The sequence below is a fragment of the Pseudomonas cerasi genome (assembly GCF_027983475.1).
Lineage (GTDB): Bacteria > Pseudomonadota > Gammaproteobacteria > Pseudomonadales > Pseudomonadaceae > Aquipseudomonas > Aquipseudomonas cerasi.
In genome coordinates, this window is the sequence record NZ_JAQJVM010000001.1 from 1,263,726 (window position 1) to 1,321,245 (window position 57,520).

Annotated in this window: 51 protein-coding genes and 1 pseudogene (2 of these 52 only partly in view); 31 read left to right on the forward strand and 21 right to left on the reverse strand. The window is 60.2% G+C overall.

What is annotated here, in order from left to right:
- The 3 genes from PI739_RS05360 to PI739_RS05370 form a co-directional block, all read right to left on the reverse strand.
- On the reverse strand, positions 1-87 hold the 5' portion of the coding sequence (locus tag PI739_RS05360; RefSeq protein WP_003366791.1) for a hypothetical protein. It extends 156 nt beyond the left edge of the window; the window shows 87 of its 243 coding nt (coding positions 1-87); the start codon lies at positions 85-87; its stop codon lies beyond the left edge, outside the window.
- A gap of 107 nt (positions 88-194) precedes the next feature.
- Positions 195-1,670: a methyl-accepting chemotaxis protein gene (locus tag PI739_RS05365; protein WP_054081883.1), complete on the reverse strand. Its 1,476-nt coding sequence runs from the start codon at positions 1,668-1,670 to the stop codon at positions 195-197.
- An 84-nt stretch (positions 1,671-1,754) separates the two neighbouring features.
- Positions 1,755-2,594: a TatD family hydrolase gene (locus PI739_RS05370; protein ID WP_054081882.1), complete on the reverse strand. Its 840-nt coding sequence runs from the start codon at positions 2,592-2,594 to the stop codon at positions 1,755-1,757.
- 180 nt (positions 2,595-2,774) lie between these two features.
- On the opposite strand from PI739_RS05370, the gene PI739_RS05375 reads away from it, so the two are divergent.
- From PI739_RS05375 to greB, 5 genes are all read left to right on the forward strand, one after another.
- Positions 2,775-4,196 carry an MltF family protein gene (locus PI739_RS05375; protein ID WP_054081881.1) on the forward strand — a complete coding sequence of 474 codons (1,422 nt, stop codon included), beginning with the start codon at positions 2,775-2,777 and terminating at the stop codon, positions 4,194-4,196.
- A 126-nt stretch (positions 4,197-4,322) separates the two neighbouring features.
- Positions 4,323-4,757 carry a DoxX family protein gene (locus PI739_RS05380; protein ID WP_003366798.1) on the forward strand — a complete coding sequence of 145 codons (435 nt, stop codon included), beginning with the start codon at positions 4,323-4,325 and terminating at the stop codon, positions 4,755-4,757.
- A gap of 244 nt (positions 4,758-5,001) precedes the next feature.
- Entirely contained in the window at positions 5,002-5,310 is a 309-nt protein-coding gene (locus PI739_RS05385) for a hypothetical protein (RefSeq protein WP_003366800.1), read from the forward strand.
- Between the two features lie 104 nt (positions 5,311-5,414).
- Complete coding sequence (locus PI739_RS05390; RefSeq protein WP_003316621.1) at positions 5,415-5,744, forward strand: hypothetical protein; 330 nt, start codon at positions 5,415-5,417, stop codon at positions 5,742-5,744.
- 47 nt (positions 5,745-5,791) lie between these two features.
- A complete protein-coding gene (greB, locus tag PI739_RS05395) occupies positions 5,792-6,265 on the forward strand; it encodes a transcription elongation factor GreB (RefSeq protein ID WP_003316622.1) in 474 nt (157 codons plus the stop codon).
- Between the two features lie 237 nt (positions 6,266-6,502).
- Here the strand turns inward: greB and PI739_RS05400 are convergent, their stop codons facing one another.
- Complete coding sequence (locus tag PI739_RS05400) at positions 6,503-9,019, reverse strand: ABC transporter permease (protein ID WP_054081880.1); 2,517 nt, start codon at positions 9,017-9,019, stop codon at positions 6,503-6,505.
- Positions 9,019-9,702: an ABC transporter ATP-binding protein gene (locus tag PI739_RS05405; protein ID WP_003366807.1), complete on the reverse strand. Its 684-nt coding sequence runs from the start codon at positions 9,700-9,702 to the stop codon at positions 9,019-9,021. The genes PI739_RS05400 and PI739_RS05405 overlap by 1 nt, the downstream gene beginning before the upstream one ends.
- Positions 9,703-9,712: 10 nt before the next feature.
- On the opposite strand from PI739_RS05405, the gene PI739_RS05410 reads away from it, so the two are divergent.
- The 3 genes from PI739_RS05410 to PI739_RS05420 all read left to right on the forward strand — a co-directional run bounded on the left by PI739_RS05410 (position 9,713) and on the right by PI739_RS05420 (position 11,734).
- Positions 9,713-10,318 (forward strand): arylesterase, encoded by a 606-nt coding sequence (locus PI739_RS05410; RefSeq protein WP_054081879.1) that lies wholly within the window; start codon positions 9,713-9,715, stop codon positions 10,316-10,318.
- A 56-nt stretch (positions 10,319-10,374) separates the two neighbouring features.
- Positions 10,375-10,656 (forward strand): hypothetical protein, encoded by a 282-nt coding sequence (locus tag PI739_RS05415; protein ID WP_003315714.1) that lies wholly within the window; start codon positions 10,375-10,377, stop codon positions 10,654-10,656.
- A gap of 112 nt (positions 10,657-10,768) precedes the next feature.
- The gene (locus tag PI739_RS05420; protein ID WP_003433060.1) at positions 10,769-11,734 is read left to right on the forward strand and encodes a L,D-transpeptidase family protein; all 966 of its coding nucleotides are present in this window, start codon (positions 10,769-10,771) and stop codon (positions 11,732-11,734) included.
- Positions 11,735-11,919: 185 nt separating this feature from the next.
- On the opposite strand, the gene oprI is transcribed toward PI739_RS05420, so the two are convergent.
- Positions 11,920-12,171: an outer membrane lipoprotei OprI gene (gene oprI, locus PI739_RS05425; RefSeq protein WP_002553018.1), complete on the reverse strand. Its 252-nt coding sequence runs from the start codon at positions 12,169-12,171 to the stop codon at positions 11,920-11,922.
- Between the two features lie 461 nt (positions 12,172-12,632).
- Between oprI and PI739_RS05430 the strand changes: the two genes are divergently transcribed.
- A complete protein-coding gene (locus PI739_RS05430; RefSeq protein ID WP_003315710.1) occupies positions 12,633-12,920 on the forward strand; it encodes a GNAT family N-acetyltransferase in 288 nt (95 codons plus the stop codon).
- Between the two features lie 87 nt (positions 12,921-13,007).
- Here PI739_RS05430 and PI739_RS05435 read toward each other — a convergent pair whose 3' ends face one another.
- Entirely contained in the window at positions 13,008-14,084 is a 1,077-nt protein-coding gene (locus PI739_RS05435) for a 3-deoxy-7-phosphoheptulonate synthase (RefSeq protein WP_003366814.1), read from the reverse strand.
- A 233-nt stretch (positions 14,085-14,317) separates the two neighbouring features.
- Between PI739_RS05435 and PI739_RS05440 the strand changes: the two genes are divergently transcribed.
- The 4 genes from PI739_RS05440 (at position 14,318) to cysB (ending at position 17,909) form a co-directional block, all read left to right on the forward strand.
- Entirely contained in the window at positions 14,318-15,289 is a 972-nt protein-coding gene (locus PI739_RS05440; protein WP_054081878.1) for a putative 2-dehydropantoate 2-reductase, read from the forward strand.
- Positions 15,290-15,292: 3 nt separating this feature from the next.
- Complete coding sequence (locus PI739_RS05445; RefSeq protein ID WP_003347087.1) at positions 15,293-16,213, forward strand: 5'-nucleotidase; 921 nt, start codon at positions 15,293-15,295, stop codon at positions 16,211-16,213.
- A 76-nt stretch (positions 16,214-16,289) separates the two neighbouring features.
- On the forward strand, positions 16,290-16,784 hold the full coding sequence (locus PI739_RS05450) for a universal stress protein (RefSeq protein WP_044308264.1): 495 nt from the start codon (positions 16,290-16,292) through the stop codon (positions 16,782-16,784).
- A gap of 150 nt (positions 16,785-16,934) precedes the next feature.
- Positions 16,935-17,909, forward strand: a complete 975-nt coding sequence (gene cysB / locus PI739_RS05455; RefSeq protein WP_003315705.1) for an HTH-type transcriptional regulator CysB — start codon at positions 16,935-16,937, stop codon at positions 17,907-17,909.
- A gap of 78 nt (positions 17,910-17,987) precedes the next feature.
- Here cysB and PI739_RS05460 read toward each other — a convergent pair whose 3' ends face one another.
- Positions 17,988-18,722 (reverse strand): phosphoadenylyl-sulfate reductase, encoded by a 735-nt coding sequence (locus PI739_RS05460; RefSeq protein ID WP_003366821.1) that lies wholly within the window; start codon positions 18,720-18,722, stop codon positions 17,988-17,990.
- A 139-nt stretch (positions 18,723-18,861) separates the two neighbouring features.
- Here PI739_RS05460 and thrH point away from each other — a divergent pair, with 139 nt between their 5' ends.
- Positions 18,862-19,479, forward strand: a complete 618-nt coding sequence (gene thrH, locus PI739_RS05465; RefSeq protein WP_054081877.1) for a bifunctional phosphoserine phosphatase/homoserine phosphotransferase ThrH — start codon at positions 18,862-18,864, stop codon at positions 19,477-19,479.
- 43 nt (positions 19,480-19,522) lie between these two features.
- Here thrH and pabB read toward each other — a convergent pair whose 3' ends face one another.
- The 4 genes from pabB to rloA form a co-directional block, all read right to left on the reverse strand.
- On the reverse strand, positions 19,523-20,866 hold the full coding sequence (gene pabB / locus PI739_RS05470; RefSeq protein WP_054081876.1) for an aminodeoxychorismate synthase component I: 1,344 nt from the start codon (positions 20,864-20,866) through the stop codon (positions 19,523-19,525).
- Positions 20,867-20,941: 75 nt separating this feature from the next.
- Positions 20,942-21,919 (reverse strand): alpha-L-glutamate ligase-like protein, encoded by a 978-nt coding sequence (locus tag PI739_RS05475; protein WP_161428781.1) that lies wholly within the window; start codon positions 21,917-21,919, stop codon positions 20,942-20,944.
- Positions 21,919-23,454 carry an osmotic stress tolerance membrane protein RloB gene (rloB, locus tag PI739_RS05480; RefSeq protein ID WP_003433053.1) on the reverse strand — a complete coding sequence of 512 codons (1,536 nt, stop codon included), beginning with the start codon at positions 23,452-23,454 and terminating at the stop codon, positions 21,919-21,921. Before rloB ends, PI739_RS05475 begins: the two co-directional genes overlap by 1 nt.
- A 4-nt stretch (positions 23,455-23,458) precedes the next feature.
- The gene (gene rloA, locus PI739_RS05485; protein WP_054081875.1) at positions 23,459-23,995 is read right to left on the reverse strand and encodes a retropepsin-like aspartic peptidase RloA; all 537 of its coding nucleotides are present in this window, start codon (positions 23,993-23,995) and stop codon (positions 23,459-23,461) included.
- Between the two features lie 297 nt (positions 23,996-24,292).
- Here rloA and PI739_RS05490 point away from each other — a divergent pair, with 297 nt between their 5' ends.
- The 5 genes from PI739_RS05490 (at position 24,293) to prpF (ending at position 31,083) form a co-directional block, all read left to right on the forward strand.
- Positions 24,293-25,012 (forward strand): GntR family transcriptional regulator, encoded by a 720-nt coding sequence (locus PI739_RS05490; RefSeq protein ID WP_054081874.1) that lies wholly within the window; start codon positions 24,293-24,295, stop codon positions 25,010-25,012.
- Positions 25,009-25,902 carry a methylisocitrate lyase gene (gene prpB, locus PI739_RS05495; protein ID WP_003433051.1) on the forward strand — a complete coding sequence of 298 codons (894 nt, stop codon included), beginning with the start codon at positions 25,009-25,011 and terminating at the stop codon, positions 25,900-25,902. The genes PI739_RS05490 and prpB overlap by 4 nt, the downstream gene beginning before the upstream one ends.
- A gap of 68 nt (positions 25,903-25,970) precedes the next feature.
- Positions 25,971-27,098, forward strand: a complete 1,128-nt coding sequence (gene prpC / locus PI739_RS05500; protein WP_003433049.1) for a bifunctional 2-methylcitrate synthase/citrate synthase — start codon at positions 25,971-25,973, stop codon at positions 27,096-27,098.
- 69 nt (positions 27,099-27,167) lie between these two features.
- The gene (gene acnD, locus PI739_RS05505) at positions 27,168-29,756 is read left to right on the forward strand and encodes a Fe/S-dependent 2-methylisocitrate dehydratase AcnD (RefSeq protein WP_054081873.1); all 2,589 of its coding nucleotides are present in this window, start codon (positions 27,168-27,170) and stop codon (positions 29,754-29,756) included.
- Between the two features lie 136 nt (positions 29,757-29,892).
- Positions 29,893-31,083 (forward strand): 2-methylaconitate cis-trans isomerase PrpF, encoded by a 1,191-nt coding sequence (gene prpF, locus PI739_RS05510; protein ID WP_054081872.1) that lies wholly within the window; start codon positions 29,893-29,895, stop codon positions 31,081-31,083.
- 31 nt (positions 31,084-31,114) lie between these two features.
- Here the strand turns inward: prpF and ppsR are convergent, their stop codons facing one another.
- A complete protein-coding gene (gene ppsR / locus PI739_RS05515; protein ID WP_003347114.1) occupies positions 31,115-31,933 on the reverse strand; it encodes a posphoenolpyruvate synthetase regulatory kinase/phosphorylase PpsR in 819 nt (272 codons plus the stop codon).
- A gap of 221 nt (positions 31,934-32,154) precedes the next feature.
- On the opposite strand from ppsR, the gene ppsA reads away from it, so the two are divergent.
- From ppsA to PI739_RS05555, 8 genes are all read left to right on the forward strand, one after another.
- Entirely contained in the window at positions 32,155-34,530 is a 2,376-nt protein-coding gene (ppsA, locus tag PI739_RS05520) for a phosphoenolpyruvate synthase (protein WP_054081871.1), read from the forward strand.
- 189 nt (positions 34,531-34,719) lie between these two features.
- Complete coding sequence (locus PI739_RS05525; RefSeq protein ID WP_054081870.1) at positions 34,720-35,709, forward strand: alpha/beta fold hydrolase; 990 nt, start codon at positions 34,720-34,722, stop codon at positions 35,707-35,709.
- A gap of 98 nt (positions 35,710-35,807) precedes the next feature.
- Positions 35,808-36,296, forward strand: a complete 489-nt coding sequence (gene rraA, locus PI739_RS05530) for a ribonuclease E activity regulator RraA (RefSeq protein ID WP_003366849.1) — start codon at positions 35,808-35,810, stop codon at positions 36,294-36,296.
- A gap of 11 nt (positions 36,297-36,307) precedes the next feature.
- Positions 36,308-37,303 (forward strand): divalent cation transporter CmaX, encoded by a 996-nt coding sequence (locus PI739_RS05535; protein WP_003366851.1) that lies wholly within the window; start codon positions 36,308-36,310, stop codon positions 37,301-37,303.
- Between the two features lie 86 nt (positions 37,304-37,389).
- On the forward strand, positions 37,390-37,638 hold the full coding sequence (locus PI739_RS05540) for a hypothetical protein (protein WP_003433041.1): 249 nt from the start codon (positions 37,390-37,392) through the stop codon (positions 37,636-37,638).
- A 2-nt stretch (positions 37,639-37,640) separates the two neighbouring features.
- Positions 37,641-38,465 carry a mechanosensitive ion channel family protein gene (locus tag PI739_RS05545; RefSeq protein ID WP_003315687.1) on the forward strand — a complete coding sequence of 275 codons (825 nt, stop codon included), beginning with the start codon at positions 37,641-37,643 and terminating at the stop codon, positions 38,463-38,465.
- An 82-nt stretch (positions 38,466-38,547) separates the two neighbouring features.
- The gene (gene sigX, locus PI739_RS05550; RefSeq protein WP_003315686.1) at positions 38,548-39,138 is read left to right on the forward strand and encodes an RNA polymerase sigma factor SigX; all 591 of its coding nucleotides are present in this window, start codon (positions 38,548-38,550) and stop codon (positions 39,136-39,138) included.
- A 105-nt stretch (positions 39,139-39,243) separates the two neighbouring features.
- Entirely contained in the window at positions 39,244-40,278 is a 1,035-nt protein-coding gene (locus PI739_RS05555; RefSeq protein WP_003366856.1) for an OmpA family protein, read from the forward strand.
- 87 nt (positions 40,279-40,365) lie between these two features.
- Here the strand turns inward: PI739_RS05555 and cobA are convergent, their stop codons facing one another.
- From cobA to PI739_RS05580, 5 genes and pseudogenes are all read right to left on the reverse strand, one after another.
- Positions 40,366-41,127, reverse strand: coding sequence for a uroporphyrinogen-III C-methyltransferase (gene cobA, locus PI739_RS05560; RefSeq protein WP_271351541.1), 762 nt, complete (start codon positions 41,125-41,127; stop codon positions 40,366-40,368).
- A 10-nt stretch (positions 41,128-41,137) separates the two neighbouring features.
- Positions 41,138-43,858, reverse strand: a complete 2,721-nt coding sequence (locus PI739_RS05565) for a nitrate reductase (RefSeq protein ID WP_271351542.1) — start codon at positions 43,856-43,858, stop codon at positions 41,138-41,140.
- Positions 43,859-43,884: 26 nt separating this feature from the next.
- Positions 43,885-45,084, reverse strand: a pseudogene (locus tag PI739_RS05570) (NAD(P)/FAD-dependent oxidoreductase); the annotation flags it as partial.
- A 276-nt stretch (positions 45,085-45,360) separates the two neighbouring features.
- Entirely contained in the window at positions 45,361-47,022 is a 1,662-nt protein-coding gene (locus tag PI739_RS05575) for a bifunctional protein-serine/threonine kinase/phosphatase (protein ID WP_003366867.1), read from the reverse strand.
- Positions 47,023-47,029: 7 nt separating this feature from the next.
- On the reverse strand, positions 47,030-48,241 hold the full coding sequence (locus PI739_RS05580) for a nitrate/nitrite transporter (protein ID WP_003433035.1): 1,212 nt from the start codon (positions 48,239-48,241) through the stop codon (positions 47,030-47,032).
- A 901-nt stretch (positions 48,242-49,142) separates the two neighbouring features.
- Here PI739_RS05580 and PI739_RS05585 point away from each other — a divergent pair.
- A complete protein-coding gene (locus PI739_RS05585) occupies positions 49,143-50,390 on the forward strand; it encodes a glycoside hydrolase family 68 protein (RefSeq protein WP_271351543.1) in 1,248 nt (415 codons plus the stop codon).
- Between the two features lie 59 nt (positions 50,391-50,449).
- On the opposite strand, the gene PI739_RS05590 is transcribed toward PI739_RS05585, so the two are convergent.
- Together PI739_RS05590 and PI739_RS05595 are read right to left on the reverse strand one after the other, a co-directional pair.
- Positions 50,450-51,025: an ANTAR domain-containing response regulator gene (locus PI739_RS05590; RefSeq protein ID WP_003366877.1), complete on the reverse strand. Its 576-nt coding sequence runs from the start codon at positions 51,023-51,025 to the stop codon at positions 50,450-50,452.
- A 14-nt stretch (positions 51,026-51,039) separates the two neighbouring features.
- On the reverse strand, positions 51,040-52,251 hold the full coding sequence (locus PI739_RS05595) for a CmpA/NrtA family ABC transporter substrate-binding protein (RefSeq protein WP_046719642.1): 1,212 nt from the start codon (positions 52,249-52,251) through the stop codon (positions 51,040-51,042).
- Between the two features lie 251 nt (positions 52,252-52,502).
- On the opposite strand from PI739_RS05595, the gene PI739_RS05600 reads away from it, so the two are divergent.
- Complete coding sequence (locus PI739_RS05600) at positions 52,503-53,534, forward strand: quinone-dependent dihydroorotate dehydrogenase (RefSeq protein ID WP_003346110.1); 1,032 nt, start codon at positions 52,503-52,505, stop codon at positions 53,532-53,534.
- A gap of 142 nt (positions 53,535-53,676) precedes the next feature.
- On the opposite strand, the gene rmf is transcribed toward PI739_RS05600, so the two are convergent.
- Positions 53,677-53,892, reverse strand: coding sequence for a ribosome modulation factor (rmf, locus tag PI739_RS05605; RefSeq protein WP_002553055.1), 216 nt, complete (start codon positions 53,890-53,892; stop codon positions 53,677-53,679).
- A 588-nt stretch (positions 53,893-54,480) separates the two neighbouring features.
- Here rmf and rlmKL point away from each other — a divergent pair.
- Together rlmKL and PI739_RS05615 are read left to right on the forward strand one after the other, a co-directional pair.
- Positions 54,481-56,733: a bifunctional 23S rRNA (guanine(2069)-N(7))-methyltransferase RlmK/23S rRNA (guanine(2445)-N(2))-methyltransferase RlmL gene (rlmKL, locus tag PI739_RS05610; protein ID WP_004410502.1), complete on the forward strand. Its 2,253-nt coding sequence runs from the start codon at positions 54,481-54,483 to the stop codon at positions 56,731-56,733.
- Positions 56,734-56,935: 202 nt separating this feature from the next.
- A protein-coding gene (locus PI739_RS05615; protein WP_122240855.1) for a sensor domain-containing diguanylate cyclase crosses the window boundary here: on the forward strand, positions 56,936-57,520 show its start. It continues 1,806 nt past the right edge of the window; 585 of the gene's 2,391 nt are visible here — the first part of the coding sequence; its start codon is at positions 56,936-56,938; its stop codon lies off the right edge, out of view.

Sequence of the window (57,520 nt, forward strand, 5' to 3'; positions counted from 1 at the left end):
GTACAGGGCCAGACTGGTCGAGTGCTCCTGACTATCGTTGCTGTCACGCCATTGATTCAACTGCAGATCGGAAAGTGGCTTGTTCATGATGCGGTCCTCTTCAGGTAACGCGTAAAGCGTCGTTCAATGTCTGAAGGATAGGCCCGCGCGCCGATGGCTGACGAGTCAAGCCTGTCTATCGTGGCGATAGCCTGTTACAGCTTGAGCTGGCCAATGGCGGCATTCAGTTCGCCTGCCAGCGTGGCCAGTTCGTCACTGGTGCTGGCCGAGTCAACCGTCTGGATCACCGTGCGTTCGGTGACATCGCGGATACTCACCACCGCACGGTTCATCTCCTCGGCGACCTGACTTTGTTGCTGAGCCGCGACGGCGATCTGCGTGTTGCTTTCGCGCATCTGTGCCACGGCACCGGCAATCGCCGCAAGCGCATCACCGGCTTCCCGCGCCTGCTGCACGCATTCGTCAGCCTTGTACGAGCTCTCCTGCATGAAATCCACGGCATCGCGGGTGCCGTTTTGCAGGGTCGAGACCATCGTGGTGATTTCATCGGTGGAGGTTTGCACCCGCTTGGCCAGATTGCGTACCTCGTCGGCGACCACGGCAAAACCTCGACCCATTTCCCCGGCGCGTGCGGCTTCGATGGCTGCGTTGAGGGCGAGCAGGTTGGTCTGCTCGGCGATGCTGTGGATCACGTTGACCACACCGTTGATCTTCTGGCTGTCTTCGGCCATGCGCTGGATCATTTCCGCCGTCTGCTGCACGCCGCTGGACAGCCCTGCGATGGACACCTGCACGCGGTCGACCACCACTTTGCCACTGCCCGCCAGCGCGTCGGCGGTCTGCGACTGATCACGGGTAGCCGTGGCGTGCTGGGCAATGTGATGAACCGTAGCGGTCATCTCGTTGATGGCCGTGGCCACCTGGTCGGTTTCGCTTTGCTGGCCGAGCATGCCCTGGCGCACTTCCTTCATGCCCGCCGCCAGGTGCGCGGCACCCTGATCAAGGCGGCCAGCGGTTTGTGAAACGGTATTGACCACTCGCTGATAACCGGCCTGCATGGCATTAAAGGCCTTGGCCATCTGTCCGACCTCATCGTCACTGCGATTGGGAACACGGGCCGCCAGGTCGCCGCTTTTTTCCACATGCAGCATCACATCCTTGAGCGCGTTGAGCTGGCTGAGTAGAAAGCGGATCAGCAGTTGCGAAGCGCAGAGCATCAATAACATCAGCACGAAAACCGCAATCGCGTAGTGCGTGAAGCGATCCAGCATGACGTGCATGAAGGTCGGGGTGAATGCCAGTAGCGCAATCCTTTGCTCGGCGCCCCGGGTGATGATCTGCGCACCGCTCAGCCATCGATCGCCAGCGGGCTTGTTCAGCGCAACCCAGTCGCTGGCGTCAGCCAGTTCCGGCAGCGCAAGGCCATCGACGACCGGTGTCTGACCCTGGCGGTAAGTCAGCAATGTATCGTTGGAGGGCAGCGCTGCGTCGACGGGCCATGCGGCCAGCAGGCGCGCCTGCGCTTGTGCTGCCTGACGCGACGCATCCGTGCGCGCGTGTTGTTCAGTTTGCATGGAGTACAGCACCAGCAACAGGGTGGTGACGAAAGCGACCGCGTTGACGGCCCAGAACTTATATTTCAGTGACAGATTGCCAAGCCATGAGCCCATGAGTGGTCTTCTTCGGTGATCGGTTGAGATAGCAGCAAGATGCCATCACTGTGCCTCAGCCAACGAAGAGACTCTTGATGCGGGTCAAGAAAGCTGCAGATTTTCATCCTCCGGGTTTGTTTTCAGCACTGGCAAGGCAAAAAACTGCCGTGCGCAATCTGTGCTGTGGCGTGCGAGGTCTTCCTGCGTTTCGCCCCGGTGCAAGGCGACTTCGCGCAAGACTTCCTGCAGGTAAGCCGGCTCGTTGCGACCGTTTTTCGGCTTGGGACGCAGGCTGCGTGGCAGCAGGTAGGGCGCATCGCTTTCCAGCATCAATCGGCCGCGAGGGATGTTGCTCACCAGCGCGTGCAGGTGGGTGCCGCGTCGTTCGTCGCAGATCCAGCCGGTGATGCCGATATGCAGATCAAGGTCCAGGTAACTGAACAGCGCGGCGCGCTCACCGGTGAAACAGTGCACGACTGCCGCGGGCAGGCGGTCGCGGTAGTCGCGCAGAATTTCCAGCAGCCGCTGGTTGGCGTCGCGTTCGTGGAGGAACACCGGTAATTGCAGTTCCACGGCCATGGCCAGATGCGCTTCGAGGACCTTTTCCTGCTGAGGGCGAGGCGAGAAATCGCGATTGTAATCCAGGCCGCATTCACCCACGGCGCGAACGCGATTTTCCTTGAGCAGGGCATGCAACTGTTTCTCGGTGTCGCCGGTCCAATCGCTCGCCGAATGCGGGTGAATACCCGCCGTGCAGAACAGGCGTTGCGCGCTCTCATCCAGCTCGTGACACAACTGCAGGGCCTGTTCGCTGCCCTCGACACTGGTGCCGGTCACCACCAGTTGCTGGACGCCTGCGGCATAGGCGCGGTCGAGTACCGCCTGTCGCTGCGAGGCGAAGCTTGCGTTGGTCAGATTGACGCCGATGTCGATGAGTTGCATGGTGCTACCTCCAGCTGAAGGCTGTCGAGCATACCAGAGCTCTGGCCACAACAAGAAAACGCTGGGTATTCAAGCGATTGAACCTGAGGGTTCAACGATTTCCTTCGCTGTTCGATGCTGCTGCGTGACCTCAAGATTTCCTTTTTCCTGATTTTTTCCGGCATTGCCCTGGGGAAGTGAATGATCCGATCCGCGCTTGTGTCTTTGATGTGCCTGTTACCGCTGCTGCCCCTGCAGGTTTCTGCTCGTCAGACCGGTCCCGAGGTGGTGCAGCACACTGTGCAGGTGCGCGATTTGCCGGCGATTCGCAGCAGCAAGGTGCTGCGCGTGCTGGTCAATCAGAGCCGTAACAGCTCCGGTGACGTCAAGGGCCAGGAAATCGGCATCGAATACCATCGCCTGCAAGCCTTTGAGCAGTACCTCAACAGCCATGCCCGAGCGGGGCAGAGGGTCACGATCAAGGTCGTCCCCAAGGCCAAGAACCAGTTGCTCACCGCCTTGCAGCGCGGAGAAGGCGACATGATCGCACCGGGGGAACTGCTCGATGTCAGCGACGCCAAGGGTATTCAGGCCAGCGCACCGATCGTGCATGACGTGCCTCTGGTGCTGGTCGGCGTTAGTGGTCAGCGCAGTGTGCGCCGTGTGGAGCAATTGTCCGGAAAGACCCTGAGCCTGCCCACCGGCAGTGCGGCCGACGAAGCCCTGCATCAGGTCAATCGACAACTGGAGCTGCGCAAGCTGCCCCTGGCAAAAATCGAATGGGTCGACCCCAGTCTGGCCGTCGAGGATGTGCTGGAAATGGTCCAGGCCGGGATTTACCCGATGACGCTGGTCGAGCAGCCGATTGCCGAGCGCTGGGCGAAGATCATGCCCAAACTGCGCATCGACCGCGGCCTTACGTTGCAGACCCACGGGGATATCAGCTGGTTCGTGCGTGACAATGCCACCCAGCTGCGGGCCAGTGTCGATGATTTCCTCAAAGGCTATAAGCCCTCGGCCCAGCAGGATCAGGTGTTGGCCAAGGCGTACAAGAACACCTACAAGGTCAACAACCCTCTGGTGCGCAACAACCTGCAGCGCCTGGAACAACTGCGTCCGATGCTGCAGCGCCATGCCGATGCGCAGGGCATGGACTGGCTGGACCTGGCTGCCCTCGCGTTCAAGGAATCCAGACTCGACCCGACTGCCAAGGGCAGCGGCGGCGCGACAGGGCTGTTGCAGATCACTCCGTCGGCGGCAAAAAGCGTTGGCGTACCGAGTATCCAGAGCGCTGACGACAATATCCGTGCCGGCTCGCGCTATATGGCGCTGATCCAGCGCAAGTATTTCTCCAGTAACCGCGTCAACGAACGCGAGCGCATGGCATTCGTGATGGCCGCCTATAACCTGGGGCCCGAGCGCGTGCAGGGCATGCGCGAGGAAGCGCGGCGTCGCGGGCTGAACCCCAACCAGTGGTTCTTCCAGACCGAACGTGTGGCAATGGAGCAGGGCGGTGCCAATGTCGTTGCGTTCGTGAACAGCGTGAACAAGTACTACCTGGCTTTCGACCGCGAGCGTGACTCGCTGGAGAAGAGCGGCACGAAACCTGCGGTAAAACGCTAAAGATCGATTTATTCGATTTGTATGCGCCGTTATTTGCGGTTTTTACATGAGTGAATTTGATTATCATGGCGCCACTCGTTGTTAATCACTCATCACTCATCACTCATCACTCACGGAAAGTCGCCCATGAACACATTGATCAAGTCGGTCCTTACCACTCGCGCCGGTTACGGCCTGACTGTCCTGCGCGTCATCGTCGGTATCGCGTTCATCGCGCACGGCAGCCAGAAATTGTTCGGCGCCTTCGGCGGTTATGGCCTGGAAGGCACTGCGCAGTACATGGAAAGCCTGGGCTTGACGCCGGGTTACCTGATGGCGTTGATGTCAGGCAGCGCCGAATTCTTTGGCGGCCTGGGTCTGTTGTTGGGGCTGCTGGCTCGTCCGGCTGCGGTCGTGGTGATCCTGCTGTTGCTGGTGGCGATCTTCACCGTTCACATCCACAACGGTTTCTTCATGGCCAAAAACGGCTACGAGTACGCGCTGGCACTGCTCGGCGGTGCCGTGGCGGTACTCATCGAAGGTGCAGGCAAGTTGTCGCTGGACCGTATCATCGCCCGATAACCGGCTACGCTTGCTCTGCAAGGCCCGCTCTTGTGGCGGGCCTTGCGCGTTTGCAGGCACCCGCCATGAATGGCAATTGACAATGAATGGGACGTTTCTCTAGGATGCGTGCTCAAGCGCCGATTTAACAACTACTTGCGGGGCGCCTGGCAAGGCTGAGACCTTGTCGAAATACCGCTAAAACGTTGGTTCGGTGTTGCCTCTCACCGCTGCCCAGCGGATCTTGCGAGGCAGAGAAACAACCATGAACAACCTGCGCCCCCTCATTCGTCTTTCCCCGATCAGCACGGTCTTGTCACGCAAGAACCCGAAAATCCTTCTCAGCGGCTCCCATCAGCCCACGCTGTTGCGCTATCTCGACGGCTGGCCCCGTCGGCGTGGCGGTTCCTGTGCGTTTCTGATTCAGTTCGTCGAGACCCACCAGTCGCTGAGCCATTTTGCCGACGATCAATTCGACCTCGCCGTGGTGCAATCGCCGCAGGCAGATGATGTCGGGCAGGTGATTAGTGACCTGACCCGCATTGCCCGGCAGGGCTTGATTACGCTGGGTTGAATGGCCTGAGTCAGCCAATTGGCATAGAAGGCATATTGCTGGCCCCCGACGTGTGAACGGACAGGCAAAATCGCCGCCTTATCAAAGGATTAGGTGGTTTTCGCATGCGTTTGGTCTATTGTGCTCTGGCGTGCCTGACGCTTTCCGGGCTGGCTTTCTCCGTACAGGCCAGAAACGCGACGGAAAACGAGCGTTATCTGTGTCGTTGGGGCTCGGCCATTGCGGGCGGTGCGCAGGCCTCCAAGTTGTCTGGCGTTACCCGCTATGGGGCGCGGCAGAAGCTGCAGGCGCGCAAGTTTGCCAAACAATGGATGCGGCCCATGGCATTGCGCATCACGGAACAGACCTACGACAGCGAGTCGCGGCTCAAGCCTGATGCGGTGACCAAGGTCTATTACGACGGCTGCATCCAGCACGAGGTGGCGCGACGTTGAGTCTTTGTCGCCTGTCGAACTGATTTTCGCAGGGCCGGAGAAACCGTTTGAGTACAAAGATCATCACCCGTGACGGGCATGAAGCCCTGAAGAAAGAGCTCGACTACCTGTGGCGAGAGCACCGGCCTGACATTACGCAAAAGGTCGCCTGGGCGGCATCGCTCGGGGATCGCAGCGAAAACGCCGATTATCAGTACAACAAGAAGCTGCTGCGCGAGATAGACCGACGCGTGCGCTACCTGCGCAAGCGCCTCGAAGACATGCGTGTCGTGCAGTATTCGCCGGAGCAGGAAGGGCGGGTGTTCTTCGGTGCCTGGGTCGAGATCGAAAACGAAGCGGGCGATCTCAAGAAATTCCGCATTGTCGGCTATGACGAAATCTATGGGCGCAACGACTACATCTCCATCGACTCGCCCATGGCGCGCGCCTTGCTGAAGAAGGAAGTCGGCGACGAGGTGCTGGTCAATACGCCCGAAGGCGAGAAGCTGTGGTTCGTGAACTCGATTGATTACGAGAAGTGAGGCCGGACGCAGAGCGCCCGGACCTCCATTCTCATGCGCTCATCGCTATACACAACTCCTGATGAGCCCGGAGAGTGGGGCTAAAACCGTAGCGTCAGGCAGGGTGCAGATCTCTGTGCGAGTGACCGGGGCGGCGATCCGCATTGCTCACGAAGACGTTGGTCCAAACGCCCTATTTCCGAAGGCTGTACCGACCTCTTCGCGAGCAAGCTCGCTCCCACTGGATGGTGAGTAGCCTCAACCCTCGCGCAGCACGGTCAGCGGACTGACGTTCAATGCGCGGCGGGTGCCGAATACACCGGCACCGCCGACCAGCAGGGCACCGATCACCGGGAGCAGCAATAGCCACGGATGCGGTTGCCATTCCAGCGAAAAGGCGTAGCGGTACAGTACAAAGCTCACCAGCTCACAACCGAGTGCCGCCAATACACCGCTCGCGGCGCCCAGCAAACCGAATTCGATGCGTCGCGACTTGATCAGCAGTGCTCGCTCTGCGCCCAGTGCCCGCAGCAGTGCGCCTTGCCGGATGCGTTCATCCAGCGTGGCCTGCAATCCGGAAAACAGCACGGCGATACCCGCGGCCAGCACGAACAGCAGGACGAACTGCACGGCCAGGGTGACCTGATCGAGGATGCTGCGTACCTGTGCCAGCAAAGCCTCTACACCCAGAATGCTGATGGACGGGTAGGCGCGCGACAGCTCGACGATCTGCTTGTCCTGGCCGGGTGGCAGGTAGAAGCTGGTCAGGTAGGTGGTCGGCAAGTCGGCGAGGGTGCCGGGCTGGAAAATCATGAAGAAGTTGGGCTGGAAGGTATCCCAGTTCACATTCCTGAGGCTGGTCACCACGGCTTCGCGGGTCAGTCCGCCGACAATGAAACTCAGGCGGTCGCCCAGCTTGATTTTCAGGCTGTCGGCCAGTTTGGCCTCGATCGAGACACCGGGCGTTGCATCACGTTGCCCGGAGTCAGGCAACGCCTTCCACCAGTTACCGGCAGTCAGGGTATTGCCCTCGGGAAGCTCGGCGGCCCAGGTCAGGCTCAGGTCGCGACGCGTGGCATTTTCACCGCGCGAATCCTTGGTCACGAAGTTACTGACCGGTTCACCATTGATGCTGGTCAGGCGTCCTGGCACCACCGGGTAAAGGGGCGCAGCGTGAGTGGACAGCTTGCTCAGGGTCTGGGCGAAGTTTTCTTTATCGGCTGGCAGTACGTTGAGCACGAAATAGTTCGGTGCATCCTTGGGCAGCTGATTTTGCCAGGTGTCGAGCAGCTCACCGCGCAGCAGGGCGATCAAGCCCATCGACAACAGGATCAGGCCGAAAGCCAGTGATTGTCCGGCAGCGGCCAGCGGGTAACGCAGCAGTTGCCCCAAGCCCAGTCGCCAGGGCAGCGAGGCGCCGGACAGCAGACGGCGCAGGCTGTTGAGCGCCAGTAACAGCAGACTGCCGAGCAGCAGCGCGGCGACGATACCGCCACCCAGCAGGGCGAAGGTCAGCACCAGATCCAGGCTCAGACGCCACATGATCAGGCCCAGCGCAAGCAGCGCCGCGCCATACACGAGCCAGGAGCTGGCGGGGATCGGCAGCATGTCGCGGCGCAGAACACGCAGCGGCGGCACGCGACCCAGTGCAGCCAGCGGCGGCAGGGCGAAACCGGCCAGTGCTACCAGCCCGGTGCCCATGCCGGCCAGCGCAGGCAGCACGCCGCCTGGCGGAACGGTTGCCGGAAGCAGATTTTGCAGCAGCGCGAACAGCCCGAGTTGTGCAAGCCAACCCAGCAAGGCACCACTCAGGCTGGCCAGCAAGCCGATGATCGCCAGTTGCAGGCTGAACAGGGTCATCGCCTCACCGCGCGACAGCCCCAGGCAGCGTAGCAGGGCGCTGGCATCAAAGCGTCGTGCAGCGAATCGGGATGCCGACAGCGCCACGGCAACGCCCGCCAGTAAGACGGCAACCAGACTGGCCATATTCAAATAACGTTCGGCCTTGCCCAGTGCGCCGCCAATCTGCTGGCTGCCATCGCGGGCGTCCTTGATTTCCTGATGCGGCTCAAGACCCGGCTCGATGGCTTTGCGATAGGCCGCCAGTGCTTCCGGCGGGCCGCTCCACATCTCCCGATAGGTGACCCGGCTGCCCGGTTGCACCACGCCAGTGGCGGCAAGGTCCTGCAGGTTGATCATCACGCGCGGGGTCAGGCTGTAGAAGTTGCCTGCCCGGTCTGGCTCATAAGTCAGTATGCGGGTCAGTTTCAAGGTTTTGGAGCCGACGTCGAGGTCGTCTCCCACCTTCAGGTCGACCGCAGGAAGCAGGCGTGCCTCGACCCAGGCTTCACCCGGTTGCGGGCCGCTGCCAGCCTGTTCCGGCTGGTACAGGTCTGCGGCGCTTTTCAGTTCGCCGCGCAATGGGTAAGCGTCGTCCACCGCCTTGATGCTCGACAGCTGGATGCCCGCGTCGGTCGCGATCACGCTGGAAAAGACCACGATCTGCGCATGCTTGAGTTGCAGGCGTTTGCCTTCTTCGACCTGCTCGGCACGCGCCGGGCTCGAGCCTTCAAGGATCAGATCTGCGCCCAGGAACTCGGTCGCCCGCAGCAACATCGCGCCGTTCAGACGGGCGCCGAAATAACCGATGGCGGTGCTCGCCGCCACAGCGACCAGAAGGGCAAAGAACAATACCCGCAACTCTCCGGCGCGGGCATCGCGCATCAGTTGGCGGACAGCGAGGCTCAGCAGGCGGGCAAAAGGCAAACGTGCCATCAAGGCTCCAGCGGGGCGACCAGTCGGCCCCCTTCAAGACGGATCAGGCGACGGCAGCGATGCGCCAGACGCTCATCGTGAGTGACCAGCACCAGCGTGGTGTTGCGCTCCTTGTTCAGTTCGAAGAGCAGGTCGCTGATACGTTCGCCGGTGTGGCTGTCGAGGTTGCCGGTGGGTTCGTCGGCGAACAGCACGTCGGGGTCGGCAGCGAAGGCGCGGGCAATGGCGACCCGTTGCTGTTCACCACCGGACAACTGACGCGGGGTATGGGTCAGGCGCTGGCCAAGGCCCACCCGTTGCAGCAGATCGCGGGCTTTTTCGCGGGCGTCTTTGCGGCCTTCGAGCTCCATCGGCAGCATGACGTTTTCCAGCGCGTTCAGGCTGTCGAGCAACTGGAACGACTGAAACACGAACCCGACGTGCTCGGCCCGCACTCTGGCGCGCTGGTCTTCATCCAGCTCGCTGAGATTGCGGCCTGAAAGGATGACCGAACCGGCGCTCGGCAGGTCCAGTCCGGCGAGCAAACCGAGCAGGGTGGATTTGCCCGAACCGGAGGCGCCGACGATGGCCAGCGTGTCGCCCTTGTTTAGTTCCAGGGAGAGTTCGTGCAGGATGGTCAGGTCACCTTCGGTGCTGGGGACTACTTTGCTGAGGCTTTGGGCACTGAGAATACTTTCACTCATGGAGAATCCGATGCGTGCGTTGTTTTTAAGTGCTGGCCTGGGGTTACTGCTGCTGTCACAGGGCGCGTTGGCGGGCACGGTATTGATCGTTGGGGATAGTATCAGTGCGGCTTTCGGGCTGGATACCCGCGTGGGGTGGGTCAGCCTGCTGGAACAGCGTCTGGGCAAGGAGGGATTCGACGACAAGGTGGTCAATGCCTCGATCAGTGGCGACACCAGTGCAGGCGGCCAGGCGCGTTTGCCTGCGCTGCTTGCAGAGCATAAGCCGGAGCTGGTTATTCTGGAGTTGGGGGGCAACGATGGCCTGCGCGGTCAGCAGCCTGCTCAATTGCAACAAAACCTTTCATCGATGATCGACCGCTCGAAGGCGGCGGGTGCCAAAGTGCTGTTGTTGGGCATGCGTATCCCGCCCAACTACGGGCCACGCTACACCAAGGCCTTTGAAGAGGTTTACAGCAACCTGGCCAAGGAGAAAAAGGTCCCCTTCGTGCCATTCTTTCTCGAAGGTGTAGGCGGGGTGCCTGAACTGATGCAAGCCGATGGTCTGCATCCGGCCGCCGCTGCTCAGGGCAAGTTGCTGGAAAATGTCTGGCCGAGCCTGAAACCGCTGCTTTGAGGCTTTCCCGGGCGGGGGCTTTCGGCTAATGTGGCGCCCCCGATCTGGAGCCCCCCATGCCGCGTCCCGCCTGGTCCCTGTATGCCTATCAAATGCTTGAACCCGATGAGCAGCTGGATCTGTTCGCCTGTCAGGAAGTGCGCGTCCATTTGATCGCTCGCCAATTGGAGCTGGGCGGCTCGATCGACCGTACATTATGTGGCACGTTGTTGCCGGCCCAGCCGCAAATGCGCGCCGTCGAACTGCAGGCCATGCGCGATGAGCGTCTGTGTCCCCTGTGCAAGGCCATCATGGATGCGCAGCGCAGAGGGATGAATCCGATCTGGCCTGAACTCTAGCTGTCATGACTGCCCGAAGGGCAACCGCAGATATCCCCGATCCGGCAAGGGCCGGTGTACACTTCAGTTCTTGTTTCCATCCCTTTAGTCGTTACCCGAAGGATCTTCCCGGATGTTGTCGCGCATTCCAGCCGTTACCCGCTGTCTGTCGCTTGCTGCTCTGTGCGCGGCGAGCTCTGTCCATGCACTGGAGTTTCCGTTGCCGCCGCCCGGCGAAGACATCGTGGGGCAGGTGCAGGTCATCAAGGCCAAATACGAAGACACCTTCGCCGACCTTGGCACCCAATATGATCTGGGCTACCTGGAAATGATCGCCGCCAACCCTGGTGTCGATCCCTGGCTGCCGGGTGCAGGCAAGGACATCGTGCTGCCGACCCGTTTCATTCTGCCGCCGGGGCCGCGCGAAGGGATTGTCATCAACCTTGCCGAATACCGCATGTATTACTACCCCAAGGGTCAGAATGTCGTGCACACCTATCCGCTGGGTGTCGGTCGTGAAGGCTGGGGGTCGCCGATCGGCGTGACCAAGGTGACGGCCAAGACGCCGAACCCGACCTGGACGCCGCCAGCCTCGATCAAGGCCGAGCATGCGGCCGATGGTGATCCGCTGCCAGACGTGGTGCCGGCCGGTCCGGACAACCCGCTGGGGCCGTTCAAATTCGGCCTCGGGCTTTCCGGCTACCTGATCCACGGCTCGAACAAGAAGTTCGGCATCGGCATGCGCACCAGTCATGGTTGTTTCCGCATGTATAACAATAACGTGCTGGAACTGGCCGACATGGCCCCGGTCGGTACGACGGTGCGCATCATCAGCGAGCCTTACAAGTTCGGGATCAGCGGCGGCAAGGTTTACCTGGAAGCGCACACGCCGGTTGATGACCTGGGCAACCCGTCGGTGGTCGACAAGCACACTGCGGTGATCAATGCGCTACTCAAGCGTGACGACCTGGCCAATAACCTGCGCATGAACTGGGACGTGGTGCGTGATGTAGTCGCGGCCGAAGACGGCATACCGGTGGAGATAGCAGAACCGGGCAAAGCGCCTGCGAGTGCTGAAGAACCGGTGATTTTTCAGTAAATCGTCGCCGGCAGTTGCTCTCGTGCCAATGCTCAGCGTTGGCATGATAGTCAAAAGAAAAGTCATCGGGTCTTAGCCCTGTCCCTGGAGTCATTCAGGCTTCTGCAGGCAATCACTCAGCCAGACAACAGGCAAAAAAAAGCCGACCCGTTGCCGGGTCGGCTTTCAATAACCCCGGGGGATTATTACTTGCGGCTGGCTTTGTCCAGCATGCGCAGAGCGCGCTCGTTGGCTTCGTCAGCAGTTTGCTGAGCTTTTTGAGCAGCAGCCAGAGCTTCGTCAGCCTTGCGGTAGGCTTCGTCGGCACGTGCTTGCGAACGAGCTGCTGCGTCTTCGGTAGCTGTCAGACGAGCTTCGGTTTCTTTGGATACGCTGCTGCAACCGGTAGCCAGAACTGCGGCCAGAGCCAGAGCAGAGAATTTCAGAACGTTGTTCATCGTGTTCACCTTCAAGGAATTTTTTTTCAAATTAGTCATCTCTCGAAAATGAGAAAACGACCGGCGTACATAGTACCCATTGTTTGTAGTAAGTAAACGGACCCGGCGCAAGAAGCTGCTAAAATTCCTCGCTTTGAAAGCGTTCCGCGTTACTTCTCAAGCGTTCTGTACAAAAACTATCCACTTTAACGGGACCCATGCCGTGCTGAAGCGTTCCCGACAGTTCTCATCAGCCCTGGCCTGATCGACTGTCGGTCGGCACGCGAACATTTAAAGGTGTTTTTACATCGACCGCGCTTGAGCATAGTCGCTAATGGCGCCTACTATCTCAATGTGATGTCCGTCGAGATCGGCAGTGCTCTACCGGTGTCGAAAACAGACACTGGGTGGCGTAGATGTTCCTTCGCCTGAAAAAGACCGGTAAGGTAGGGGTCAAATTCCAAGACCCGCGAGGAGTAGCGATGAGCGAGGCGTTGTCCATCCACCATGACGAAGTCGGCCACCATTTCGAAATCATTATCGACGGCCACCGTGCTTATCTGACCTACATGGATCTCGGCAAGCAGACCCTGGATTTCTATCGGACCTTTGTGCCGGACGCCTTGCGAGGTCGCGGAATTGCCGCGGCGCTGACCAAGGAGGCGCTCGATTATGCCGACAGCATGGGCTATTCCGTCATACCGTCCTGCTCTTATGTAGAGCGTTATATGGAGTTGCATGATCTGCAGTCGCAGGCGGCCAAACTCTGAGGACCTGTCACTACCGACAGCAAGCATAAAAAAAACGCCGAGCATTTGCTCGGCGTTTTCGTTATTGCGGTGCAGTCGGTCAGGCAATCACTTGCGCTTGCGAGCTGGCAGCACATCCCTGAGTTTCGCATGCATGCTGCGCAGGGTCTTTTCGGTGCTTTCCCAATCGATGCAGGCATCGGTAATGGACACGCCGTACTGCAATTCCGACAGGTCCTTGGGAATCGCCTGGCATCCCCAGTTCAAATGGCTCTCGACCATCAGGCCAATGATCGATTCGTTGCCTTCCAGGATCTGGTTGGCGACGTTTTCCATCACCAGCGGTTGCAGGGCCGGGTCCTTGTTGGAGTTGGCATGGCTGCAGTCGACCATGATGTTCGGACGAATGCCGGACTTGTTCAGGGCCTGTTCGCAGAGCGCGACGCTGACCGAGTCATAGTTGGGCTTGCCGTTGCCGCCGCGCAGCACCACATGACCGTAGGCATTGCCTTTGGTGGTCACGATCGACACGCCGCCTTCCTGGTTGATACCCAGGAAACGATGCGGGCTCGACACCGATTGCAAGGCGTTGATGGCAACGGTCAGGCCGCCGTCGGTCCCGTTCTTGAAGCCGACTGCCGAGGACAGGCCCGAAGCCATCTCACGGTGAGTCTGGGATTCTGTGGTGCGCGCGCCGATGGCCGACCAGCTGATCAGGTCCTGCAGATACTGCGGAGAGATCGGGTCCAGGGCTTCGGTGGCGGTGGGCAGCCCCATTTCGGCCAGATCCAGCAGTAGCTGGCGACCGATGTGCAGGCCGTCCTGGATCTTGAACGAGTCATCCAGGTACGGGTCGTTGATCAGACCTTTCCAGCCTACCGTGGTGCGTGGCTTCTCGAAGTAGACGCGCATCACCAGATACAGCGTGTCGGATACTTCCGCCGCCAGCGCCTTGAGACGCTCGGCGTACTCCTTGGCTGCCTTCAGGTCGTGGATCGAGCACGGGCCGATCACAATGAACAGGCGGTGATCATGGCCATCGAGAATGTTGCGAATCACTTCGCGACCCTGGCTGACGGTCTGCAGGGCAGCATCGGTCAGGGGGATGTCGCGCTTGAGCTGATCCGGAGTGATCAGAGTCTCGTTGGAGGCAACGTTGAGGTCGTCAATCGGTAAATCAGCCATCGTGTTACTCATCAGGTCGCGGGTACTGGCCGCCAACGGTCCCCCGTGCGGCGGTGCCCAGCAGGTTTGAGCGCAGCGGGGAGCCGAACCTTAGCGCGTTATCGCGTTGTTCGACAATAAGTAAACGAGGTATCGGCCAGGTCTTTGGCCGAGATGCGCTGCCTTATTGCAAGACAATCCGCTGCGACGGATAGTGTACGGCCGCAAATAGCGAGACAGTCAAGGGAGAGGTCATGAGTGTTGATTCTCGTCGTCCGCGCGTCGGCATCATAGGTACGGGTGCCATCGGTGGCTTTTACGGACTGATGCTGGCGCGTGCCGGATACGATGTGCATTTTCTGCTGCGCAGCGAGTTTGACACGGTGGCGCGCGAAGGTTTGCAGGTCAAAAGCGCCGTGCATGGCGAATTGTCCCTCAAGCCCGTTCAGGCGTATCGCTCGGCGGCTGAAATGCCGCCTTGTGACTGGCTGCTGGTCGGCACCAAGAGCACCGGCAATGCCGCGCTCGGTCCGATCATTCGCCAGGCGGCTGCGCCGAACGCCAGCGTGCTGCTGTTGCAGAACGGTCTGGCTGTCGAAGACCAACTGCGTAATGTCCTGCCCGACAGCCTGCATATACTCGGCGGGCTGTGTTTCGTCTGCGTCAACCGGGTTGCGCCCGGCGTCGTTGCCCATGAAGCTTTCGGCGCGGTCAGCATCGGCTATCACAGCGGCCCGGCAGCCGATGAGGCGAGCCGCATGGCGGTCGTCGAAGCCTGTGCGGCTCTGTTCAACACGGCCGGCATCGACGCCCCGGTCATGGCCAATCTGCAGCAGGCCCGCTGGCAGAAGCTGGTCTGGAATGTGCCCTACAACGGGCTGTCGGCCTTGTTGCAGACCAGTACCGGGCGATTGATGGCCGATCCGGACAGCCAGGCCTTGATCCGGGCGCTGATGGACGAGGTCGTGCAGGGCGCCGAGGCCTGTGGGCATACCTTGCCGCCGGGTTTCGCGCAGCATCTGTTTACAGTGACCGAAAGCATGCCGGATTACAGGCCCAGCATGTACCACGACCTGGCCGAAAGACGCCCACTGGAGCTGGACGCCATTTATGCCCGGCCCCTTGCAGCGGCGCTTGCCGCCGGGTTTGACATGCCTCGCGTGCGGGCGCTTTATCAGGCACTGGCGTTCATCGATCGGGGCAACCACCCGGCAAGCAAGGAGTGATTCATGACAGAAGCTGAAGACCACAAGCTGGTACTGGCGATTTCATCGCGCGCGCTGTTCGATCTGCGCGACAGTCATGAGGTGTACATGGCCGATGGGGTCGAGGCCTACCGCAAGTATCAGATCGAGCATGAGGATGAAATTCTCGCGCAGGGCGATGCGTTCCCGCTGGTCGAAAAACTCCTGAGCCTCAATGCCAGTCTGCAAAAGGCGCGCGTCGAAGTGGTGCTGGTGTCACGCAACAGTGCCGATACCGGCCTGCGGGTCTTCAACTCGATTCAGCATTATGGCCTCGACATCAGCCGGGCCGCCTTTGCCGGCGGACGCAGTCCTTACCCGTATCTCGCAGCGTTTGGCTGCCACCTGTTTCTCTCCACGCATGCCGAGGATGTGCGCAGCGCCCTGGATGCGGGGTTTGCGGCCGCGACCATCCTTTCGGGTGGCGCACGGCGTGCAGCCAGCGCTGAGCTGCGGATTGCCTTCGATGGCGACGCCGTGTTGTTTTCCGACGAATCAGAGCGGGTGTACCAGAGCGGCGGGCTGGCGGCCTTTCAGGCCAGCGAGCGTGAGTGGGCTCGCGAGCCGTTGCGCGGCGGTCCCTTCAAGCCATTTCTCGCCGCACTCAATCAACTGCAGCGCGAGTTTCCCGACGCGAGCTGCCCGATTCGCACCGCGCTGGTCACGGCTCGCTCGGCACCTGCCCATGAGCGCGTGATCCGCACCTTGCGCGAATGGGACATTCGTCTGGACGAGTCGCTGTTTCTCGGTGGGTTGCAAAAGTCGGCCTTTCTTGAAGCGTTCGCCGCCGATGTGTTTTTCGACGATCAGCCCGGCCATTGCGAGAAGGCGCGTGATGTGGTGGCGACGGGGCACGTTCCGCACGGCATCAGCAACGAAATAGTGCCACTTGCCGACGGGGGCTGAGAAGTCCGCCGTCGCAGCCGAGGATGCGCTGCTACGCTGAGTCAATCTCCGCCATTCCGGTTGTATGGGAGGTTGTATGGTCCGTTCGATGCTGTATGCCGCAGACCTCGGTCTGTACGCGCCTTATGTAACGCAGCACGCGCTGGCGCTGGCTCGAACGTTCAACGCCGAGCTGTACGTTATCCATGTCGTCGAGCCTTTGGGCCTGTTCGCCGAGTCGGTGCTGCAGAGTTACCTGGGCGAGGAAGCGTTGAAAGAGCTTCGCGGCAAGGGTGTGAATGCGTTTCTGAGTGGAATAGAGCAACGAATGCTCGACGGGTTTCGTGACGAACTGGGCGAAGGGCACTCGGACCTTTCCCTGATTCGTACGGTGCGTGTCGTTCAGGGCGAGCCTGCCAGCGTGATTCTCGAACAGGCGCACAGGCTGAATGTGGATTTGCTGGTGGTCGGCAGTCACAGCCGCAGGATGGAAGAGGGCACCTCTATAGGCCGCACGGCTGCCAGGGTCCTGCAGTTTTCCGACGTGCCGGTCTACATGGTTCCGATGATGTTGAAAAAGGGGCGGGGGTAGAGGGAAGGTCCAATTGGTGGTTTTAATGAAATCGAGCGTGCGATCACCTTACAAAGGTGATAAAAAGTTCTAGAATTATTCGTCTCACCATTAATCCAGTTATATACCGTCGCCGATACCCATAGGGTTTATCTGCTTTGAGGGATACATATGAAGCTCCAACAACTGCGCTACATTTGGGAAGTGGCGCACCACGACCTCAACGTTTCCGCGACGGCCCAGAGCCTTTACACCTCCCAGCCCGGTATCAGCAAGCAGATCCGCCTGCTTGAAGACGAGCTGGGCGTCGAGGTTTTCGCCCGCAGTGGCAAGCACCTGACGCGTGTGACACCGGCAGGCGAGCGCATCATCACCACAGCGGGCGAGATCCTGCGCAAGGTCGAGAGCATCAAGCAGATTGCCCAGGAGTTCTCCAACGAGAAGAAGGGCACGCTGTCGATCGCCACCACTCACACCCAGGCGCGTTATGCCTTGCCGCCGGTAATCAGCAACTTCATCAAGCAATACCCAGATGTCGCGCTGCACATGCATCAGGGATCACCGATGCAGATCGCCGAAATGGCGGCTGACGGGACGGTTGATTTTGCCATCGCCACCGAGGCCCTCGAGCAGTTCAGCGATCTGGTGATGATGCCGTGCTATCGCTGGAACCGTTGCATTGTCGTGCCGCAGGGGCACCCGTTGACCAAGGCACCGAAGCTGACGCTGGAATTGCTCGCCGAATACCCGATCGTGACTTACGTCTTCGGCTTTACCGGCCGTTCCAAGCTGGACGAGGCGTTCAGCCATCGCGGGCTGGTGCCCAAGGTCGTGTTTACGGCGGCGGATGCCGACGTGATCAAGACCTACGTCAGGCTGAATCTGGGCGTGGGCATCGTGGCAAGAATGGCGATAGACGAGGCAGTGGACAGCGACCTGGTGGTGCTCGATGCCAGTGACCTGTTCGAGTCCAGCGTGACAAAAATCGCTTTCCGTCGCGGCACCTTCCTGCGTGGTTTCATGTGCGATTTCATCGAGAAATTCGCACCGCACCTGACCCGCGAAGTCATGGCCAAGGCGATTCAGTGCCATAACAAGCAGGAAATGGAAGAGCTGTTTGCCAACGTCGAGTTGCCGGTGCATTAGGAGCAGCGGCAAGCTGCAAGTCAGCGCCGGACGCGCGTTGACTTGTAGCTTGCAGGTCGAGGCGTGCCTCTGGCTGCGTCAGTTGCGCGCTATCAGGTTGCCCGCATGCAGCCCGCATTCCTTCTGCGTGGCTTCCTCCCACCACCAGCGACCTTCGCGCTCGTGCTGGTTCGGCAGTACCGGGCGGGTGCAGGGTTCGCAGCCGATGCTGATGAAGCCGCGCTCGTGCAGGCTGTTATAGGGCAGCTCCAGCATGCGGATGTAGCCCCAGATTTCCTCGCTGCTCATCTGTGCCAACGGGTTGAATTTGTACAGCGTGCGCTCGGGCGTCGAAAATGCGCTGTCGACTTCCACTGCAGCAACGGCACTGCGGGTGCCGGGGCTCTGATCACGGCGCTGGCCGGTTGCCCAGGCGCTGACGCCAGACAGTTTGCGACGCAGCGGCTCGATCTTGCGGATGCCGCAGCATTCGCCGTGACCATCCCGGTAAAAGCTGAACAGGCCCTTTTCCTTGACGAAAGGTTCAAGTTTGCTGTGGTCGGGCGAAACGATCTCGATCTCGATCTTGTAGTGCTCGCGGACCTGTTCGATGAAACGATAGGTTTCCGCGTGCAGGCGCCCGGTGTCCAGGCTGAAGACCTTGACGTTCTTGTTCAGCTTCCAGGCCATGTCGACCAGAACCACGTCCTCGGCACCGCTGAACGAGATCCACAGGTCGTCGCCAAAGTGTTCGAAGGCCAGCTTCAGAATGTCTTGTGCAGACTTGTTCGCATAGGTCGTCGCCAGTTCAGCGACGTCGAAAGGTTGGCTCATCAGGCGGCTTCCTAAAATGCAAGAGTGGCGCTTAAGCGCTCGTGATGGCGGCAATGGTAACAAAATCCGCTGTTCAGTGGCCGTTGCCAGCGGCTAGAGTGCTGCTTGCGTCGAGCGTGAATGGTCTGAGGAGTGTGTTGTGGAAATTGCCTGTCTGGACCTCGAAGGGGTACTGGTCCCGGAAATCTGGATCGCCTTTGCCGAAAAAACCGGTATCGAATCGCTGCGTGCCACCACGCGGGACATTCCCGATTACGACGTGCTGATGACGCAGCGCCTGCGCATTCTTGATGAGCAAGGTCTGAAACTGGCGGACATTCAGGCAGTGATCGGCACCCTCAAGCCGCTGGAGGGCGCCGTGGAGTTTGTCGACTGGCTGCGTGAGCGGTTTCAGGTGGTGATTCTCTCGGACACTTTCTATGAGTTCTCTCAGCCACTGATGCGTCAACTGGGTTTTCCGACCCTGCTGTGTCATCGTCTGATCACTGACGAGACCGATCGGGTGGTCAGTTACCAGTTACGCCAGAAAGACCCCAAGCGTCAGTCGGTGCTGGCCTTCAAGAGCCTGTATTACCGGGTCATTGCTGCCGGTGATTCGTACAACGACACGACCATGCTGGGCGAGGCCGACGCCGGTATCCTGTTCCACGCTCCCAATAACGTGATCCGCGAATTCCCGCAGTTTCCGGCGGTGCACACGTTCGATGACCTGAAAAAGGAATTCATCAAGGCCTCGAATCGGGATCTGATGCTTTAGGCGGGGCGAACTCCCGGCGCTTCGTTCCCACAGAAGCCGGATCTCAGAGCGCCTCAAGCGTCTCCAGTAGCACACGAACCTTGGTGAAAGTTTCCTGATACTCGGCGTCGCAGTCGGAATCGGCGACGATGCCGCCACCGCCCCAGCAGGAAATCTGTCCGTCCTTGACCAGTAGGCTGCGGATGGCGATCGAACTGTCCATCTCGCCGCGCACGTCCAGGTACATCAGCGAGCCGCAATACAGGCTGCGACGGGTCGGCTCCAGCTCGTCGATGATCTGCATGGCGCGGATTTTCGGCGCACCCGTGATCGAGCCGCCGGGGAAGCTGCCGCCGATCAGGTCCAGTGCATCGTTGCCAGCGGCCAGCTCGCCGGTCACGCTGCTCACCAGATGGTGCACATTGGGGTAGCTTTCGAGGCTGAACAGCTCGGGGACTTTCACCGAGCCGATGCGGCAACTGCGGCCCAGGTCGTTACGCAGTAAATCGACGATCATCAGGTTTTCTGCGCGATCCTTCTCGCTGGCCAGCAGTTCGGCGGCGAAGGCGGCATCCTGCGCGGGGTCCGCGCTACGGGGGCGAGTGCCTTTGATCGGGCGGGTTTCGACCTGCCGGGCGCTGACCCGCACGAAGCGCTCCGGCGAAAGACTCAGAATCGCATCGGCTCCCGGCAGGCTCAGGTAGCCGGCGAACGGCGTCGGGCAAGCCGCTCGCAGTGCACAATAAGCGGCCCACGGGTCACCAGCGCACTGCGCCTGAAAGCGTTGTGCGAAGTTCACCTGATAGCAGTCACCAGCCTGAATGTAGGCCTGAATTCGTTGGAAAGCCTGGCGATAGTGATCCGCGCTGATGCTGGCTTGAAACGGCTGGCTGAGGCGGAACTCCGCGTGCGGCTCAGGGACATCGACAGAGAACAGCTCAATCAGCCGTTTGCGCTCGCGTGTGGCCAGGGACGGGTGAAAAATCAGCTGGCTGGTCTGCTCCTGATGATCACTGATCAGCGCCCAGGCGTAGAGCCCCAGACGGGCCTCGGGCAGTTGCAGGTCGTCAATGGCCTGATCCGGCAAAGGCTCCAGGCGTCGACCGAATTCATAGCTCAGATAACCGATCAGGCCGCCAGCGAAGGGCAGTTCGCATCCGTCAGGCAGCTGTGCTGTGCCGAGCGCCTCGAGACTGTCGCGCAAGCGCTGGAGATAGGCAGCCCCGTCCTCGTCATCGGTTACGCTCAGTTCCTGCAGCGGCCATGCGCTGAGCAGGTCATGTCGGCCCCGAACGGCTGCTGGCCTGCCGCTGTCGAGCAGCACCGCACCCGGCGCTTCGCGGATTCGCGCAAAGAACGCGATCGGGTCGGCGCTGTAGGGCAGGGGGTGTATCGAGCAGATCGGCATCGTCGAATATCGGTCTTGGAAACGCGGCTGGCGATTGTAGCCTTGCCGGTGCGGCAGTCCTAGCGGTATGTCGGTTCAGGCGCCGGGCACGTGGCCGAACAGGTCCTGGACAAAGCTGACCCGCTCCTGCGCCGATTCGTGGCGTCCTTCAAGAGCCAGTTGCTCCAGACGCGCCTCGACGGCCTGAGTGCGATGCGTCAGGCCACTGTCGTTGGCGATCTGAATATTCAGACCGGGACGGGCGTTGAGCTCCAGAATCAACGGGCCTTTGTCCTGGTCCAGCACCATGTCGACGCCGATGTAGCCCAGGCCGCACAACTCGTAGCACTCGGCGGCAAGCTTCATGAAGCCGTCCCAGTTGGGCAATTGCACGCCATCCACCGAGTGGGTGGTGTCCGGGTGCTTGCTGATGATGTTGTTCAGCCACGTGCCTTGCAGGGTGACACCGGTGGCCAGGTCCACACCTACGCCAATGGCGCCTTGGTGGAGGTTAGCCTTGCCGCCTGATTGACGGGTAGGCAAGCGCAGCATGGCCATCACCGGATAACCCATCAGCACGATGATGCGGATGTCCGGTACGCCTTCGTAACTGATGCTTTTGAAGATCGGGTCCGGTACGACCCGGTACTCGATCAGCGCCCGGTCGCGGTGACCGCCCAGGGAATACAGGCCAGTGAGAATGCTGGACACCTGATGCTCGATTTCCGAGTGGCTGATGATGCGTCCCGAGACGGTGCGAAAGCGTTCCTCGAAACGGTCGGCGATCACCAGAATGCCATCGCCGCCTGCGCCCTGTGCAGGTTTGATCACGAAGTCGCGGTGCGCGCCGATGATCTCGTCGAGCCTGTCGATTTCCTTTTCCGTGGAAATCACGCCGTACATCTCCGGCACATGAATGCCTGCGGCGATGGCCCGCTCCTTGGTGATGATCTTGTCATCGACGATCGGATAGAGGCTGCGCTTGTTGTACTTGAGCACATAGTCGGCGTTACGTCGATTGATGCCCATGATGCCTCGCGCTTCGAGCGCCTTCCAGGTCTTCCACCAGCCGATCACTTGGCCTTTTCCTCTTTCAGGAATGCCTTGAAGCGCATCAGCTCGGTCAGCCGGTAGCCACGGTATCTGCCCATTGCCAGCATGAAGCCAACCAGTATCAGCAGCACTGCGGGGAAGGTGAAGACGAAATAGGTCAGTTCCGGCACGCTCATGATCAGGTGCGCCAGCGACGCGGCGAACAGCGTCCCGATGGCGACCTTCATGGCATGGCTGCCACCACGCTCTTCCCAGGTGATCGACAGGCGCTCGATGGTCATGGTCAGAATCACCATCGGGAACAGCGCAACCGACAGGCCGCGCTCCAGCCCGAGCTTGTGGCTGAACAGGCTGATGGCCGCGATCAGCACCACGACGAAGGTCAATACCACCGACAGGCGCGGCAGCATTTGCAGTTTCAGGTGCTCCAGATACGAGCGCAGGGACAGGCCCAGCGCCGTGATCACGGTAAACAGTGCAATGCCGAAGCCCAGTTGCGTTTCACGGAATGCCAGCGCAATCAGCACGGGGGTGAAGGTGCCCAGTGTCTGCAGGCCAATCAGGTTGCGCAGGATCAGGATGACCAGCACGCCAATCGGGATCATGACCATGATCATGAAGGTCTGCTGGGTTTGCAGCGGCAAGCCGTACAGCGAATAGGCCAGGAAGTCCGAATCGGTGCTGGCGTCGGTCAGTTTGGCGAGCCGCATCGCGTTCATTTCACTGTTGTTGAGGCTGAACGTGACTTGCACCTTCTTGCCGCCTTCGACGCTGACCAGACCTTCCTCGCCGGTCCACCAGAGCAGGCGGTCATCCGGCAGGCCGGCTTCGCCGGTGTCGGGATTGAAGTACAGCCATTCCTTGCCGTTGAAGCTGCGCAGCCAGAGTTCCGGCGTCTGCTGCTCGGCATCCAGGCGAATGGTGTGGGCTTTTTCCAGCGGTACGTGGGCGATCGACAGCAGCAGTTCGGTGACCCGAGCCTTGTTGGACGCCGAGTTATCACCGGCCAGCAGCAGTTTGACGTTATCGTCATTCAGGTTGTTGACGCGCTTGATGGCCTCGGTGATGAAGGTCTCCACGTCCGCCGAATGCTGACGAATGGGCGCCAGCAGTGCTTCGGCGGCGATCTTTTCCGGGCCTTCGACGGTCATGCTGTCGCGAAAGATAGGCCCTTTGACCTTGGGTTTTTCACCGCTGTAACGCTTGGTCAGCACCAGTCGGTAGTAGAGGGTCTGGTTGCCGGTGGCGCGACGGGCCGACCAGGTGACCTTGCGGTTGCCGTCGGCGCGGTTGACGCTGACGCCGTAATTGTTCGAGATGAAGCTTTCATTGAGGCTGATGTAGTCGTGGGCCAGCGGCGGCACGAACATCTGTACCTTCACCGAATCCTTGGGATTGGCGACGAATTCGACTTTGGCGTCGATATTCCACAGGTCATCGGTTTCGTCTTCGCTGACGGGTATGCCCAGCGCCAGAATCTGATAGGCCGTGATCGCGATGCCGAGGGTCACCAGGGCAGTGATCAGGATCTTCAGATGGAGTGTAAGAGAGCGCATGGATTTACTCTGCGTTTTGAGCGACGGAAGCGCAGCCGGGCTTCCCTGCCGCATATTTAAGACTTGGATCGACCAGCGCATCAAAGCGTTTCAAGGCTTCGGAGCCGATCAAAAGCGGGTATTGGAAAGCACTTCGGTCAGTCAAGTTCACTTCTATGGTGCGTAAAGATTCACCCATGCAGATATCGAGGCTGATCACCGGGCGTGACGAATAGCGATTGTCGTCATCCGGGTCGAGATCGTCGGCACGCCGCTTGATCTTGCTGACCCGCGCCAGGGGGCGTTCGATGGGGTGTACATGCTTGCTGTCGCTGGCCAGATAGAAACGCACCCAGCTTTCGCCATCGCGCTTGAAATGTTTGACGTCGCGGGCGCTCAGCGAGGCGGTCTTGGCACCGGTGTCGAGCTTGGCGGCGATCTCGATATCGATTTCGATCAGCCGGGCGTATTCGTTGAGGCCATAGACTGTCTTGTTGGCGGCCAGGGTCAGGCCGGGCAAAAGCAGAAGGCTGAGCAGTGTGGGGAGGGTAGTCAGTCTCATAAATCCTGGCGCGATGAGCGAACAACTTCAGGGTCAGGGCGCAAATGGAATTGACCTGATGATGGTAGGGCAGGCGGTTCGCAGTCGCTGGCTCCGCTGCGGAGCGCGCTGTACGGACGCGACGCATTCTAGCATGAAGCCCTGCGGCTGCCAGTGATCAACCTGTGTAGCTGTTCAGGTTGCGTTGTCGAGCAGAGTTCACCCGCTTTGACTGATTGTCGACAATGCTGGGTTTGGCTTTGACGGATTGACTAAATATGACTAGATTTGAGCGCATATATTCATGAGGTGTCGACAATGCTGAATGTGGTCGAAAAAACAATGACGGTTGCCGACGACTCGGAAACCCTCTCCGAGAACGTTTTCCGACGCATTCAATCGGCTATCGTGAAAGGCGAGATTGCCCCCGGCAGCAAGATTTCCGAGCCGGAACTGGCTCGCACCTATGGCATCAGTCGCGGGCCGCTGCGCGAAGCGATTCACCGGCTCGAAGGGCAGCGACTGGTGGTTCGTGTGCCGCATGTGGGCGCCCGGGTGGTGTCGCTCAGTCATGCCGAACTGATCGAGCTCTATGAAATTCGCGAGTCACTGGAGGGTATGGCCTGTCGTCTGGCCGCCGAACGCATGACCCAGGCCGAAATCGACGAGCTGCGCGGCGTTCTGGATACCCATGAGCGCGATGCCGCCTTTCAGGCAGGTATCGGCTATTACCAGCAAGAGGGTGATTTCGACTTCCACTACCACATCATCCAGGGCAGCGGCAATCGCACCCTCAGCCAGATGCTCTGTGGTGAGCTCTACCAGCTGGTGCGCATGTACCGCATTCAGTATTCCACCACGCCCAACCGGCCTCGCCAGGCTTTTGCCGAACATCACCGCATTCTCGACGCTATCGCCGACCGCGACGGTGAGCTGGCCGAATTGTTGATGCGCCGCCATATCGGCGCGTCCAGACGCAACATCGAGCGCCATTATCAGGCGGCTTCCCAGACGACTTCCGACCGAGGTACACAATGAGTCATAACAACAGCACTCCCGGCCAGCGTTTCCGCGACGCAGTCGCCAGCGAACAGCCGCTGCAAGTGGTCGGCGCGATCAATGCCAACCACGCACTGCTCGCCAAACGTGCCGGGTTCAAGGCCATTTATCTATCTGGCGGCGGAGTCGCGGCGGGATCACTGGGCATTCCGGACCTGGGAATCACCGGTCTTGAAGACGTGCTGATCGATGTGCGGCGTATCACCGACGTTTGCGACCTGCCGTTGCTGGTGGATGTCGACACCGGTTTCGGTTCTTCGGCTTTCAATGTGGCGCGTACCGTGCGCTCGATGATCAAGGCCGGAGCGGCGGCGATTCACATTGAGGATCAGGTGGGTGCCAAGCGTTGCGGGCATCGTCCCAACAAGGAAATTGTCTCTCAGCAGGAAATGGTCGACCGGATCAAGGCTGCCGTGGATGCCCGGACTGACGACAGCTTCGTGATCATGGCGCGTACCGATGCGTTGGCGGTTGAAGGGCTGGAGTCGGCGCTGGAGCGTGCCGCTGCCTGTATTGAAGCCGGCGCGGATATGGTGTTCCCCGAGGCCATCACCGAACTGGCAATGTACAAGCAATTCGCCAACCGTGCAGGTGTGCCGATCCTCGCCAACATCACCGAGTTTGGCGCCACGCCGTTGTTTACGGTCGATGAGCTGCGCGAGGCGGACGTGTCGCTGGTGCTGTACCCGCTTTCCGCATTCCGTGCGATGAACAAGGCTGCGGAAAATGTCTACGGCGCGATCCGCCGTGACGGCAGCCAGAAAAACGTGATCGACAGTATGCAGACGCGCATGGAGCTGTATGACGCGATCGATTACCACACATTCGAGCAGAAGCTGGATGCGCTGTTTGCGCAGAAGAAGGGCTGAAAGGGGCAGGCTGACACTCGTCCCCGCGCTCCGCGTCCAGTCACACAAAAACAAAATTGGAGAAAACCATGGCTGAAGCAAAAGTATTGAGTGGTGCCGGACTACGCGGGCAGGTGGCCGGGCAGACGGCGTTGTCCACGGTGGGCATGGCCGGTGCCGGGCTGACCTATCGCGGCTATGATGTGCGCGATCTGGCCGCCGAAGCTCGCTTTGAAGAAGTTGCCTATCTGCTGCTGTACGGCGAACTGCCTGATAAAGCCGAATTGTCTGCCTATATGGACAAACTCAAGGGCCTGCGCGACCTGCCGCAGGCCTTGAAGGAAGTGCTGGAACGCATACCCGCCGACACTCACCCGATGGATGTCATGCGCACGGGTGCCTCCATGCTCGGCACCCTGGAGCCGGAGCGCAGCTTCGATCAGCAGCGCGACTCAACCGACCGTCTGCTCGCAGCGTTCCCGGCGATCATGTGCTACTGGTATCGCTTCAGTCATGACGGCAAGCGTATCGACTGCACCTCCGCAGAAGACTCCATCGGCGGGCATTTTCTGCACCTGTTGCTCGACAAGGCGCCCAGTGAGCTGCACCGCAAGGTCATGGACGTCTCGCTGATTCTGTACGCCGAGCACGAATTCAATGCCTCGACCTTCACCGCCCGCGTCTGCGCGTCGACGCTGTCGGACCTGTATTCCTGCGTCACAGCCGCCATCGGCACCTTGCGCGGCCCGCTGCACGGTGGTGCCAACGAGGCTGCAATGGAAATGATTCAGCGCTTCGCCTCGGCTGAAGAGGCCACCAAAGGCACGCTGGGCATGCTGGAACGCAAGGAAAAGATCATGGGCTTTGGCCATGCGATCTACAAGGAGTCCGACCCGCGCAACGAGGTGATCAAAGGCTGGTCGAAGAAACTCGCTGACGAAGTGGGCGATACGGTGCTGTTCCCGGTTTCCGAGGCCATCGACAAGGTCATGTGGGAGCAGAAGAAACTGTTCCCCAACGCCGACTTCTACCATGCGTCGGCGTATCACTTCATGGGCATCCCGACCAAGCTGTTCACCCCGATCTTCGTCTGCTCACGCCTGACCGGCTGGGCCGCTCACGTTTTCGAACAGCGTGCCAATAACCGCATCATTCGCCCGAGCGCCGAGTACATCGGCGTCGAACAGCGCGCGTTCGTACCCTTGGAACAGCGCTGAAAAGGGGGCAGGGGAGCCGCCGACGAGCTCCCCACCCGTATTCCGAACACTCCGTGATCGAGTCCCGCAATGAACAGTGAATTTCGCAAACCGCTCCCTGGCACCCGACTGGATTATTTCGACGCTCGGGCGGCCGTCGAGGCGCTCAAGCCCGGCGCCTATGCCACGCTGCCCTACACCTCGCGGGTGCTGGCCGAGAACCTGGTGCGCCGTTGTGATCCGGCGACCTTGAATGCCTCGTTGACCCAGCTTATCGAGCGCAAGCGTGATCTGGATTTTCCCTGGTTCCCGGCACGTGTGGTCTGCCACGACATTCTGGGTCAGACCGCGTTGGTCGACCTTGCCGGACTGCGCGACGCGATCGCTTCGCAGGGTGGCGATCCTGCGCTGGTCAACCCGGTGGTTCCGGTGCAATTGATCGTCGACCACTCGCTGGCAGTGGAGTCCGACGGTAACGACCCGCAGGCGTTCGCCAAGAACCGCGCCATTGAAGACCGTCGCAACGAAGACCGTTTTCATTTCATTGACTGGACCAAGCAGGCGTTCAAGAACGTCGAAGTGATCCCGCCGGGCAACGGCATCATGCACCAGATCAATCTGGAGAAAATGTCGCCGGTGGTGCAGGTGCTCGACGGCGTAGCCTTTCCCGACACACTGGTGGGCACGGACAGCCACACGCCGCACGTCGACGCCCTCGGCGTGATTGCCATCGGCGTCGGCGGGCTCGAGGCCGAAAACGTCATGCTCGGGCGCGCCTCGTGGATGCGCCTGCCGGACATCATTGGTGTCGAACTGACCGGGCGCCGCCAGCCAGGCATCACCGCCACCGACGTAGTGCTCGCGCTGACCGAATACCTGCGCCAACAGAAGGTGGTTGGCGCTTACCTGGAGTTCTATGGCGCAGGCGCGTCGAGCCTGACCCTGGGCGACCGGGCGACGATCTCCAACATGGCGCCCGAATACGGCGCGACGGCGGCGATGTTCTCCATTGACTCGCAAACCATCGACTACCTGCGTTTGACAGGGCGCGAGGACGAGCAGGTCAAACTGGTCGAGCTGTATGCCCGGCACACTGGCCTTTGGTCGGACAGCCTCAGCGAGGTGCACTACGAGCGGGTGCTGAGTTTCGACTTGTCCAGTGTGGTGCGCAACATGGCCGGGCCCTCCAACCCTCATGCGCGGGTTGCCACCGCCGATCTGGCGGCCAGAGGTATTGCCGGGCAATGGGACGAGGTGCCGGGGCAGATGCCCGACGGCGCGGTGATCATCGCGGCGATCACAAGTTGCACCAACACCAGCAACCCGCGCAACGTCATTGCCGCCGGTCTGCTGGCACGCAACGCCAACCGCCTGGGGCTGCTGCGCAAGCCGTGGGTGAAATCATCGCTGGCACCCGGCTCGAAAACCGTGGCGCTATACCTGGACGCAGCAGGGCTGACCTCGGAGCTGGAGCAACTGGGTTTTGGCGTCGTGGCCTTTGCCTGCACCACCTGCAATGGCATGTCCGGCGCGCTCGATCCGCTGATCCAGCAGGAAATCATCGACCGCGACCTTTACGCCACGGCGGTCTTGTCCGGTAACCGTAATTTCGACGGGCGTATTCACCCCTATGCCAAACAGGCTTTTCTGGCTTCGCCGCCCCTGGTGGTGGCGTATGCCATTGCCGGGACCATCCGCTTCGATATAGAAAACGATGTGCTGGGCGTCGCCGAGGGCCGGGAAATCCGTCTCAAGGACATCTGGCCGAGCGATGAAGAGATTGATGCGGTCGTGCAGGCGTCGGTCAAGCCCGAGCAGTTCCGTAAGGTCTATATCCCGATGTTTGCCATCGAAGAACACAGCGGGCCGAAGGTCGAGCCGCTGTACGACTGGCGTCCGATGAGCACCTACATCCGTCGCCCGCCCTACTGGGAAGGCGCATTGGCCGGAGAACGTACGCTCAAGGGCATGCGGGCTCTCGCCGTGCTGCCGGACAACATCACCACCGATCACCTGTCGCCGTCCAACGCGATCATGCTCGACAGTGCGGCGGGCGAGTACCTGGCGAAAATGGGACTGCCGGAAGAAGACTTCAACTCCTATGCGACCCATCGGGGCGACCACCTGACCGCCCAGCGCGCGACCTTTGCCAACCCGCAACTGGTCAACGAGATGGCAGTGGTCGATGGCAAGGTCAGGAAAGGCTCGCTGACCCGCATCGAACCCGAAGGCGTGGTCACTCGCATGTGGGAAGCCATCGAAACCTACATGGCGCGCAAGCAGCCGTTGATCATTATTGCCGGTGCCGACTATGGGCAGGGCTCGTCCCGTGACTGGGCGGCCAAAGGCGTCAGGCTGGCGGGCGTCGAAGCGATTGCTGCAGAAGGTTTCGAGCGTATTCACCGCACCAACCTGGTCGGCATGGGCGTGCTGCCGCTGGAGTTCAAGCCCGGCACCAGCCGTCTGACTCTGGGTATCGATGGCAGCGAAACCTTCGATGTGATCGGCCAGCGCACACCGCGCGCGACATTGACGCTGGTGATTCAGCGCCGTAACGGCGAACGCGTCGAGGTGCCGGTGACATGCCGTCTGGACACTGCTGAAGAGCTTTCTATTTATGAGGCGGGCGGCGTGTTGCAGCGTTTTGCTCAGGATTTTCTGGAGGCTACTGCATCGTAGCTACGCTGGAGCGTGAAGAACGATAAGCGTGCGCAAGAGCACTATCGTGCCCATGCTCCGCGTGGGCATGCAGTTCTGGACGCTCTGCGTCCGATTTTGAGCGCGCAGCGCGCTCTTTGAACAGGACAACGAATTCATGGCTCATTTACCCCAGATCCGCATCCCCGCCACCTACATGCGTGGCGGCACCAGCAAGGGTGTGTTTTTCAGGCTGATGGACCTGCCTGAAGCCGCACAGATTCCGGGATCGGCGCGGGATGCGTTGCTGCTGCGAGTCATCGGCAGCCCTGACCCCTATGAAAAGCAGATCGATGGCATGGGCGGCGCGACGTCGAGTACCAGCAAGAGCGTGATTGTGTCGCGCAGCAGCAGGCCCGACCACGATGTCGATTACCTGTTCGGCCAGGTGTCCATCGACAAGCCGTTTGTCGACTGGAGCGGCAATTGCGGCAACCTGTCAGCGGCCGTGGGGCCATTCGCGATTACGAGCGGTCTGGTCGACCCTGACCGCGTTCCGCAGGACGGCGTTGCGGTGGTGCGTATCTGGCAGGCCAACATCGGCAAGACCATCATCGCCCATGTGCCGATCAGCAACGGCGCGGTGCAGGAAACCGGCGATTTCGAGCTGGATGGCGTGACCTTCCCGGCAGCCGAAGTGCCACTGGAGTTTCTTGACCCGGCGGCGGACGAAGAGGGCGCGGGCGGCTCGATGTTCCCCACTGGCAATCTGGTGGACGATCTGGAAGTGCCCGGTATCGGCCTTCTGAAAGCGACCATGATCAATGCCGGCATTCCGACGATTTTTGTCAACGCTGCTGACATCGGCTATACCGGCACTGAGTTGCAGGGCGATATCAACGCTGACCCGCAGGCGCTGGCGCGTCTGGAGGCCATCCGCGCCTACGGTGCGGTGCGCATGGGCCTGATTGGCAACATCGATGAAGCTGCCGCACGCCAGCACACACCCAAAGTGGCTTTTGTAGCGGCGCCTGCCGATTACCTGGCGTCGAGTGGCAAGCCTGTCGCTGCGCAGGATATCGAGCTGCTGGTGCGCGCCGTGTCGATGGGCAAGCTGCACCACGCGATGATGGGTACGGCTGCGGTAGCCATCGGTACGGCAGCAGCCATTCCGGGCACGCTGGTCAATCTGGCCGCTGGCGGTCAGGCGCGCAGTGCGGTCAGCTTTGGCCATCCCTCCGGCACCTTGCGAGTCGGCGCCCAGGCTGTCCAGGAGGGCGGTGACTGGAAAGTCACCAAGGCCCTGATGAGCCGCAGCGCCCGAGTGCTGATGGAAGGCTGGGTACGTGTGCCGCAGTCAGGCGAGTGAAGTGATCAGTTTGGCGGGGTGACCGCAGCGTCTATTTGAAACGTCGCTCCACGCCTTTTTCGACCAGCACCTTGGCGGAGATTTCTTCCACCGAAAAATGCGTGGAGTTGATGTGCGCGATGTTCTCGCGGCGGAACAGGCTTTCCACCTCGCGCACCTCGAATTCGCACTGCGCGTAGCTGGAGTAGCGGCTGTTGGGCTTGCGCTCGTGGCGGATCGCGGTGAGACGGTCCGGGTCGATGGTCAGGCCGAAGAGCTTTTCGCGATGCTGCTTGAGCGCCGCAGGCAGTTGCAGCCTCTCCATGTCATCTTCGGTCAGCGGATAGTTGGCGGCCCGGATACCGAACTGCATGGCCATGTACAGACAGGTCGGGGTTTTGCCGCAGCGCGAGACGCCGACGAGGATAATGTCGGCCTTGTCGTAATAATGCGTCCGTGCGCCATCATCGTTGTCCAGCGCGAAGTTGACCGCCTCGATGCGCTCCATGTAATTGGAGTTATGCCCGATGGAATGCGATTTACCCACGGAGTAGGACGAGTGTGAACTAAGCTCCTGCTCCAGCGGGGCCAGGAAGGTCGAAAAGATATCGATCATGAAGCCATTGGACGTCGCCAGGATCTCGCGAATGTCCTGATTGACGATGGTGTCGAAGATGATCGGCCGCACATCGTCCTTGTCGGCGGCATTATTGATTTGTTGTACCATCGCCCGCGCCTTCTCGACACTGTCGATATAGGGCCTGGTGAACTTGTTGAACGTAATGTTTTCAAATTGTGCCAACAGGCTCTGGCCCAGGGTTTCGGCGGTGATACCCGTGCCGTCCGAGATGAAAAAAGCGGATCGTTTCATTTTTGCCCCAGGCCTTAAGCAGTTGACGAATTCTGGCTATCATAGGCGTGCTGGCCTGCCATGAGAGCCCGCAGGTGCAGCTTTTTTGCACACCTGGTTTTGAAGCACGGTTTTCAACGCCCGATCTGTACGTCCGGGCAGACACGCCTGAAGCCACACCGCATGTGGCGCAGGTGAATGAGCTTTTCCCAACAACAAACACAGTTAGTGGAGAGATCACCTTGGTAGAGTACGTAGTTTCCCTCGATAAGCTCGGCGTCCATGATGTAGAGCACGTGGGGGGCAAAAACTCGTCCCTCGGCGAGATGATCAGCAACCTCGCAGGTGCTGGTGTGTCGGTGCCCGGCGGCTTCGCGACTACCGCCCAGGCCTACCGTGACTTTCTTGAGCTCAGCGGCCTCAACGAGCAGATCCATGCTGCGCTGGACGCCCTTGACGTCGACGATGTCAACGCGCTGGCCCGCACCGGTGCGCAGATTCGTCAGTGGATCATGGAAGCCGAGTTCCCCGAGCAGCTCAACGCCCAGATTCGTACTGCGTTTGCCGAGCTGTCTGCGGGTAATCCGAACCTGGCTGTGGCCGTGCGTTCCTCCGCAACTGCCGAAGACTTGCCGGATGCGTCGTTCGCCGGCCAGCAGGAGACCTTCCTGAACATCCGCGGCGTCGAGAACGTGATCCGCGCGGCCAAGGAAGTTTTTGCTTCACTGTTCAACGACCGTGCGATTTCCTACCGCGTACACCAGGGTTTCGACCACAAGCTGGTCGCGCTGTCTGCGGGCGTGCAGCGTATGGTGCGCTCCGAAACCGGTACGGCCGGTGTCATGTTCACCCTCGACACCGAGTCCGGCTTCCGCGACGTGGTGTTCATCACCGGTGCTTACGGCCTGGGCGAGACGGTTGTGCAGGGCGCCGTCAACCCGGACGAGTTCTACGTGCACAAGGACACGCTGGCGGCTGGCCGCCCGGCGATCCTGCGCCGCAATCTGGGCAGCAAGGCGATCAAGATGATTTACGGCGAAGAAGCCAAGGCCGGTCGTTCGGTCAAGGTGATCGACGTCGAGCCTGCCGATCGCGCGCGTTTCTGTCTGAGCGATGCCGAAGTGTCCGAACTGGCCAAACAGGCGATGATCATCGAGAAGCACTACAAGTGCCCGATGGACATCGAGTGGGCCAAGGACGGTGACGACGGCAAGCTGTACATCGTCCAGGCGCGTCCGGAAACGGTGAAGAGCCGTGCATCGGCCAACGTCATGGAACGCTATCTGCTCAAGGAGACCGGCAAGGTGCTGGTCGAAGGCCGTGCCATCGGTCAGCGCATCGGCGCGGGCAAGGTACGCATCATCAAGGACGTGTCCGAGATGGACAAGGTCCAGCCCGGCGACGTGCTGGTGTCGGACATGACCGACCCGGACTGGGAGCCGGTGATGAAGCGCGCCAGTGCAATCGTCACCAACCGTGGCGGTCGTACCTGCCACGCGGCGATCATCGCCCGTGAACTGGGCATCCCGGCAGTGGTTGGCTGCGGCAATGCCACGCAGACCCTTCAGGATGGCCAGGGCGTCACGGTTTCCTGCGCCGAGGGCGACACCGGTTACATCTTCGAAGGCGAGCTGGGCTTCGACATCAAGACCAATTCGGTCGATGCAATGCCTGATCTGCCGTTCAAGATCATGATGAACGTCGGCAATCCGGACCGTGCCTTCGATTTCGCCCAATTGCCCAATGCCGGGGTGGGTCTGGCGCGTCTGGAGTTCATCATCAACCGCATGATCGGCGTGCACCCCAAGGCGTTGCTCAACTACTCGGCGCTGCCACCGGAAATCAAGGAAAGCGTCGACAAGCGCATCGCCGGTTACCATGATCCGGTCGGTTTCTACGTCGACAAGCTGGTCGAGGGTATCAGCACCTTGGCCGCCGCGTTCACGCCGAAAAAGGTCATCGTGCGCCTCTCGGACTTCAAGTCCAACGAGTATGCGAACCTGATTGGCGGCAAGCTTTACGAGCCCGAAGAAGAAAACCCGATGCTGGGCTTTCGCGGTGCGTCGCGCTATATCAGTGAGAACTTCCGTGACTGTTTCGAGCTGGAGTGCCGTGCGCTCAAGCGTGTACGCGAAGAGATGGGCCTGACCAACGTCGAGATCATGGTGCCGTTCGTCCGTACCCTGGGCGAGGCGAGTCAGGTGATCGATCTGCTGGCCGCCAACGGCCTGAAGCGTGGCGAAAACGGCCTGCGCATCATCATGATGTGCGAACTGCCGTCCAACGCGATTCTGGCGGAAGAGTTCCTTGAGTACTTCGACGGCTTCTCCATCGGCTCCAACGACCTGACCCAGCTGACACTCGGTCTCGACCGTGACTCCGGCGTGATCGCCCACCTGTTCGACGAACGTAACCCGGCGGTCAAGAAGCTTCTGTCCAACGCCATTCAGGCGTGCAACAAGGCCGGCAAGTACATCGGCATCTGCGGGCAGGGGCCTTCCGATCACCCGGATCTGGCGCGCTGGCTGATGGATCAGGGTATCGAGAGTGTGTCGCTCAACCCCGACTCGGTACTGGAAACCTGGTTCTTCCTCGCCGAAGCACAGTCGCCTGTCTGACAGGCGGCTCGCCTGAAGCGCGGTCCTCGCAGGAGCGGGCTGCCGTGTGACGCGAACGCGGCCTGAGCCGTCATGTGGTTCAGGTGTTTGAATGAGGCGGTTTCTTCGGAAGCCGCCTTTTTTATGGCGCATCGCGAGATCCCGGAGCGCGTGGTTTCATCCCGTCTGTCAAGCCAGATAAAGAGTGATATGCAGAGCAGCAGCCAGCTTTTTCCCGTTGCCTTGATCAGCGCCGAGCGTCGTGGCGATCTGGTCGAGGACGTCTACCGTCTCAAACCTGCCAACAGTCCCGACGCCAGTGTCGAACTGGCGGTGACCCGGCTGGGGCGCGCCGATCAGCCCGATGTGCGTGGTACTCCAGTCATACTGCTGCATGGCAGCTTTTCCAACCGGCGTTTCTGGTATTCGCCCAAGGGCATCGGTCTGGGTGCGTATCTGGCGCGGGCCGGCTATGACGTGTGGATTCCCGAAATGCGCGGCCATGGCTTGTCGGCTCGCAACCTGAGTTATCGCAGCAATTGCGTGGCGGACTACGCGCGTTTCGATTTGCCAGCCATTGCCGCATTCGTCGTCGAGCAAAGCGGGCAGATACCGCACTGGATCGGCCACTCGCTGGGCGGCACCAGCCTGGCGGCAGCCTTGGGCGGTCAGTATCTCGGTGCTGATACTGCGGCGTCCGTGGCGCTGTTCGGCAGCCAGGTCAGCCGTACCTACTGGCCGCTGAAAGTCCCGCCACTGCAATGGTCTGCGAAGTTGCTGCTGAGGTCCTTCGAGCATATTTCCGGCCCGCGTTTCAAGCGCGGGCCGGAAGACGAGCCGATCGGTCTGGTTCTGGAAAGCATGCGCTGGCACGGGCTGTTCGGACGTTTCGGTGAGCGTGACAACAACTGGTGGGCAGGGTTGAGCGCGGTTCAGGTGCCGCTTCTGGCTGTCGCTGCGGCCGGCGACCAGCAGGACCCGGTGTGGGCTTGCCGTGAACTGTTCGAGCAGATCGGCAGCGCACACAGTCAATTCCTCTGCCTGGGCCGCGAATACGGCTTCAGCGAGGATTTCGACCATGTGCAGATGCTGGTCAGCAAGGCTGCGCAGCAGCAGGTCTGGCCGCGAGTGATCGAGTGGCTGGTTGAGCGTTCCGTTCCTGAACAGGTTGCAGAGTTTCAGGTCGCGGTAGGCAGTTAGCCGGTAAAGTCGCTATGGTTATGCTCATCCGGTCGTGTCTGTTTCAATAAATCGTCTGTATCAATCGCGACCCCATAGCCGATGACAGGAGTTGACCCATGCACTACCTCACCCCCGATCTGTGTGACGCCTATCCGGACCTGATCCAGGTCGTGGAGCCGATGTTCAGCAATTTTGGCGGCCGCGATTCGTTTGGTGGCCAGATCGTCACGCTGAAATGTTTCGAGGATAACTCCAAGGTCAGGGAGCAGGTCGAGCTCGACGGCAAGGGCAAGGTGCTGGTCGTCGACGGCGGTGGTTCGCTGCGTTGCGCGCTGCTGGGTGACATGCTGGCAGACAAGGCCGCCAAGAATGGCTGGGAAGGCATGTTGATCTACGGCTGCATCCGTGACGTGGATGTCATCGCCCAGACCGACCTGGGTGTCCAGGCGCTCGCCAGTCATCCGAAGAAAACCGAGAAGCGCGGCATAGGCGAACTGAATGTGCCGGTGACCTTTGGCGGCGTGACGTTCCGCCCGGGTGAGTACCTGTATGCCGACAACAATGGCGTCATCATTTCCCCATCACCCCTGACCATGCCGGAATAAGCGAAGTATCCATGTTCGATGAAGCAAACGCGCAGTGGGGGCTGGTTCATGCCCTCGTTTTGGACGGTAAGGGTGGGGCGCGTTTCATCGCTCGAACCGAGTTGCAGGACCTTGCATTGCAGCCAGAAGAAAGCCTGTGGCTGCATTGGGATCGTAGTCACCCGCAGACACATGCGTGGTTGCGCACCGGCAGCGGTCTGAGCGAGTTTGCCTGCGACCTGTTGCTGGAAGAGAACACCCGGCCGCGTTTGCTGCCGTTGCCGGAGCAGGAGCTGCTGCTGTTTCTGCGCGGCGTGAATCTGAATCCCGGTGCGGAACCTGAAGACATGGTCTCGGTGCGTATCTTCGCCGCCGCGCAGCGAGTCATCTCGCTGCGCCTGCGTCCGTTGCGTGCCACCGAGGAGTTGATTGAGCTGCTGGGGCAAGGCAAAGGCCCGAAGGGCGCCTCGGAGCTGATCCTGCACCTGGCGCAGCACCTCACCGACAAGGTTCAGGATCTGGTGGGTGAGCTGACCGAGTCGGTCGATGAAGAGGAAGAAAAGAACGATGCCGACGAATGGTACAGCCCCGAGCACGGCAAGCTGCTGCATATTCGTCGGCGCGCCGCCGGCCTGCGCCGGTTCCTCGGGCCGCAGCGGGATATTTATGGCCAGCTTTCACGCATCAAGCTGTCCTGGTTTGCGCATGACGACGCTGACTACTGGAATGAGCTGAACAACAGCCTGACCCGTTACCTGGAAGAGCTTGAGCTGACCCGCGAGCGGGTGGGGCTGCTGCTGGAGTCCGAGGACCGGCGCCTGCGCGAGCACATGAACCGCACCATGTACCGCTTCGGGATCATTACCTGTATCTTTCTGCCGATGAGTTTTCTCACCGGTCTGCTGGGTATTAATGTTGGCGGCATTCCGGGTTCGAGCAGTTCGTACGGCTTCCTGGTGGCCTGTCTGCTGATCGTCGCGCTGGGCGCAGGGCAGTGGTGGTTGTTCCGCCGTTTGCGTTGGGTATAGGGCGGGCCTGTGATGGTTATTTGGCGAGCCTGTGTGACTTGTTGTTTTCGCGTCGCGTCTTTGAATGACATTACGTGAGGTGCCTGATGCACGATCCGTTTGAAGAATCTTTACGCGACATGCTCAATTCTTCATCCTCCAGCCGGGATGATGACGCATGTCTGGGACGCGTCCTGAAAACCGCCAATCGCCAGGTCGGCGCCGGTGTGTTGTTCGGGTTGCTGGGCCGCTGGTCGGAGGCGCTGATGATCGCCGTGAACAACGGCTCGGCCCACGTCTCTCCCGTTTCTCGTCGCACCTCGAACGGTGCGCGTTCTCTCGATAAGGCTGATTGAGCATGGAATTGAATCTCTGGACCCAGAGCCTTCTTGCTGCAATGACTGCATTGTGGACCAAAGTCGCAAACTTCATTCCCAACCTGTTCGGCGCCCTGGTTGTGGTGCTGCTCGGTTTTGTCGTCGCCAAACTGCTCGACGCACTGCTTTCCAAATTACTGGCCAAGCTGGGCCTTGATCGTCTGGTCGGCGGTACCGGCCTGACCAAGATCATCGGCCGCGCTGGCGTCAAGGTGCCGGTCTCCACGCTGATCGGCAAGGTCGTCTATTGGTTCGTTCTGCTTATCTTTCTCGTATCGGCCGCTGAATCTTTGGGCCTGCAGCGGGTCTCAGCGACGCTGGACATGCTGGCGCTGTATTTGCCCAAGGTATTTGGTGCCGCGCTGGTGCTGCTGGTCGGTGTGCTGCTGGCGCAACTGGTCAATGGTTTGGTGCGCGGTGCTGCCGAAGGTGTAGGGATCGACTACTCTGCCGGCCTGGGGCGAATTGCCCAGGGGCTGGTCATTATCATCAGTATTTCGGTCGCCATCAGCCAGCTCGAGGTCAAGACCGACCTGCTGAACCACGTTATTGTGATTGCGTTGATTACCGTTGGTCTGACAGTGGCGCTTGCCCTGGGCCTCGGAAGTCGCGAAATTGCCGGGCAGATCATTGCCGGAATCTACGTCCGCGAATTGTTTCAGGTCGGCCAACAGGTACAGATAGGCGATACGGAAGGGCAGATCGAGGAAATCGGTACGGTCAAGACAACGCTGCTGACAGACGAGGGGGAGCTGGTGTCGTTTTCCAATCGCATCCTGCTCGAGCAGAGAGTAAGCAGCCGTTAAGCGGTTAACCTGCTAATGTATGCCGCCAGGTTGCCGATACAGGCCATGGCGGACACTGACCTGACTGTCGGCAAGATTTGTTTTGAATAAACCTCAACCGTTTTCGACGCGCTACGATCCACGCGAGCTCTCAGATGAGGAGCTGGTTGCGCGCGCCCACGTTGAGCTGTTCAATGTGACGCGGGCCTACGAAGAATTGATGCGCCGTTACCAGAGAACACTTTTTAACGTCTGTGCACGTTATCTGGGGAACGATCGCGATGCTGACGATGTCTGTCAGGAGGTGATGCTTAAAGTGTTGTATGGGTTGAAAAATTTTGAAGGTAAATCTAAATTTAAAACCTGGCTGTACAGCATCACCTACAATGAATGCATCACGCAGTACAGGAAGGAACGGCGTAAGCGTCGCTTGATGGACGCGCTGAGTCTGGATCCACTTGAGGAAGCGTCGGAAGAAAAGGCGCCCAAACCTGAAGAACGGGGCGGACTTGATCGCTGGCTTGTGTATGTGAACCCGATCGATCGGGAGATTCTGGTGCTGCGGTTTGTAGCAGAACTTGAATTCCAGGAAATCGCTGACATCATGCACATGGGCTTGAGCGCAACGAAAATGCGTTACAAGCGGGCTTTAGATAAATTACGAGAGAAATTTGCGGGAATCGCCGAAACTTAATACGGTGCAAATATCTCTAACAAACTGGCAAGGTCTGGTAGACTTGCCGCTGAGTTGTCCCCCTGTGTGGGACTGCTTAATAATCATCAGATGGGGATTTAACGGATGAAACTGAAAAACACCTTGGGCTTGGCCATTGGTACTATTGTTGCCGCAACTTCGTTCGGCGCTCTGGCTCAAGGCCAAGGCGCGGTCGAAATCGAAGGCTTCGCCAAGAAAGAGTACTACGACAGCGATCGTAACTTCAAAAACGACGGCAACCTGTTCGGCGGCTCCGTTGGCTACTTCCTGACTGACGATGTTGAGCTGCGTCTGGGCTACGACGAAGTCCACAACGTCCGTAGCGACAGCGGCAAGAACATCAAGGGCGCAGACACTGCTCTGGACGCTCTGTACCACTTCAACAACCCAGGCGACATGCTGCGTCCATACGTTTCTGCCGGTTTCTCTGACCAGAGCATCGGTCAAGACGCTCGCCGTGGCCGTGACGGTTCCACCTTCGCCAACATCGGCGGCGGCGCCAAGCTGTACTTTACTGACAACTTCTATGCCCGTGCAGGCGTTGAAGCTCAGTACAACATCGACCAAGGCAACACCGAGTGGGCGCCTAGCGTCGGTATCGGTGTAAACTTCGGCGGCGGCAGCAAGAAAGTTGAAGCAGCACCAGCTCCAGTAGCTGAAGTGTGCTCCGACAGCGACAACGACGGCGTGTGCGACAACGTCGACAAGTGCCCGGACACCCCAGCCAACGTTACCGTTGACGCTGATGGCTGCCCAGCAGTTGCCGAAGTGGTTCGTGTTGAGCTGGACGTGAAGTTCGATTTCGACAAATCCGTAGTCAAGCCTAACAGCTACGGCGACATCAAGAACCTCGCTGACTTCATGCAGCAGTACCCACAGACCACCACCACTGTTGAAGGTCACACTGACTCCGTAGGTCCTGACGCTTACAACCAAAAACTGTCCGAGCGTCGTGCAAACGCCGTTAAACAGGTTCTGGTTAACCAGTACGGTGTTGGCGCTAACCGCGTAAACTCGGTTGGTTACGGCGAATCCCGTCCAGTTGCTGACAACGCAACTGAAGCTGGCCGCGCAGTTAACCGTCGCGTAGAAGCAGAAGTAGAAGCTCAAGCTAAGTAATTAGCCGCTTTTACTGAAAAGCCCGGCTCAGGCCGGGCTTTTCTTTGCCTGCGATTTGGCGGGGCGTCTGTTCAGACGAGCCTGGGTTCAGCCGGCATTCAACTGCGCTTGGTCCATCAGGGTTTGATCGATCAGCTCATTGTTGTACGCGGCAACCGCACCGATCACCAGAATGGCGGGGCTCTTCAACTGGAAAGCGGCTGCGTCCTGTTGCATGGCATTCAGGGTGCTGCGGCATTCGCGCTGCCACGGCAGCGAAGCGTTCTCGATCATAGCCACCGGCATCTCGCCACTCATTCCGCCTGCCAGCAGACTCTCGCGAATTTCCGCCAGTTTCGCCACGCCCATGTAAACCACCAGGGTGGTTCCGCCTTGCGCGAGTGCCTGCCAGTTGAGGGTGCTTTCGTCCTGAGTGTGGGCGGTGACCAGCGTTACGCCACGGCTTATACCGCGCAGGGTCAGCGAAATGCCGCACTGTGTTGCACCGGCAAGACCCGCTGTAATGCCGTTGACCAGCTCCACGGCGACACCGCGCTCCTGTAGCCATTGAGCCTCTTCACCGCCACGTCCGAAGATGCACGGATCGCCGCCTTTGAGGCGAACGACACATTTGCCCTGACGTACGTAGCGCAGCATCAGGCGATGGATGAACGCTTGCGGCGTCGAACGACAACCGCCGCGCTTGCCGACCGCGATGACCCGTGCTCCCGGACAATGTTCCAGCACTGCGGGGTTGACCAGATCGTCGATCAGCACCACGTCGGCTTCAGCCAGGGCACGTACTGCCTTGAGAGTCAGCAGTTCGGGGTCGCCTGGGCCCGCGCCCACCAGCCATACTTTTGCGCTCATGCCGCATTCCTCATTCTGTAACCGCCACGGTATGGATCAGTCGTCTTATTTCCGGCACGCAGGAGCCGCACTGGGTGCCGCAGCCCAACTGTGTCTTGAGTTGATTCAGGTCCAGGCCACGCTCGATAGCGCTCATTACCGCGCTCTGGCTGACGTTCATGCAGTTGCACAAGGTCTTGTCGCGAGGCTGTGTCGAGTCTTTGCCCGGTTCGCTGCTCAACGGTGCCAACAGCCAGCGCCGCACCGAAGCCTCAACGCGCTCTTCCAGCCACAACGTCTGCAGCCAATGCCGGGCGAGTGTTTCACCGGCCAGGCGAACAGCAGTAATACGTTCGCCGTCGATCCGTACCCGTTTGCCGATCGAGCGTTTGGGGTCGTCATACGCCATGACCGGTCCTTCATCCAGGCCCAGTACTTGATCAATCTGCTGCAGCAGCGCTGAATCGGGTGCTGCTGCGCTGGCGGCGCGTATCACCAGCGCCGGTCGCTCGCGTCCGGCAAGGCTCATGCTCAGATAGGTGAAGGTGTCGCACAAGGGGCGCAGCTTTTCCATCCGTTGCTGCACGTTGCCCTCGACCAGCGCAAAGAACTGCCAGGGCAGTCGGGCTTTTTCGATCCTGACGCCGGCGTGCTTGAGTTCCGGTTGCTTCGAAACCGGGTCGAAGGCTGGCTGGGTGAGAACGTTGACACCCCCCTTGAGGAACCTGTCGCCCCAATGCATCGGCACAAAAGCCTGGCCGACTGCAACGCTGTCCTCACTGCCGACCGGCAACAGCAGCTCGCCGCGTCGACTGATCAGCTTGACCAGGTCGCCGGGCTGCAGGTCATGGCTGAGCATGTCCTGCGGATTGAGGCTCAGCACCGCTTCACTGACATGCCCGAACAAGCGGGCAGCGGTGCCGGTGCGGCTCATGCCGTGCCACTGATCGCGCAGTCTGCCGGTATTGAGCGTCAGCGGGTAGTCGGCATCGCGCACTTCCCTGGCGGCGATGTAAGGCTCGGACAGAAACTGCGCCCGGCCTGAATCGGTGGGAAAGATGCCATTGTTGTACAGGCGCGGCGTGCCGCTGCTGGCGCCACGCGGGAAGGGCCATTGTTGCGGACCCTGCTGATCGATGAGCTCGCGGTCGATTCCGGACATGTCCAGATCGCGCCCGACCGTCAGGCCCTTGAACTCATCGAACAAGGCTTTGGGTGTAGCGAAGTCGAACAGCGCGGGTGCGCCGGGTTGCAGGCGTTTTTGCAGGCGCTGGGCGAAATCCACGGTGATCGCCCAGTCGGAGCGCGCTTCGCCGGGCGCCTGAATAGCTTTGCGCACGTTGGAGATGCGTCGTTCGGAGTTGGTCACCGTGCCTTCTTTCTCACCCCAGCTGGCAGCAGGCAGCAACAGATCGGCATAACGCGCGGTTTCGGTGGTCTTGAAGGCCTCCTGGAGTACCACGAACGGGCAGGTTTCCAGCGCTTGCCTGATGCGGTTCTGGTCGGGCAGTGACTGTGCCGGGTTGGTGCAGGCAATCCACAGGGCCTTGATCGTTCCATTCTGCAATTGCTCGAACAGTTCGATGGCTGAAAGGCCGGGATTGGCAGGCAGGCTATCGACGCCCCAGTAGTCTGCAACCTCCTGACGATGCTGAGGATTTGCCGCGTCGCGATGGCCAGGCAACAGGTTGGACAGACTGCCGGTTTCACGTCCGCCCATGGCGTTGGGCTGGCCGGTGAGCGAGAAGGGACCTGCGCCGGGTTTGCCAATCTGTCCGGTCGCCAAGTGCAGGTTGATCAGCGCGCTGTTTTTCGCGCTGCCGGCCGTGGACTGATTCAGCCCCATGCACCACAGCGACAGAAAAGCCGGCGCTTCGCCCACCCATCGGGCGCAGGTGTGCAGCTGTTCCAGAGTAATGCCGCAGAGGGCGGCCACGTATTCAGGTGGGTAGTCACGGGCCAGCGTGGCCAGTTCCTCATAGCCCTGCGTGTGCGCGGCAATGAACGCCGGGTCGATCAGCCGTTCGTTCATCAGTATATGAAGGATGCCGTGAAACAGCGCGACGTCCGTGCCGGGCTGAATCGCCAGATGAAGGTCGGCCAGTTCGCAGGTGTCGGTACGCCGTGGATCGATGACGATGAGTTTCATCTGCGGACGACGGCTTTTTGCATCTTCCAGACGGCGAAACAGAATCGGGTGTGCGTACGCCATGTTGCTGCCGACGATCATCACACAATCGCTCAGTTCGATGTCTTCATAGCTGCACGGTGGGGCATCGGCACCCAGGCTGCGCTTGTAGCCCGCCACGGCCGATGACATGCACAGCCGTGAATTACTGTCGATATTGTTGGTGCCGATCAGTGCGCGCGCCAGTTTGTTGAACGCGTAGTAGTCTTCGGTCAGCAACTGGCCGGAAATGTAGAAGGCAACGCTGTCGGGGCCATGTTCGCGAATGCTCTCGGCGAACACATTGGCCGCATGCTCCAGCGCGGTATCCCAATCGGTGACGCTGCGCGCCAGGTCCTTGCTCAGGCGCAGTTCCGGGTACAGCGCGCGGGCTTCAATGTCGCCGGTCAGGTGCAGGCTCGACCCTTTGCTGCACAGCTTGCCGAAGTTCGCCGGGTGCTTCGGGTCGCCGCTGACACCAAGAATATGCTCGCCGTCATGTTCGATCAGTACGCCGCAGCCTACGCCGCAATAGCAGCAGGTAGACGCCGTGACCCGATGGGTGTGGAGGGCAAGGCTGTTCATGCGCAGGCAGCCTCTGGAGCAACGGGTTTGCCGAACATCAGGTGGTCGCGAATGGCGTCGATACCCTGGCCATCACGGATCTGCTGCAAGTACCAGTTGCCGTCGGCGGTGTCGCCGTACAGGCAGGCGCCGACCAGTACATCGTTCTTTATTACCAGCTTCTTGTAGATACCGCCGATGGGGTCGGAAAGGGTGATGCTTTCAGTGCCTTCACCGCCGAGGAAATCCCCGGCGGAAAACAGGTCGATACCGGTGACTTTCAGCTTGGTCGAGGTGACCGAGCCCGGATAACGCGCAAAGCCCAGTTGCGCAAGGTGGTTGGCGCAGACCCGAGCCTGCTCGAACAGCGGCGCCACCAGCCCATAGGCGATGCCACGGTGGCTGACACATTCGCCAATTGCGTAGATGCGCGGGTCGTAGGTCTGCAAGGTGTCATTGACCAGAATGCCACGGTTGCAGGGCAGGCCGGCTTGCTCGGCCAATTCGGTGTTGGGCCGTATGCCTGCTGCCATGACCACCAGATCGGCGTCGATCCTGTCGCCATTGTTGAATTGCACCGCGGTTACCCGGCCCTGATCATCGCCGAGCAAGGCGTTGGTCTGTTCGTCGAGCCGAAAGCTCAGGCCGCGCTTTTCCAGCGCCGCTTGCAGCATGCGCCCGCTGGTCTTGTCCAGTTGGCGCTCCAGCAGCGTCTGGCCGTTATGCACCACCGTCACGTGCATGCCGCGCAGGCTCAAGCCGTTGGCCGCTTCCAGGCCGAGCAGTCCGCCGCCGATGACGACTGCGCGCTTGTGCGTGACGGAGGTGTCGATCATCTGCCGCGTGTGGCCGATGTCGCGATAACCGATCACACCGTTCAGCGTGTTGCCGGGGATCGGCAGTATGAACGGCCGCGAACCGGTGGCAATCAGCAGCCGATCATAATGGGCCTGGGTGCCGTCATCGGCGATCACCAGGCGTCTGATGCGGTCGATCTTCACCACGCGACGGTTGAGCAACAACCGGATACCGTTGCGTTCGTACCAGTCGAGGTCGTTGAGCACGATGTCTTCGAAATTCTGCTCGCCGGCCAGTACCGGCGACAGCAGAATGCGATTGTAATTGGGGTGTGGCTCGGCGCCGAAGACCGTGATGTGGTAAAGGTCTTCGCTCAGTTTCAGCAACTCTTCGAGTGTGCGCACGCCGGCCATGCCGTTGCCGATCATCACCAGTTTGAGTTTGGTCATCTTGCCTCCGAGTCACTGCAGCGCGTGCTCGATACGTTTCGCGCAAACAAAAAAAGGCGTCCCGTCAGTGGCCTGACGAGGACGCCTTTGTCCGGTCCCGTTCGCTCGGGAGACGCAGCCTTCATCGTTGAGGGCGGCGTGTTATGAATTATCTGCCAGTGACCATGCAGCGCTTGTGCCAACTCGGATTTGCCAGCCTGCGCGGTGTGCAGTCGATAACCCTGGCGCTTTCTGCACCGCGTTGAGGCGCGTTGCACAGAAGCGGGGCGCAAGGGCTCAGTGGCGGCCCATCAACCAGATCACCAGCATCAGGTTGAACAGCAGAGAGAGCAACGCCAGTGTTCGCCAGACTTTCAGCGGTTCGCGTTCCAGCAGCGGACGCGGCTTTGCCACCAGCGGACGATGCTCGGCCTGCTCCAGCTCCAGCAACCACTGTTCGGCGGTTTCATAACGCTGGCTCGGGTCGGCGTGCAGTGCCTTGTCCAGGCTTTGGCTCAGCCACTGTGGCAGATCCGGTCGGTAACGACTGGCAGGTATCGGTGCGCCGAAGCGACGGTGCTGAAAGGCTTCGATCTCGCCGTAAGGGTATTGCCCTGTCAGCAGGTAGTACAAGGTGACGCCTGCTGCGTACAGGTCCTGTTGCGGATGCGGTTCGGCGCCGTTGAAGGCTTCCGGTGCTATATAACTGGGTGTGCCGGGCAGGTCTTCGGTGTTGACCGCCGACAGGCCCGGGCAGAACGCCAGGCCGAAATCCAGCAGGCGCAACTCGCCGTCGTCGGCCAGTAGCAGGTTTTCCGGTTTGATATCGCGATGGATGATGTTGCGTCGATGCAGCAGGCCCGTGGCCCGTAACAGTCGGGTGGCCAAGTCCTGCCACTGGGCCAGCGGCAACGGCCCTTTGTCGGTGAAGCGCTCGGCCAGTGTGTGCCCGCGATACTCGCGCATGACGTAATACAGATGCTGACGGTCTGGCAGCGGGTGTATCTCGGGAAAAAAGCGCCCGGCGACCCGACGCAGAAACCACTCCTCTAGCAGTAAGCCCTGACCGGCACCGGTCTCGTCATGACGACTGGCTGGCAGGGTCTTCAGCAGCCAGGGCTGCTCATTGATATCGGTGACTCGATAAACGATGGACTGGCGTGATTGCGCCACGATGCTGACGACTTTCCAGCCTTCGAATGTCTGATCGGCCTTGAGTGCGGGTGGCAGCGGCCATTGCTGCAATTGCAGTAGCGTATCGCCCAGATCGTCCTCGCCGAGCGTGTCGACCTGAATCAGCAGGGCGCTGGCATTGTCCTGACTGCCGGCCAGGTGCGCCGCGCTGACCAGGGTTTTCACTGCCGCGTCGAGGTCGTGCTGTTCGCCCAGAATCGAGCGGATACTTGCATCGCCCAGTGCCGCCCATACGCCGTCGCTGACCAGCAGCAGGCGTTCGCCTTCACACAGCTCGCCGTCCAGGTAATCCATGACCACGTACTGATCCAGGCCCAGCGCACGTTTGAGCACATGCTGCATGTCGGCCTGTTCCCAGACGTGATCTTCACTGATGCGTTTCAGCGTTCCGGTGTGCCAGCGGTAAGCCCGGCAGTCGCCGACATGGGCGAGGGTGAAACGCCTGCCACGCAGTACCAGAGCGCTGAGGGTGGTCAACAGGCCGTTGGCCAGCAGCCAGCGATTCTGCGCCAGCAGCAGGCGATCAAGGGACTGCGCCACGCCCCAGGTTTCCGGCGTGGCGTAATAGTCGAGGGCCAGCGCCTGCAGGGTCGATTGCGCGGCCAGTGCGCCGTCGGCACATTGGCTGACGCCGTCGGCAAGGGCGAACAGATAGCCCTTGCTGGCCGCCAGTGCCGGGACTGGCGTGACCAGGCGCACGGCGTCCTGATTCTCCGCTCGCGGTCCGCTGGCGCTGAATTGAGCGAACTGCAGTTGCAGGGTCATCGGCGCTTCAGACCCGGGCCGCCGTGACCGCGGCCGAACCCCAGGTGGTTCTCCAGCGACGTTTGACGTTCAGCAGGCCGAACCAGGCCAGTATCGCCAGGCCGGCGAACAGCCACAGACCCAACTGGTAGTCGCCGGTGTTCTGTTTGATGCTGCCCAGGCCCGCCGCCAGCAGGAAGCCACCGATGCCACCGGCCATGCCGATCAAGCCGGTCATGACCCCGATTTCCTTGCGGAAGCGCTGCGGTACCAACTGGAACACCGCGCCGTTGCCGGCCCCCAGGCCCAGCATCGCGGCCACGAACAGCGCCAGTGCTGCCCACGAACTCGGCAGGTTGAAGCCCACGGCGGCAATGCCGATGGCGGCAACCGCATACATCACGGTCAGTGTGCGAATCCCGCCGAAACGGTCGGCCAGCGCACCACCCAACGGACGCATCAGGCTGCCACCGAACACACAGGCAGCGGTGTAGTAACCGGCAGTGATCGGGCTCAAGCCATATTGGTCGTTGAAATAGCCGGGCAGGGCGCTGGCCAGGCCAATGAAGCCACCGAACGTCACACTGTAGAAAAACATGAACCACCAACTGTCACGGTCACCCAGCGCCTTGAGGTAGTCCGCCATGGATTTGGGTTTGCTGCGTTGCGGGGCGTTGCGGGCCATCAGGGTGAAGGCGATCAGGGTCAGAACCAGCGGGATCAGCGCCAGGCCGAAGACGTTGCCCCAGCCGAAACTGGCGGCCAGCACCGGCGCGATCAGCGCGGCCAGTACAGTGCCGGAGTTGCCCGCACCGGCGATGCCCATGGCCTTGCCCTGGTGCTGCGCCGGATACCATTGCGACGCCAGGGGCAGCGCGACGGCGAACGAGGCACCGGCCATGCCGAGGAACACGCCCAGTACCAGCACCTGGCCGTAGGTGTGAATGCCCAATTGCCAGGCACCCAGCAGCGCGCCGATGACGATCACCTGGCCGATGATTCCGGCGGTTTTGGGCGACAGCTGGTCGGCCAGCAGGCCCATGAAAAAGCGCAGCACCGCGCCCGCCAGAATCGGCGTGGCGACCATCAGGCCACGTTGCTGAGTGGTCAGGTGCAGGTCAGTGGCAATCTGTACCGCCAGTGGGCCCAGCAGGTACCAGACCATGAAACTCAGGTCAAAATAGAGAAAGGCCGCGAACAGGGTCGGTTTGTGGCCTGCCTTCCAGAAGCTTGTATCCATGTGCACACCTCATCATCTGCTAGTTAGTCAGTCGGGCCATGACCGCGACACGGGTGGTTCAGACGCTGTGGTGGAGTGTTCCGAATGACGGCGACTCCACCGGCCCCTTCGCCGGGGCCAAAACGCAAAAAACGTCGCCTCTCTGTCCACGGGGCGGAAAGAGATGAGCGACGTCTTTGTCGTAAAAGGTGATAGCCGCCGTTGGCTACCGGTGCGATTGCATTAGCAATAGACGGGCCAATGGTCGTGCAGGCGCGTCAGCCATACGTTGCAGGCAGGTTGTATGGCTTTCAGAGACTGCGAGCAGACTGATGTATGACCTCGAACCGGGCGTGGGCCATCAGACGCGCTGCAAAAAAGGGCGTGGCGGCGAAAAGCCAGATAACGGCTTGCACAGTCCGTATCAGTCAACAGAAACAGGCAGTTAACAGGATTTAAGTATGTTTTATTAAAGTTTAAACTATTTAATATTATTTAATGTGCCATCAGTTTTGCGTGTAAGTACTGTCATTGTGATGCTGTTTCGATATGCAGCTATGGTGGACTTAATATATATAATTTAATGCGCAGCTCTCGCAGTTTTACGATAGCAACGCTGTAAATATTTAATTTACTTTGCGTGGCATCTCTGAGAGCATCGCTTCTGTTGCGACGTGTGACGCTTATTAAAAAGGTGGTTTCACTTTTCAATCCGGTAATCTGTAGTTGCAGTTTGCCAGTCAATCTCGATAAATGCTTACTTTGAAAGAAGTCATCGGCTACTCGCTCTTTTATCGGCGTCCGGCTGTCCTCGACACCTGAATGCCCGACACACTCTGCACCTCGGCATTGCACGCATGCCTGCCGTGTTGCCTTCCTATACGCGCTGCTTGTACAGGCGCCAGCAAAGGACATCATCATCATGAGTAACATCAATTACGCACCTACCATCTGGTCCCGTGCCGATGCGTTGAAGGTCAATGAAAATGACCCGACCACCACGCAGCCATTGGTAAAAGCGGACTTTCCGGTCATGAGTGATAAGGTCTTCATCTGGGACACCATGCCGTTGCGAGAGCTTGACGGCACGGTGGTCTCAGTCAACGGCTGGTCGGTTATCGTCACACTGACGGCTGATCGCCACCCCGACGACCCGCAGTATCTCGGCGCCAACGGCCGCTACGACATCAAGCGCGACTGGGAGGATCGTCATGGACGGGCGCGCATGTGCTACTGGTATTCGCGCACCGGCAAGAACTGGATCTTCGGTGGCCGGGTCATGGCCGAAGGCGTGTCGCCCACCACCCGTGAGTGGGCGGGCACACCGGTATTATTGAATGACAAGGGTGATATCGATCTTTACTACACCTGCGTGACACCGGGGGCGACCATTGCCAAAGTGCGCGGCCGTATTGTGACGTCCGATCAGGGCGTGGAGTTGAAAGACTTTACCCAGGTCAAAAAACTGTTCGAGGCCGACGGCACTTATTATCAAACCGAGGCGCAGAACTCGACGTGGAACTTCCGCGACCCGAGTCCGTTTATTGATCCCAATGATGGCAAGTTGTATATGGTCTATGAAGGTAATGTGGCCGGTGAACGCGGTACGCATACCGTTGGCGCTGCAGAACTTGGCCCGGTGCCACCCGGCCATGAAGAAGTGGGGGGTGCGCGTTTTCAAGTGGGCTGTATCGGCCTGGCAGTTGCGAAAGATCTCAGCGGAGAAGAGTGGGAAATACTACCGCCACTGGTGACTGCGGTGGGCGTCAATGACCAGACTGAACGTCCGCATTATGTCTTTCAGGACGGCAAGTATTATTTATTCACCATTAGTCACAAGTTTACGTATGCCGACGGTGTGACCGGGCCGGACGGCGTTTACGGTTTTGTGGGCGAGCATTTGTTCGGGCCTTACCGGCCGATGAACGCTTCCGGACTGGTGCTGGGCAATCCGCCTGCACAGCCATTCCAGACGTACTCCCACTGTGTGATGCCCAACGGCCTGGTGACTTCGTTCATCGACAGCGTGCCCACCAGCGGCGATGACTACCGTATCGGCGGCACCGAGGCGCCGACGGTCAGAATCCTGTTGAAGGGCGACCGCTCGTTCGTGCAGGAAGAGTATGACTACGGCTACGTCCCGGCGATGAAGGATGTGCAGTTGAGCTGACAGGCTGCGCCTCTGTAAACGGTGAAGAACGCCTGTGCGGGCAGGCGTTCTTCCTGGCTTCAGCCCAGCAGTTCGCTCATTGCGATAATCTGCTCGGCCACCTGAATCAGCTTCTGCTGACGACTCATTGCCTGACGTCGCATCAGCGTATAAGCCTCTTCTTCGTTGCAATCCTTCATCTTCATCAGTAGCCCCTTGGCCAGCTCGATGCGCTTGCGCTCGGCCAGTTGCTGATCGCGGGCATGCAATTGCGCACGCAGCGCCTGATCGCTTTCAAAGCGGGCCATTGCCACATCCAGAATGGGTTGCAGCCGTTGTGCCTGAATCCCCTCGACGATATAAGCGCTGACCCCGGACTTGATGGCCTGGCGCATCACGCCTGGATCGTGCTCGTCGGTGAACATCACGATGGGACGTGGCTGGTCGCGGCTGACCAGCACCACCTGCTCCATCACGTCGCGACCTGGCGATTCAGTGTCGATGAGGATGACGTCCGGGCGCACGGCTTCGACGCGTGCGGGCAGGTCGATGATCAGGCCGGATTCGTCGATCACTTCGAAACCGGCCTCTATCAAGGCTGACTTGAGGCGACCGACCTTTTTGGCGGTGTCATTGATAAGCAGGATACGCAGCATGGTCACGTTCTCCGTCAACGACTGGCCACAGCGGGCGCGTCGTCGGCCAGCGAATGGAGCTTGAAGCTACGCGCGTAGCCCGCCGGATCGCTGCCGTCCCAGATCCTGCCATCGATCAGCTGACTGCTGCGCATGGTTGCGGCGGGTACGTCGATGCCCAGCGCGCTGGCCGCCTGACGGTACAGGTCGAGTCGCTGGACGCGACTGGCGACCGCCAGGTAATCCGGGTCTTCGCGCAACAGGCCCCAGCGTCGGAACTGGGTCATGAACCACATGCCGTCGGACAGCCAGGGGTAGTTGACCTGTCCTTGGGCATGGAAGCTGACCGCGTGAGGGTCTTGCCAGCGATTGCCGAGACCGTCGCTGTACTGACCGAGCAGGCGCGGCTCGATGCAGTCCACTGAGGTGTCCAGGTAATCGGCACCGCTGAGAAGTTGTGCGGTGCTGCGCCGGTTATGATCGTTTTCCTCGATGAAGCGGCTCGCTTCCAGTACGGCCATGATCAGCGCTCTGGCGGTGTTGGGGTTCTGCTCGACGAATTCACGGGTACAGCCCAGCACCTTGCCCGGGTGATCCGGCCAGATCGACTGGCTGGTCGCCATGGTGAAGCCCAGTTGCTGCTGAACGGCGCTAGCGGCCCAGGGTTCGCCGACGCAGAAACCGTCGATGCGCCCAGCCTGCAGGTGTTGCGCCATTTGCGTGGGCGGCACCACGACACTGGTCACATCATCGAGCGGATGAATGCCCTGACTGGCCAGCCAGTAGTAGAGCCACATGGCGTGGTTGCCGGTGGGGAAGGTCTGCGCGAAGGTCAGCCTTGATCCGCTTTGGTGCGCGCGTTTGTCCAGTGCTTCAGGAGTGATCACGCCCGCCTGCTGCAACTCGCGGGACAGGTTGATGCACTGGCCGTTCTGGTTGAGCCCCATGAGGATGGCCATGTCGGCCGCCGGGCCACCGCTGATGCCCAGTTCCACCGCATAGATCAGACCGTACAGGCTGTGTGCCGCCTGCAACTGCCCGCTGACCAGCCTGTCGCGCAGCCCGGCCCAGGAGGTCTGACGCTCGAGGTTCAGGCTCAGACCGTAAGGCTGGGCGAAACCCTGAGTGGCCGCGACCACCAGCGGGGCGCAGTCGGTCAATGCCATGAAGCCCACGTCCAGGCTGTTCATTTCCGGGGCGTCGCTACCGGCCACCCAGTCCAGCGCATTACCGGTTCGTTCGTTCATCGCGCGTGCTTCATCAAAGGTCCGTCCAGAAAAAAGGCGTCGTCCGACCCATTGCAATGCAAGTGTCGAAGCGACGCCGTTGTCCATGCACCGCTCCGCCGTTGGAGTGAGTGCCGATAGCGGTTTCAAGCAAGGCATATGCCATCGCCGGGGAGGGGCGAGCAACAAGTTTGTCGCGCGCCTCGCCTGACAGGCCCGCACACGTCTATAATCGCCACCCTGAATTCAGCTGCTCACGAGCCCATCCCGCCATGTATAACCTGGCCCGCCAGTTACTGTTCAAACTTTCCCCGGAAACCTCTCATGACCTGTCGCTGGACCTGATCGGTGCAGGCGGACGGCTGGGCCTCAATGGCCTGCTGAGCAAGTCCCCGGCGAAGTTGCCGGTCAGTGTGATGGGCCTTGAATTTCCCAACCCTGTGGGGCTGGCAGCCGGCCTGGACAAGAATGGTGCAGCCATCGATGGCTTCGCGCAACTGGGCTTCGGGTTCGTCGAGATCGGCACAGTGACGCCACGTCCGCAGCCGGGCAATCCCAAACCGCGTATTTTCCGCCTGCCCAACGCCGAGGCGATCATCAATCGCATGGGCTTCAACAATCTGGGTGTCGACAACCTGGTGTCCCGTGTCGAAGCGGCAAAATATCGCGGCGTTCTGGGCATCAATATCGGCAAGAACTTCGACACGCCGGTCGAGCGTGCGGTCGACGATTACTTGATCTGTCTGGACAAGGTCTATGCCCATGCCAGCTACGTTACGGTCAACGTCAGTTCGCCCAATACGCCGGGGCTGCGCAGCCTGCAGTTCGGCGACTCGCTCAAGCAACTGCTCCAGGCCCTGAGCCTGCGCCAGCAGGAGCTGACGCAACGGCATGGCAGGCGTGTGCCGCTGGCGATCAAGATTGCCCCGGACATGACCGACGAAGAGACCGTGCTGGTGGCCGCAGCCCTGATCGAGTCCGGTATGGACGCAGTCATCGCCACCAACACCACGCTTAGCCGCCAAGGCGTCGAAGGCCTTCCGCATGCTGATCAGGCAGGCGGCTTGTCGGGCGCGCCGGTTCGGGAAAAAAGCACGCACATCGTCAAGGTCCTGGCCGGTGAGCTCGCGGGGCGTCTGCCGATCATCGCCGCAGGCGGGATCACCGAAGGCCGACACGCCGCCGAGAAGATCGCTGCGGGGGCCAGTCTGGTGCAGATCTATTCGGGGTTCATCTACAAGGGCCCTGCGCTGATTCGCGAGTCGGTGGATGCCATTGCGGCGATGCCTCGCGCCGCACGCTGAACCCGGGGTAAAAAAAGGGGCTCTGCAAGAGAGCCCCTGGGCGTTGGCCCGCCGCCCGGGTCGGGCGTGCATGGTGCAGGTGTGAATCAGTCAATCATGTGTGTGGCCCGACAGAGGCCGAAAGTCTTTGATGTGAATCGCCTCATCCGACCGCGTGAAGTTCGTTGAGTCTGTGGATGCCCGCAGTGCCGGTCATACCGTCCCAGTTGTCGCCGCGTCCTTCGCGCCAGCCATTGATCCATGCCTGGCGTACTGACGGTAGAGTAAAAGGGCAAAGCTCACGGGATTTACCATGAACGCCGTATTGATATCCGCGTAAAAATGCTCTTTCCAACGGATCACGCTTAAGTCTTCTCATAGGGTAATGCCCTCGTCTGTTGACTGTAATATCCCTGAGACCCCGTGATGAGGTCGGGCAGAATCTTCTGCCGTTGGGGCCCGCTGCCGGCGTCGCGGGCCTTGATGCCACCACCATTGCGGCGATGACCTGAGACGATTTCTAACCAAAGCGCAGGGCGGTGTGAATGATCGTTTTGTCATAAGCACGTCACATTCAGGTCTGTCGAGCAATAAGCGATGATCTGTTTCAAGCATGATTTTTTCTGCAGCCCCTTGAACATGGGCGTTTGCAGGCTAATTGAAATCGCTTATCAGGCTCATATACTGGCTCAATGCCTTGGTTGCTTAAGCGACGAAGGGTCATGATCGGCGCTGCAAAAATGTGACTTTTCAAAACACCACTTTTGATTGCGTGCCTTATTGCCGACATCGACTTGCCTGATATCTGTTCTAATACGCGCCAGAACTGCCGCAATGACATGACAGGATCATGCGGTGGACCGGCACACATCACGTGCCACGCAGGCGTTCTCCATGAAAGACGCCTGTTCAAATCTGGCAGGGCAATGCGTTGCCCGCCGCAGACGGCTCAGGCCCTGGAATACACATGTCGGATCGCTACGAACTTTTCCTCACTTGCCCCAAGGGCCTCGAAGGCCTGCTTGCCGAGGAAGCTACTGCGCTGGGCCTGCAAGAGACCCGCGAGCACACTTCAGCCATTCGCGGCTCGGCCGACATGGAGACCGCTTACCGGCTGTGTCTCTGGTCGCGACTGGCCAACCGCGTGTTACTGGTGCTCAAGCGCTTCCCGATGAAGGATGCCGAAGACCTCTACCACGGCGTACTGGATGTCGAGTGGCAGGATCATCTTGAATCCGACGGCACCATTGCGGTGGAATTCAGTGGTCATGGTTCGGGCATCGATAACACCCATTTCGGTGCATTGAAGGTCAAGGATGCGATCGTCGACAAGCTGCGTACTCCGGATGGCGAGCGTCCTTCGGTCGACAAGATCAACCCCGATCTGCGCGTGCACCTGCGCCTGGATCGCGGCGAAGCCATTCTGTCCCTCGACCTGTCCGGGCATAGCCTGCACCAGCGCGGTTACCGTCTGCAGCAGGGCGCTGCACCGCTGAAGGAAAACCTCGCCGCCGCTATCCTGATTCGTGCTGGCTGGCCGCGCATCGCTGCCGAGGGCGGCGCGCTGGCTGACCCGATGTGCGGTGTCGGTACGTTTCTGGTCGAGGCCGGGATGATCGCCGCCGACATCGCCCCGAACATCAAGCGTGAACGCTGGGGCTTCTCGGCCTGGCTGGGCCACGTCCCGGCGCTGTGGCGCAAGCTGCACGACGAAGCGCTGGCCCGCGCAGAAGCCGGGTTGGCCAAAACACCTTCGTGGATTCGGGGTTACGAGGCTGATCCGCGACTGATCCAGCCGGGACGCAACAACATCGAACGTGCTGGTCTGAGTGACTGGATCAAGGTCTATCAGGGCGAAGTCGCGACCTTCGAGCCGCGTCCCGACCAGAACCAGAAAGGTCTGGTGATCTGCAACCCTCCGTACGGCGAGCGCCTGGGTGACGAAGCCAGCCTGCTGTATCTCTACCAGAACCTCGGCGAGCGCCTGCGTCAGGCCTGCCTTAACTGGGAAGCTGCGGTGTTCACCGGCGCGCCGGACCTCGGCAAGCGCATGGGCATTCGCAGCCACAAACAGTATTCGTTCTGGAACGGCGCCTTGCCGTGCAAGCTGCTGCTGATCAAGGTCACGCCTGACCAGTTCGTGACCGGCGAGCGACGCACCCCCGAGCAGCGTCAGATCGAACGCGAAAACCCGGTCGAGGTTGAAGTCGTTGAGCGCAAACTCAACAAGAACGGCAACCCGATCAAGCCGGAACCGGTGGTGGTCGAACAGGCGCGCCTGAGTGAAGGCGGGCAGATGTTTGCCAATCGCCTGCAAAAGAACCTCAAGCTGATGGGCAAGTGGGTACGTCGCGAGGGGATCGATTGCTACCGCGTGTATGACGCCGACATGCCTGAATACTCGCTGGCGATCGATCTGTATCACGACTGGGTGCATGTTCAGGAATACGCTGCACCCAAGTCCATCGATCCGGAAAAGGCGTCAGCCCGGCTGTTCGATGCGCTGGCGGCCATTCCGCAAGCCCTGAACATCGACAAGAACCGCGTAGTGATCAAGCGTCGCGAGCGTCAGAGCGGCACCAAGCAGTACGAGCGCCAGAGCGCCCAGGGCCAGTTTCTGGAAGTCAGCGAAGGAGGCGTCAAGCTGCTGGTCAATCTGACCGACTACCTGGACACCGGGCTGTTTCTCGATCACCGGCCGATGCGCATGCGTATTCAGCGCGAGGCGGCCGGCAAGCGCTTCCTGAACCTGTTTGCCTACACGGCGACGGCCAGTGTGCATGCTGCCAAGGGCGGTGCGCGCAGCACCACCAGCGTCGACCTGTCGCGGACCTATCTGGACTGGGCGCGTCGTAACCTGTCGTTGAACGGTTTCTCCGACAAGAATCGTCTCGAGCAGGGCGACGTGATGGCCTGGCTGCAGGCCAATCGCGACGAGTACGACCTGATCTTCATCGACCCGCCGACGTTCTCCAATTCCAAGCGCATGGAAGGCATTTTTGATGTCCAGCGTGATCAGGTCGAGCTGATCGATCTGGCCATGGCGCGTCTCGCACCGGGAGGCGTGTTGTACTTCTCCAACAACTTCCGCAAGTTTGTGCTTGATGAAAACCTGAGTCAGCGTTACGCGGTCGAGGACATTACCGCGCAAACCATCGATCAGGACTTCGCCCGTAACGGCAAGATCCACCGCGCCTGGAAAATCATGGCGCGTAGCTGATCCGGTGCGCGATGAACTGATCGGTAATGGTCCGTTCATCGCGCCTCGCGATACCTCCTGCACTCGCTTGCATGCCCGTGCAGACAGACCAACGAATCGTCCTGAAACCGCCATAAGCCTATGAAAATTACTGGCGAATAGCTATAACAGAAGTCATAGCCAGCCTGACGCTTCCGTATGTTGGCGTCATGAGTTTGTGTGTATGACAGTGAAACGGTTCAAGCTGAGAATTCTGAGTTTCATCAATGGTCAGCGATCAGCGTGGCTTATCGCAGTGCTGGTATTGCTGATCGGTACGGCACTTACGATCATGCTGGCGCTGGCCGATAACGAGTTGTATCAGCGCCAGTTGCGTCAGCGTTTCGACATGGTTGCCGCGGAGCGCTTCAGTCGCCTGCAGGAGCGTCTGGACCGGCAGGTCACCCGGCTCGACACTTTGGCTCGCTTCTTTATCTACTCCCATCAGGTTGAACTGTCCGAATTCGACGGGTTTGTCGCGCCGTTGCTGATTGGTACCCAGGCGTATGCCTGGAACCCGAGGGTGCTGCAGGCCGAGCGTGCAGCCTTTGAACGACAGTCGCGTGAGGAAGGATCGCCCGGGTATGCCATACGCGAGATGGATGAAAACGGCGCCTTGAAAATCGCCGCCGTGCGAAATGAATACTTCCCGGTTCGATTCATCCAGACCCTCAGCAACATTCCAACGCCAGCGGGGTTTGATATTGCTTCCGAGCCGGTGCGGCGTGCCGCTCTGGAGCGTGCGCGCTTGCTGAAACGAACGGTCGCA

Coding starts and splice junctions, on each gene's coding strand:
- PI739_RS05585 (WP_271351543.1), top strand. CDS start 49,143: ATGAGTAACATCAATTACGCACCTACCATCTGGTCCCGTGCCGATGCG.
- PI739_RS05535 (WP_003366851.1), top strand. CDS start 36,308: ATGTTCGATGAAGCAAACGCGCAGTGGGGGCTGGTTCATGCCCTCGTT.
- acnD (WP_054081873.1), top strand. CDS start 27,168: ATGAACAGTGAATTTCGCAAACCGCTCCCTGGCACCCGACTGGATTAT.
- PI739_RS05565 (WP_271351542.1), bottom strand. CDS start 43,858: ATGAACAGCCTTGCCCTCCACACCCATCGGGTCACGGCGTCTACCTGC.
- rloA (WP_054081875.1), bottom strand. CDS start 23,995: ATGAGACTGACTACCCTCCCCACACTGCTCAGCCTTCTGCTTTTGCCC.
- rraA (WP_003366849.1), top strand. CDS start 35,808: ATGCACTACCTCACCCCCGATCTGTGTGACGCCTATCCGGACCTGATC.
- PI739_RS05555 (WP_003366856.1), top strand. CDS start 39,244: ATGAAACTGAAAAACACCTTGGGCTTGGCCATTGGTACTATTGTTGCC.
- PI739_RS05580 (WP_003433035.1), bottom strand. CDS start 48,241: ATGGATACAAGCTTCTGGAAGGCAGGCCACAAACCGACCCTGTTCGCG.
- PI739_RS05600 (WP_003346110.1), top strand. CDS start 52,503: ATGTATAACCTGGCCCGCCAGTTACTGTTCAAACTTTCCCCGGAAACC.
- rloB (WP_003433053.1), bottom strand. CDS start 23,454: ATGCGCTCTCTTACACTCCATCTGAAGATCCTGATCACTGCCCTGGTG.
- PI739_RS05590 (WP_003366877.1), bottom strand. CDS start 51,025: ATGCTGCGTATCCTGCTTATCAATGACACCGCCAAAAAGGTCGGTCGC.
- PI739_RS05365 (WP_054081883.1), bottom strand. CDS start 1,670: ATGGGCTCATGGCTTGGCAATCTGTCACTGAAATATAAGTTCTGGGCC.
- PI739_RS05405 (WP_003366807.1), bottom strand. CDS start 9,702: ATGAGTGAAAGTATTCTCAGTGCCCAAAGCCTCAGCAAAGTAGTCCCC.
- PI739_RS05445 (WP_003347087.1), top strand. CDS start 15,293: ATGACAGAAGCTGAAGACCACAAGCTGGTACTGGCGATTTCATCGCGC.
- PI739_RS05385 (WP_003366800.1), top strand. CDS start 5,002: ATGAACAACCTGCGCCCCCTCATTCGTCTTTCCCCGATCAGCACGGTC.
- cysB (WP_003315705.1), top strand. CDS start 16,935: ATGAAGCTCCAACAACTGCGCTACATTTGGGAAGTGGCGCACCACGAC.
- PI739_RS05490 (WP_054081874.1), top strand. CDS start 24,293: ATGCTGAATGTGGTCGAAAAAACAATGACGGTTGCCGACGACTCGGAA.
- rmf (WP_002553055.1), bottom strand. CDS start 53,892: ATGAGAAGACTTAAGCGTGATCCGTTGGAAAGAGCATTTTTACGCGGA.
- prpB (WP_003433051.1), top strand. CDS start 25,009: ATGAGTCATAACAACAGCACTCCCGGCCAGCGTTTCCGCGACGCAGTC.
- ppsR (WP_003347114.1), bottom strand. CDS start 31,933: ATGAAACGATCCGCTTTTTTCATCTCGGACGGCACGGGTATCACCGCC.
- PI739_RS05460 (WP_003366821.1), bottom strand. CDS start 18,722: ATGAGCCAACCTTTCGACGTCGCTGAACTGGCGACGACCTATGCGAAC.
- prpF (WP_054081872.1), top strand. CDS start 29,893: ATGGCTCATTTACCCCAGATCCGCATCCCCGCCACCTACATGCGTGGC.
- PI739_RS05380 (WP_003366798.1), top strand. CDS start 4,323: ATGAACACATTGATCAAGTCGGTCCTTACCACTCGCGCCGGTTACGGC.
- prpC (WP_003433049.1), top strand. CDS start 25,971: ATGGCTGAAGCAAAAGTATTGAGTGGTGCCGGACTACGCGGGCAGGTG.
- PI739_RS05575 (WP_003366867.1), bottom strand. CDS start 47,022: ATGACCCTGCAACTGCAGTTCGCTCAATTCAGCGCCAGCGGACCGCGA.
- rlmKL (WP_004410502.1), top strand. CDS start 54,481: ATGTCGGATCGCTACGAACTTTTCCTCACTTGCCCCAAGGGCCTCGAA.
- cobA (WP_271351541.1), bottom strand. CDS start 41,127: ATGAGCGCAAAAGTATGGCTGGTGGGCGCGGGCCCAGGCGACCCCGAA.
- PI739_RS05400 (WP_054081880.1), bottom strand. CDS start 9,019: ATGGCACGTTTGCCTTTTGCCCGCCTGCTGAGCCTCGCTGTCCGCCAA.
- PI739_RS05435 (WP_003366814.1), bottom strand. CDS start 14,084: ATGGCTGATTTACCGATTGACGACCTCAACGTTGCCTCCAACGAGACT.
- PI739_RS05410 (WP_054081879.1), top strand. CDS start 9,713: ATGCGTGCGTTGTTTTTAAGTGCTGGCCTGGGGTTACTGCTGCTGTCA.
- pabB (WP_054081876.1), bottom strand. CDS start 20,866: ATGCCGATCTGCTCGATACACCCCCTGCCCTACAGCGCCGACCCGATC.
- PI739_RS05525 (WP_054081870.1), top strand. CDS start 34,720: ATGCAGAGCAGCAGCCAGCTTTTTCCCGTTGCCTTGATCAGCGCCGAG.
- PI739_RS05440 (WP_054081878.1), top strand. CDS start 14,318: ATGAGTGTTGATTCTCGTCGTCCGCGCGTCGGCATCATAGGTACGGGT.
- PI739_RS05595 (WP_046719642.1), bottom strand. CDS start 52,251: ATGAACGAACGAACCGGTAATGCGCTGGACTGGGTGGCCGGTAGCGAC.
- oprI (WP_002553018.1), bottom strand. CDS start 12,171: ATGAACAACGTTCTGAAATTCTCTGCTCTGGCTCTGGCCGCAGTTCTG.
- PI739_RS05450 (WP_044308264.1), top strand. CDS start 16,290: ATGGTCCGTTCGATGCTGTATGCCGCAGACCTCGGTCTGTACGCGCCT.
- PI739_RS05540 (WP_003433041.1), top strand. CDS start 37,390: ATGCACGATCCGTTTGAAGAATCTTTACGCGACATGCTCAATTCTTCA.
- PI739_RS05430 (WP_003315710.1), top strand. CDS start 12,633: ATGAGCGAGGCGTTGTCCATCCACCATGACGAAGTCGGCCACCATTTC.
- PI739_RS05375 (WP_054081881.1), top strand. CDS start 2,775: ATGATCCGATCCGCGCTTGTGTCTTTGATGTGCCTGTTACCGCTGCTG.
- PI739_RS05370 (WP_054081882.1), bottom strand. CDS start 2,594: ATGCAACTCATCGACATCGGCGTCAATCTGACCAACGCAAGCTTCGCC.
- PI739_RS05545 (WP_003315687.1), top strand. CDS start 37,641: ATGGAATTGAATCTCTGGACCCAGAGCCTTCTTGCTGCAATGACTGCA.
- PI739_RS05415 (WP_003315714.1), top strand. CDS start 10,375: ATGCCGCGTCCCGCCTGGTCCCTGTATGCCTATCAAATGCTTGAACCC.
- PI739_RS05420 (WP_003433060.1), top strand. CDS start 10,769: ATGTTGTCGCGCATTCCAGCCGTTACCCGCTGTCTGTCGCTTGCTGCT.
- PI739_RS05390 (WP_003316621.1), top strand. CDS start 5,415: ATGCGTTTGGTCTATTGTGCTCTGGCGTGCCTGACGCTTTCCGGGCTG.